At 60.0% G+C, this 57,337-nt stretch carries 54 protein-coding genes and 1 tRNA gene (1 of these 55 cut by a window edge); 27 read left to right on the forward strand and 28 right to left on the reverse strand.

Annotation, left to right across the window (positions count from 1 at the left end; translation table 11 throughout):
- Nucleotides 1-211: 211 nt before the first annotated feature.
- The 4 genes from DXY29_RS07635 (at nt 212) to DXY29_RS07650 (ending at nt 2,312) form a co-directional block, all read left to right on the forward strand.
- Nucleotides 212-475 carry a hypothetical protein gene (locus DXY29_RS07635; protein WP_115024992.1) on the forward strand — a complete coding sequence of 88 codons (264 nt, stop codon included), beginning with the start codon at nt 212-214 and terminating at the stop codon, nt 473-475.
- Nucleotides 465-1,154 (forward strand): ABC transporter ATP-binding protein, encoded by a 690-nt coding sequence (locus DXY29_RS07640; protein WP_244279350.1) that lies wholly within the window; start codon nt 465-467, stop codon nt 1,152-1,154. The genes DXY29_RS07635 and DXY29_RS07640 overlap by 11 nt, the downstream gene beginning before the upstream one ends.
- Nucleotides 1,155-1,170: 16 nt before the next feature.
- Nucleotides 1,171-1,242, forward strand: a tRNA-Asn gene (locus tag DXY29_RS07645).
- A 281-nt stretch (nt 1,243-1,523) separates the two neighbouring features.
- The gene (locus DXY29_RS07650) at nt 1,524-2,312 is read left to right on the forward strand and encodes a response regulator transcription factor (protein ID WP_115024390.1); all 789 of its coding nucleotides are present in this window, start codon (nt 1,524-1,526) and stop codon (nt 2,310-2,312) included.
- 17 nt (nt 2,313-2,329) lie between these two features.
- Here the strand turns inward: DXY29_RS07650 and DXY29_RS07655 are convergent, their stop codons facing one another.
- From DXY29_RS07655 to DXY29_RS07665, 3 genes are read right to left on the reverse strand one after another with little or no spacing between them, the layout of a single operon-like run.
- Nucleotides 2,330-3,271 carry a DNA polymerase III subunit delta' gene (locus DXY29_RS07655; RefSeq protein WP_115024392.1) on the reverse strand — a complete coding sequence of 314 codons (942 nt, stop codon included), beginning with the start codon at nt 3,269-3,271 and terminating at the stop codon, nt 2,330-2,332.
- Nucleotides 3,268-3,897 (reverse strand): dTMP kinase, encoded by a 630-nt coding sequence (gene tmk, locus DXY29_RS07660; RefSeq protein WP_115024394.1) that lies wholly within the window; start codon nt 3,895-3,897, stop codon nt 3,268-3,270. Before tmk ends, DXY29_RS07655 begins: the two co-directional genes overlap by 4 nt.
- Nucleotides 3,894-6,203 (reverse strand): cation-translocating P-type ATPase, encoded by a 2,310-nt coding sequence (locus DXY29_RS07665; protein ID WP_115024396.1) that lies wholly within the window; start codon nt 6,201-6,203, stop codon nt 3,894-3,896. Before DXY29_RS07665 ends, tmk begins: the two co-directional genes overlap by 4 nt.
- A gap of 85 nt (nt 6,204-6,288) precedes the next feature.
- Between DXY29_RS07665 and DXY29_RS07670 the strand changes: the two genes are divergently transcribed.
- Nucleotides 6,289-6,810: a photosystem I assembly protein Ycf3 gene (locus DXY29_RS07670; RefSeq protein WP_115024398.1), complete on the forward strand. Its 522-nt coding sequence runs from the start codon at nt 6,289-6,291 to the stop codon at nt 6,808-6,810.
- A 1-nt stretch (nt 6,811) separates the two neighbouring features.
- Here DXY29_RS07670 and radA read toward each other — a convergent pair whose 3' ends face one another.
- Nucleotides 6,812-8,209: a DNA repair protein RadA gene (radA, locus tag DXY29_RS07675; protein WP_115024400.1), complete on the reverse strand. Its 1,398-nt coding sequence runs from the start codon at nt 8,207-8,209 to the stop codon at nt 6,812-6,814.
- Between the two features lie 90 nt (nt 8,210-8,299).
- Between radA and rpaB the strand changes: the two genes are divergently transcribed.
- Genes rpaB through DXY29_RS07700 form a run of 5 tightly spaced genes read left to right on the forward strand, consistent with a single transcriptional unit; the run spans nt 8,300 to nt 12,968 of the window.
- On the forward strand, nt 8,300-9,046 hold the full coding sequence (gene rpaB / locus DXY29_RS07680) for a response regulator transcription factor RpaB (RefSeq protein ID WP_115024402.1): 747 nt from the start codon (nt 8,300-8,302) through the stop codon (nt 9,044-9,046).
- Nucleotides 9,027-10,346, forward strand: a complete 1,320-nt coding sequence (gene plsX, locus DXY29_RS07685; RefSeq protein WP_115024404.1) for a phosphate acyltransferase PlsX — start codon at nt 9,027-9,029, stop codon at nt 10,344-10,346. The genes rpaB and plsX overlap by 20 nt, the downstream gene beginning before the upstream one ends.
- Before the next feature lie 57 nt (nt 10,347-10,403).
- On the forward strand, nt 10,404-11,393 hold the full coding sequence (locus DXY29_RS07690) for a beta-ketoacyl-ACP synthase III (protein ID WP_244279376.1): 990 nt from the start codon (nt 10,404-10,406) through the stop codon (nt 11,391-11,393).
- A gap of 28 nt (nt 11,394-11,421) precedes the next feature.
- A complete protein-coding gene (gene fabD / locus DXY29_RS07695; protein ID WP_115024408.1) occupies nt 11,422-12,318 on the forward strand; it encodes an ACP S-malonyltransferase in 897 nt (298 codons plus the stop codon).
- Nucleotides 12,315-12,968, forward strand: coding sequence for a 1-acyl-sn-glycerol-3-phosphate acyltransferase (locus DXY29_RS07700; RefSeq protein WP_115024410.1), 654 nt, complete (start codon nt 12,315-12,317; stop codon nt 12,966-12,968). Before fabD ends, DXY29_RS07700 begins: the two co-directional genes overlap by 4 nt.
- On the opposite strand, the gene DXY29_RS07705 is transcribed toward DXY29_RS07700, so the two are convergent.
- Genes DXY29_RS07705 through DXY29_RS07715 form a run of 3 tightly spaced genes read right to left on the reverse strand, consistent with a single transcriptional unit; the run spans nt 12,931 to nt 14,377 of the window.
- Nucleotides 12,931-13,506, reverse strand: a complete 576-nt coding sequence (locus DXY29_RS07705; protein WP_115024411.1) for a YdcF family protein — start codon at nt 13,504-13,506, stop codon at nt 12,931-12,933. The genes DXY29_RS07700 and DXY29_RS07705 overlap by 38 nt on opposite strands.
- A complete protein-coding gene (tsaB, locus tag DXY29_RS07710) occupies nt 13,506-14,129 on the reverse strand; it encodes a tRNA (adenosine(37)-N6)-threonylcarbamoyltransferase complex dimerization subunit type 1 TsaB (protein WP_115024413.1) in 624 nt (207 codons plus the stop codon). Before tsaB ends, DXY29_RS07705 begins: the two co-directional genes overlap by 1 nt.
- Nucleotides 14,126-14,377, reverse strand: coding sequence for a Ycf34 family protein (locus tag DXY29_RS07715; RefSeq protein WP_115024415.1), 252 nt, complete (start codon nt 14,375-14,377; stop codon nt 14,126-14,128). The genes tsaB and DXY29_RS07715 overlap by 4 nt, the downstream gene beginning before the upstream one ends.
- A 31-nt stretch (nt 14,378-14,408) precedes the next feature.
- Here DXY29_RS07715 and DXY29_RS07720 point away from each other — a divergent pair, with 31 nt between their 5' ends.
- Together DXY29_RS07720 and DXY29_RS07725 are read left to right on the forward strand one after the other, a co-directional pair.
- Nucleotides 14,409-15,602: a CCA tRNA nucleotidyltransferase gene (locus DXY29_RS07720; protein ID WP_115024993.1), complete on the forward strand. Its 1,194-nt coding sequence runs from the start codon at nt 14,409-14,411 to the stop codon at nt 15,600-15,602.
- Between the two features lie 61 nt (nt 15,603-15,663).
- The gene (locus tag DXY29_RS07725) at nt 15,664-16,095 is read left to right on the forward strand and encodes an RNA-binding protein (RefSeq protein ID WP_115024417.1); all 432 of its coding nucleotides are present in this window, start codon (nt 15,664-15,666) and stop codon (nt 16,093-16,095) included.
- 84 nt (nt 16,096-16,179) lie between these two features.
- Here DXY29_RS07725 and DXY29_RS07730 read toward each other — a convergent pair whose 3' ends face one another.
- Nucleotides 16,180-17,088 (reverse strand): phytoene synthase, encoded by a 909-nt coding sequence (locus tag DXY29_RS07730; protein WP_115024419.1) that lies wholly within the window; start codon nt 17,086-17,088, stop codon nt 16,180-16,182.
- A gap of 3 nt (nt 17,089-17,091) precedes the next feature.
- On the reverse strand, nt 17,092-18,510 hold the full coding sequence (gene pds, locus DXY29_RS07735; protein WP_115024421.1) for a 15-cis-phytoene desaturase: 1,419 nt from the start codon (nt 18,508-18,510) through the stop codon (nt 17,092-17,094).
- A gap of 88 nt (nt 18,511-18,598) precedes the next feature.
- Here pds and DXY29_RS07740 point away from each other — a divergent pair, with 88 nt between their 5' ends.
- Both DXY29_RS07740 and DXY29_RS07745 read left to right on the forward strand, forming a co-directional pair.
- The gene (locus DXY29_RS07740; RefSeq protein ID WP_115024423.1) at nt 18,599-18,946 is read left to right on the forward strand and encodes an NAD(P)H-quinone oxidoreductase subunit M; all 348 of its coding nucleotides are present in this window, start codon (nt 18,599-18,601) and stop codon (nt 18,944-18,946) included.
- Entirely contained in the window at nt 18,943-19,575 is a 633-nt protein-coding gene (locus DXY29_RS07745; protein ID WP_115024424.1) for a DUF3172 domain-containing protein, read from the forward strand. Before DXY29_RS07740 ends, DXY29_RS07745 begins: the two co-directional genes overlap by 4 nt.
- On the opposite strand, the gene DXY29_RS07750 is transcribed toward DXY29_RS07745, so the two are convergent.
- Nucleotides 19,566-20,555, reverse strand: a complete 990-nt coding sequence (locus DXY29_RS07750) for a LysR family transcriptional regulator (protein ID WP_115024426.1) — start codon at nt 20,553-20,555, stop codon at nt 19,566-19,568. The genes DXY29_RS07745 and DXY29_RS07750 overlap by 10 nt on opposite strands.
- Nucleotides 20,556-20,636: 81 nt before the next feature.
- On the opposite strand from DXY29_RS07750, the gene DXY29_RS07755 reads away from it, so the two are divergent.
- From DXY29_RS07755 to DXY29_RS07780, 6 genes are all read left to right on the forward strand, one after another.
- Nucleotides 20,637-21,368: an NnrU family protein gene (locus tag DXY29_RS07755; RefSeq protein ID WP_115024428.1), complete on the forward strand. Its 732-nt coding sequence runs from the start codon at nt 20,637-20,639 to the stop codon at nt 21,366-21,368.
- 34 nt (nt 21,369-21,402) lie between these two features.
- Entirely contained in the window at nt 21,403-23,412 is a 2,010-nt protein-coding gene (locus DXY29_RS07760) for an NAD(P)H-quinone oxidoreductase subunit 5 (RefSeq protein WP_115024430.1), read from the forward strand.
- Between the two features lie 93 nt (nt 23,413-23,505).
- Nucleotides 23,506-25,143, forward strand: coding sequence for an NAD(P)H-quinone oxidoreductase subunit 4 (locus DXY29_RS07765; RefSeq protein WP_115024432.1), 1,638 nt, complete (start codon nt 23,506-23,508; stop codon nt 25,141-25,143).
- 67 nt (nt 25,144-25,210) lie between these two features.
- Nucleotides 25,211-25,594 (forward strand): lipopolysaccharide assembly protein LapA domain-containing protein, encoded by a 384-nt coding sequence (locus DXY29_RS07770; RefSeq protein ID WP_115024434.1) that lies wholly within the window; start codon nt 25,211-25,213, stop codon nt 25,592-25,594.
- A gap of 87 nt (nt 25,595-25,681) precedes the next feature.
- Nucleotides 25,682-26,584, forward strand: a complete 903-nt coding sequence (locus DXY29_RS07775) for a segregation/condensation protein A (protein ID WP_115024435.1) — start codon at nt 25,682-25,684, stop codon at nt 26,582-26,584.
- Nucleotides 26,585-26,631: 47 nt separating this feature from the next.
- Nucleotides 26,632-27,810: an NDP-sugar synthase gene (locus DXY29_RS07780; protein ID WP_115024437.1), complete on the forward strand. Its 1,179-nt coding sequence runs from the start codon at nt 26,632-26,634 to the stop codon at nt 27,808-27,810.
- Here the strand turns inward: DXY29_RS07780 and DXY29_RS07785 are convergent.
- Nucleotides 27,791-28,696 carry a methylenetetrahydrofolate reductase gene (locus DXY29_RS07785; protein ID WP_115024439.1) on the reverse strand — a complete coding sequence of 302 codons (906 nt, stop codon included), beginning with the start codon at nt 28,694-28,696 and terminating at the stop codon, nt 27,791-27,793. The two genes, DXY29_RS07780 and DXY29_RS07785, sit on opposite strands and share 20 nt — an antisense overlap.
- 67 nt (nt 28,697-28,763) lie before the next feature.
- Here DXY29_RS07785 and DXY29_RS07790 point away from each other — a divergent pair, with 67 nt between their 5' ends.
- Nucleotides 28,764-29,042 carry a response regulator transcription factor gene (locus DXY29_RS07790; RefSeq protein WP_115024441.1) on the forward strand — a complete coding sequence of 93 codons (279 nt, stop codon included), beginning with the start codon at nt 28,764-28,766 and terminating at the stop codon, nt 29,040-29,042.
- A gap of 208 nt (nt 29,043-29,250) precedes the next feature.
- On the opposite strand, the gene DXY29_RS07800 is transcribed toward DXY29_RS07790, so the two are convergent.
- From DXY29_RS07800 to DXY29_RS07840, 9 genes are read right to left on the reverse strand one after another with little or no spacing between them, the layout of a single operon-like run.
- Complete coding sequence (locus tag DXY29_RS07800; protein ID WP_115024444.1) at nt 29,251-29,757, reverse strand: CYTH domain-containing protein; 507 nt, start codon at nt 29,755-29,757, stop codon at nt 29,251-29,253.
- 3 nt (nt 29,758-29,760) lie between these two features.
- A complete protein-coding gene (locus DXY29_RS07805; protein ID WP_115024446.1) occupies nt 29,761-30,711 on the reverse strand; it encodes an NAD(+) kinase in 951 nt (316 codons plus the stop codon).
- Between the two features lie 18 nt (nt 30,712-30,729).
- The gene (gene nuoK / locus DXY29_RS07810; RefSeq protein ID WP_115024448.1) at nt 30,730-31,059 is read right to left on the reverse strand and encodes an NADH-quinone oxidoreductase subunit NuoK; all 330 of its coding nucleotides are present in this window, start codon (nt 31,057-31,059) and stop codon (nt 30,730-30,732) included.
- Nucleotides 31,059-31,658, reverse strand: a complete 600-nt coding sequence (locus DXY29_RS07815) for an NADH-quinone oxidoreductase subunit J (protein ID WP_115024450.1) — start codon at nt 31,656-31,658, stop codon at nt 31,059-31,061. The genes nuoK and DXY29_RS07815 overlap by 1 nt, the downstream gene beginning before the upstream one ends.
- Nucleotides 31,655-32,302, reverse strand: a complete 648-nt coding sequence (gene ndhI, locus DXY29_RS07820; RefSeq protein WP_115024452.1) for an NAD(P)H-quinone oxidoreductase subunit I — start codon at nt 32,300-32,302, stop codon at nt 31,655-31,657. Before ndhI ends, DXY29_RS07815 begins: the two co-directional genes overlap by 4 nt.
- Nucleotides 32,303-32,361: 59 nt before the next feature.
- Nucleotides 32,362-33,480, reverse strand: a complete 1,119-nt coding sequence (gene nuoH / locus DXY29_RS07825) for an NADH-quinone oxidoreductase subunit NuoH (RefSeq protein ID WP_170952200.1) — start codon at nt 33,478-33,480, stop codon at nt 32,362-32,364.
- A gap of 27 nt (nt 33,481-33,507) precedes the next feature.
- Nucleotides 33,508-34,698 (reverse strand): citrate synthase, encoded by a 1,191-nt coding sequence (locus tag DXY29_RS07830; protein WP_115024456.1) that lies wholly within the window; start codon nt 34,696-34,698, stop codon nt 33,508-33,510.
- A gap of 16 nt (nt 34,699-34,714) precedes the next feature.
- A complete protein-coding gene (locus DXY29_RS07835) occupies nt 34,715-35,200 on the reverse strand; it encodes a histidine phosphatase family protein (protein WP_115024458.1) in 486 nt (161 codons plus the stop codon).
- Complete coding sequence (locus tag DXY29_RS07840) at nt 35,178-36,794, reverse strand: DUF3352 domain-containing protein (RefSeq protein WP_115024460.1); 1,617 nt, start codon at nt 36,792-36,794, stop codon at nt 35,178-35,180. The genes DXY29_RS07835 and DXY29_RS07840 overlap by 23 nt, the downstream gene beginning before the upstream one ends.
- A gap of 17 nt (nt 36,795-36,811) precedes the next feature.
- On the opposite strand from DXY29_RS07840, the gene DXY29_RS07845 reads away from it, so the two are divergent.
- On the forward strand, nt 36,812-37,165 hold the full coding sequence (locus DXY29_RS07845; RefSeq protein WP_115024462.1) for a rhodanese-like domain-containing protein: 354 nt from the start codon (nt 36,812-36,814) through the stop codon (nt 37,163-37,165).
- Nucleotides 37,165-38,142: a heat-inducible transcriptional repressor HrcA gene (locus tag DXY29_RS07850; protein WP_115024464.1), complete on the forward strand. Its 978-nt coding sequence runs from the start codon at nt 37,165-37,167 to the stop codon at nt 38,140-38,142. The genes DXY29_RS07845 and DXY29_RS07850 overlap by 1 nt, the downstream gene beginning before the upstream one ends.
- A 10-nt stretch (nt 38,143-38,152) precedes the next feature.
- Here the strand turns inward: DXY29_RS07850 and trpB are convergent, their stop codons facing one another.
- The gene (trpB, locus tag DXY29_RS07855; RefSeq protein WP_115024465.1) at nt 38,153-39,409 is read right to left on the reverse strand and encodes a tryptophan synthase subunit beta; all 1,257 of its coding nucleotides are present in this window, start codon (nt 39,407-39,409) and stop codon (nt 38,153-38,155) included.
- Nucleotides 39,410-39,431: 22 nt separating this feature from the next.
- Entirely contained in the window at nt 39,432-40,400 is a 969-nt protein-coding gene (locus DXY29_RS07860) for a class I SAM-dependent methyltransferase (RefSeq protein WP_115024467.1), read from the reverse strand.
- 29 nt (nt 40,401-40,429) lie between these two features.
- Between DXY29_RS07860 and DXY29_RS07865 the strand changes: the two genes are divergently transcribed.
- Nucleotides 40,430-40,756, forward strand: a complete 327-nt coding sequence (locus DXY29_RS07865; protein ID WP_115024994.1) for a translation initiation factor — start codon at nt 40,430-40,432, stop codon at nt 40,754-40,756.
- A gap of 31 nt (nt 40,757-40,787) precedes the next feature.
- Nucleotides 40,788-41,432 carry an adenylyl-sulfate kinase gene (gene cysC / locus DXY29_RS07870; RefSeq protein WP_115024469.1) on the forward strand — a complete coding sequence of 215 codons (645 nt, stop codon included), beginning with the start codon at nt 40,788-40,790 and terminating at the stop codon, nt 41,430-41,432.
- Here the strand turns inward: cysC and DXY29_RS07875 are convergent.
- From DXY29_RS07875 to purE, 3 genes are read right to left on the reverse strand one after another with little or no spacing between them, the layout of a single operon-like run.
- Nucleotides 41,392-42,471, reverse strand: a complete 1,080-nt coding sequence (locus DXY29_RS07875) for an AI-2E family transporter (protein WP_115024471.1) — start codon at nt 42,469-42,471, stop codon at nt 41,392-41,394. The genes cysC and DXY29_RS07875 overlap by 41 nt on opposite strands.
- Nucleotides 42,472-42,492: 21 nt before the next feature.
- Nucleotides 42,493-43,122, reverse strand: a complete 630-nt coding sequence (locus DXY29_RS07880; protein WP_115024473.1) for an oxidoreductase — start codon at nt 43,120-43,122, stop codon at nt 42,493-42,495.
- Nucleotides 43,119-43,673 carry a 5-(carboxyamino)imidazole ribonucleotide mutase gene (purE, locus tag DXY29_RS07885; RefSeq protein ID WP_115024475.1) on the reverse strand — a complete coding sequence of 185 codons (555 nt, stop codon included), beginning with the start codon at nt 43,671-43,673 and terminating at the stop codon, nt 43,119-43,121. Before purE ends, DXY29_RS07880 begins: the two co-directional genes overlap by 4 nt.
- Nucleotides 43,674-43,684: 11 nt before the next feature.
- Here purE and DXY29_RS07890 point away from each other — a divergent pair, with 11 nt between their 5' ends.
- Nucleotides 43,685-44,860 (forward strand): N-acetylglucosamine-6-phosphate deacetylase, encoded by a 1,176-nt coding sequence (locus DXY29_RS07890; protein ID WP_115024477.1) that lies wholly within the window; start codon nt 43,685-43,687, stop codon nt 44,858-44,860.
- Between the two features lie 27 nt (nt 44,861-44,887).
- Nucleotides 44,888-45,601 carry a magnesium protoporphyrin IX methyltransferase gene (gene bchM / locus DXY29_RS07895; protein ID WP_115024479.1) on the forward strand — a complete coding sequence of 238 codons (714 nt, stop codon included), beginning with the start codon at nt 44,888-44,890 and terminating at the stop codon, nt 45,599-45,601.
- 93 nt (nt 45,602-45,694) lie between these two features.
- On the opposite strand, the gene DXY29_RS07900 is transcribed toward bchM, so the two are convergent.
- The 3 genes from DXY29_RS07900 to DXY29_RS07925 all read right to left on the reverse strand — a co-directional run.
- Entirely contained in the window at nt 45,695-48,817 is a 3,123-nt protein-coding gene (locus DXY29_RS07900; RefSeq protein ID WP_115024995.1) for a glycosyl hydrolase family 18 protein, read from the reverse strand.
- A gap of 242 nt (nt 48,818-49,059) precedes the next feature.
- Nucleotides 49,060-52,782, reverse strand: coding sequence for an autotransporter outer membrane beta-barrel domain-containing protein (locus DXY29_RS13505; RefSeq protein ID WP_170952168.1), 3,723 nt, complete (start codon nt 52,780-52,782; stop codon nt 49,060-49,062).
- Between the two features lie 306 nt (nt 52,783-53,088).
- Nucleotides 53,089-57,337 carry the 3' portion of an autotransporter domain-containing protein gene (locus tag DXY29_RS07925; RefSeq protein ID WP_136987737.1) on the reverse strand. Its footprint extends 2,453 nt past the window's final position, so 4,249 of the gene's 6,702 nt are visible here — the last part of the coding sequence; its start codon lies beyond the right edge, outside the window; it ends in the stop codon at nt 53,089-53,091.

The raw sequence follows: 57,337 nt of genomic DNA on the forward strand, positions 1-57,337 counted from the left end.
ACGTCGAACCATCCCCGCTGTGGCGCGCGTCCTACAGCGATCGTCATGAGAGGTGCTTCATGATCCGTTACATGAGCGAGCCTAGGGGGGGATCACCGAAATGGGGCGGCTCCCCGCACCTAATTGCAAGGGATGAGTAGAAATGCGCATTTCTGAACCGACGGGATGCCGCCCCCTCCGCGAAGATGACGCATCGATCTTTTCCAACGCTGTGTACGTCATCGAACTGGCCCTGCGCATGAGTCCTCTCCCTGTGTCTGTCCAGCGGAAAGAACTGGCTGATGCCGATGCGCTGTATCAGCAGATCCGCCAAGCCATCGACCACAGCCAACCCCGTCTCCTGGAGCTCACCTGCGAGAAAGTGGAGGGAAAAAAAGTGACGCTGCTGGTTAGTGAGATTCTCGCTGTTCAGCTTTATGAGAAGGCTTCGGCGACGGGTGGCAGCAAGCGACCCGGCTTTTCCTTTGATTCCTGAAACCGCCACCGCTCAACTGAGCGTTGAGGCCGTCAGCCATCGTTGGCCGAACGGCCATCAGGCCCTCGATCGCTGCAACCTCGTGATCCCAGGCCCTGGCCTATGGATGCTGGTGGGAAGCAACGGAAGCGGCAAAAGCACCCTGTTCCGCCTGATTTCAAGACTTTTGGAACCGCAGAGCGGACAAATTCACTGCCGAACCAAAACTGCTCTGGTCTTTCAAAACCCCGACCATCAACTGTTGCTTCCCAGTTGCGGCAGTGACCTGATGCTCGGGATGGACTCCCAAGGGCTGGGGAGGCAACGCCAAAGCGCAGTGCGTGACCTGCTGAAACAGTTCGGCCTCGCTGAGATGGAGAACCGACCCATTCACAGCCTCAGCGGCGGCCAGAAACAACGCCTGGCCATCGCTGGAGCCCTGGCGAGTGACGCCGGCCTGCTGCTGCTAGACGAACCGACCGCCCTGCTAGACCCCGAGAGTCAGACCACGGTGCTGAATACCGTGCAACGCCTTTGCAGAGACGCCATCCAACCGATCACAGCCCTTTGGATCACCCACAGGCTGGGGGAGTTGAGCTTCGCTGACGGTGCAGCCCGCATGCGCGATGGTCGAATTGGCCCCTGGACGAGTGGAAGGGAACTGCAACGACGCTTGCAGGGCGGCGCATTCGAGAGGTAAGGTCTCCGGGAGCCATTCCTCGGTAGCTCAGCGGTAGAGCGGTCGACTGTTAATCGATTGGTCGCAGGTTCGAATCCCGCCCGGGGAGCTTTAAAGCCACAGCAGATGCTGTGGCTTTTTTATTGACAAAAAAAGGAATTTCGTGACGGGTGATTGCCCGAAGCGGAAGACTTCCTAAACAGCCGATCGAGAAACAAAACTAAAAAAGCCTTCACATCGCTGTCACTGCAGACGATTTCCTGCAAACAAGCCCATCACTGACTCGCCAGCCAAAATCTGCAGACACTTGAAAAGCTTGAGAGAATCTGCGCAGCGTTAATCCCGACAGACAAGCGCTCCTTTTTCTCCAGCCGCATTGCCGCCGAACCAATGAAGCCTTGCATCCTGCTAATCGAAGATGACCAGGACATGCGCGACCTGGTGAGCGGTCATCTGGAGCACAGTGGCTTCGACGTGCAGCGCGCCGACGACGGCATCAAAGGTCAGGCCCTTGCTCTCCAATACACCCCCGATCTGATCCTGCTGGATCTGATGCTGCCGAAGGTGGACGGTCTCACCCTTTGTCAGCGTCTGCGGCGAGATGAGCGCACAGCGGGAATACCGATCCTGATGCTTACAGCTCTGGGTGGCACCAAGGACAAAGTCAGCGGTTTCAATTCAGGTGCCGATGACTACCTGACCAAACCCTTCGATCTGGAGGAGCTTCAGGTCAGGGTCAAGGCCTTGCTGCGTCGCAGTGATCGTGCACCCGTTGGATCGAGCAATCACAACGAAATCCTCAGCTACGGCCCCCTCACCCTGGTGCCCGAGCGCTTTGAAGCCATTTGGTTCGATCAACCCGTGAGGCTCACGCACCTGGAGTTCGAACTTCTCCACTGCCTGCTCCAGCGTCACGGACAGACCGTGGCTCCCTCTTTGATCCTCAAGGAAGTCTGGGGCTACGAGCCTGATGACGACATTGAGACCATCCGTGTGCATGTCAGGCACTTGCGGACCAAGTTGGAACCCGATCCCCGCAAGCCACGGTTCATCAAGACGGTGTATGGAGCGGGCTACTGCCTCGAACTCCCCACTAGCGCCCAGATGGATGGCCTTGAGGACGTCGTGGCGATGGCCCGCGAAGAACGCAAGCAGCAAGGGGATCGGGCCTCGGCCTGACCAGGTCAGACGGCCTGTTAAACGGATGGCGTGAGATCCAGAAGCGCCACCTCCCAGGCCAAACGAGGCTGGACAAAAGAGAGCAGCTGACCGCGCAGCATGTCCAGTCGCTTGAGCATCGCAGCGGAGCTACCGCAGTGCCAAAGCCGATGTTGCCACCAGCCGATCAGCCACAGCTGCTGCTCGCCATCAAGGGCTTCGCACAGATCGCGCGCTAACGACAGCGCCTCCATCGGATTGGCAGGCAGCGCGTTGAAGCGCTGAACCAACTCCTCAGGGACACCCGCCAGGCTGCGGCGATGGTCGATCAAAGCGCCTGGAGAACCGGCAGCCAGCGCCAGCAATTCTGGCGCGTCTTGAGCCATGGCACCGGTGCGTTCGAGCACTTGTGCCATGGCCTCGGGATTGAGCCTGAGAAAACGGATCAACTGACAACGGGAGCGAATGGTGCTGAGCAGCCGCTCAGGGGCTGATGTCAACAGGATCAGCACCCCATGGCCTGGTTCCTCCAACGTTTTCAGCAGAGCGTTTGCCGCTGCCTCCGCCATCGCTTCGGCGGCTTCAATCACCACCATGCCTCGCTGGGCCTCCACGGGCTGCCGTGCCAAACAGCGGCCAATGTCTCGAATCTGCTCCAACCGCAACTGTGGCGGGGTGCGGCGACTGAGTCCCGCCTCCTCGGCTTCCGCACGGGTGAGCAAACGCCCCTGATGCTGATACGTGGGCTCCACCCAAAGCAGGTCAGGGTGATTGCGCTCCAGCAAGCGTCGCCGCTCCCGGGCAGAGGGCTGACCATCGGCCAGCAGACCCTCCAGAAAACGCACTGCCGTCAGTTGACGCCCGACCCCCTCAGGGCCGGCGAAGAGGTAGGCCGGTGCCACGCGCCCCTGGGCGAGGGCTGCCGACAGCAGATCAACGGCGAGGGGCTGGCCGATCAGATCCTCAAACAGCGCGCTCAAGCCAGATGCTCCTGAAGCTGATGTTCCAGAGCAGCACTGACGGCACTCGCTGACTGGTCAGCAGCGACGGAGCACCAGGAGCGCTGCTGCGCCAACTGCGCAAAACCCTGCGAGACCCGTTCCAGGAATGCAGCTCCCTCCGCTTCGATGCGGTCTTGCTTGTCGCCAAGGCGCCGCTCAAGACTGGCTTGAACAGGAAGGCTCAGCCAGAGGGTGAGATCGGGCTGCAAGCCAGTGGTGGCGATCTGTTCAAGCCGTTGAATCAAGTCTCGATCCAAGCCACGGCCATAGCCCTGATACGCCAGGGTTGATCCCGCGAAGCGATCACTGAGAACCCAGTCGCCACGTTCCAGGGCCGGACGGATCAACGTTTCAACGTGCTGAGCCCGATCAGCGGCATACAGCAGCAACTCGGCGGTGGGGGCTGGTGCCTCCTGATCGACTGTATGCAGCAGGAGTTCACGAATCGAGCGTCCGAGGGGGGTCCCTCCGGGCTCACGGGTACAAACCAAAGAAGCGCCCTTCGGCATCAGACCGCTTGTGGGCAACCAATCGACCAGATGACGGATCTGCGTGGTCTTGCCGCAGCCATCAATGCCCTCCAAAACAATGAGACGTCCAGTCATGGCAAGCGAAGAGCCAAGGCATTCATCACCACGGTGATGGAACTCAAGGCCATCAGCAGCGCCGCCAGCGGAGGCGACAACAGCACGCCGTGGCTGGGGAGCAGGGCTCCTGCAGCAACGGGGAGAACGATGAGGTTGTAACCGAAGGCCCAGAACAGGTTCTGCCGCACCTTCACCAAAGTCCTGCGGGCCAGGCTGAGGGCTTCGGGAAGGTTGTCGAGCCGATCGCCAAGCAGCACAAGACCAGCGGAGTCCTGCGCGATCTGCGTTCCAGTACCGATGGCGATCCCAAGATCAGCCGCGGCCAAAGCCGGCGCATCGTTAATGCCGTCGCCCACCATCGCCACCCGCTCGAGCTGACGCAGCTGCTCGAGGCGTTGCAGCTTCTGCTCCGGGAGCATCTGCCAGCCCAGATCATGAGCCGCGAAACCCAACTGCTGACCGAGGCGGCGGACGGCCGCCTCCCGGTCACCGCTGAAGACCGAAAGGGTCAGACCATGGCCCCGCAGGCGTTGCAGCGCAGGAGCGACATCCGGACGAATCTGATCCTCGATCTGAATCAGTCCCAATAGGCGATCACCCATAGCAACCGCCACCACCGAGCCTTCAGCCGCAGAGAGCCAGCCCTGAGCTGATGGGGAGATGTCCACACCCTGCGCCACCAACCAGTCGGGCTTTCCGACACGAAGCCTGGCCGACGCACCATCCACATAACCTTCCAGCCCCTGACCGGACACAGTGCGCACGTCATCGCACTCCAGCAGTTGGAGCTCCCGGCCCTGGGCCTCCTGCAGCAGGGCATAGGCCAAAGGGTGACGGCTGGTTTGCTCCAAGCTGGCGGCGAGTTGCAACAAACGATCCGGGTCATCCCCATGCACATCGGTCACCAGAGGGCGACCCAAGGTGAGGGTGCCGGTTTTGTCGAAGACCACATGATCCAGACCCGCGGCGGTTTCGATCACATCGCCACCGCGGAACAGCCAACCGCGCCGCGCTGCCAAGCCGGTGGCCACCGTAATCACGGTTGGAGTTGCCAGACCGAGGGCGCAGGGGCAGGCGACAACAAGCACAGCGATCGACAGTTGCAAGGCCAGACCAATCGGGGTACTTGCTCCACGTCCCAACCCCCCGTGATGCATCTCATGAGGCATCGCATGGTCATGGGGCATCCCGGGCGCTGAAGCCTGCAGGACCTGGGGCCAATGCTCCGCACCGAACAACCACCAGAACAGAAACGTTGCGAGAGCCAGGCCAATAACGCCATAGCAAAAGCGGCCCGCCACACGATCGGCAAGGCCCTGGATGGGGGCCCGACGGGCCTGGGCCTGCTCCACCAAGCGAATGATCCGGGCAAGAGCGGTTTCGGCGCCAACTCGGGTGACCTTGAACACCAGGGTTGCCTCCAAATTGAGGCTGCCGGACGACAACTCGATGCCGGGCTCTGCCTGCAACGGCAAGGGCTCACCAGTAAGGCTCGACACATCAACGGCCGAAGCCCCCTCAAGCACCACTCCATCCACCGGCACGCGGTCACCCGCCAGCAACTGAACGGTTTCACCGGGTCGCAGAGCCCCGACGCGCACCTCACGAATCGCGCCGTCGGGCAACAACAGGCGAGCCGTGTCCGGCTGGAGCCGGGCCAGTTGCTGCAACGCCTGCCCGGTCCGAAAACGGGCCCGTTCCTCCAAGAAACGTCCAAGCAGGACGAAGCCCAGCAACATCACCGGTTCATTGAAAAAGCAGGGCCAACCCACCTGGGGCCAGACCAACGCCACCAGGCTCGCCACATAGGCACTGCTCACCCCCAGGCCCACGAGGGAGTCCATGCTGGGAGCCCCTGCACGGGCAGCGGCAACACCACCCACCAAGATCGGACGGCCTGGCCCGAGCAGAGCCACCGTTGCAAGCGTGGCGTGGAAGGAAAGGGTGCCGATCAGAGGCAGCGACAGCTGCCCTGCCTCACTGAGATGCCCAAGCACAGACAGCAGCAGCAGTAGTAGGGCAACCATCAGCTGTCGCCATTGCTGCCACCAGCCCGGCAATGCTTGGCTGGCAGCCGCCGCACCGATCGGGTCGTCCAAAGCGCGCTCTTTGGCTGGGAAGCCCCTGTCTGCAAGGGCTTTCAATACCCCAGCAACATCACTCTCACCCGCGGTGAGATCGAGCCAGGCCGAGCGGCTGACCAGATTCACATCGGCACGCTGGACACCAGGCTGGTCCAAGAGGGTGGTTTCAACAGCGCGAACGCAACCGCCGCATTTCATCCCTTCCACATCCAGGACGACGGTCTGAACCGCAGGGCTCACAGGTGTTTACGCAACAGGGATCATTACGAGCAGGCTAGGTCGGGCTCTGATCCCGTCAGGATGGGGGCCAGTCCGCCGGAGCGCCGTGCCCCGCAGCAACCGCAACGACAACTTCATTGACAAGAGCTTCACGGTGATGGCGGACCTGATCGTCAAGCTGTTGCCGATCAATGCCCGCTCGAAGGAGGCCTACGTCTATTACCGCGATGGCCTCTCCGCCCAGAACGATGGTGATTACGCCGAGGCGCTGGAGAACTATGAGGAGGCCCTGAAGCTTGAGGAGAACTCCACAGACCGGAGTGAAACCCTCAAGAACATGGCCATCATCTACATGTCCAACGGCGAGGAGGAGCGGGCCATCGAGACCTACCGCCAGGCTCTCGAAGAAAACCCAAAGCAACCCTCCTGCCTCAAGAACATGGGGCTGATCTACGAAAAGCGGGGGCGAATCGCCGAGGAAGGCGGTCGGCAGGACGAAGCCGATCGCTGGTTTGACCAGGCGGCCGATGTCTGGACCCAGGCCGTGCGCCTCAATCCCGGCGGTTATCTCGATATCGAGAACTGGTTGAAGTCAACAGGCCGCAGCAACGTCGACGTCTACTTCTGAATTAGGTCGGATCGGGCTGCACAGCATCACCGAGCGCCAGCACCAAGGCCTCGGTGACGTTATCGGCCTCCAGAAGAGCTAGATCAAGGCCCGACGCCAAATCTCCGAGGCCACTGCCCCGTGGCACGACAGCCCGTCGAAACCCCAGCCGTGCCGCTTCCTGGAGCCGCAACTCCAGCTGGCCGACAGGACGCAGCTGCCCCCCCAAACCGAGCTCTCCGATCAATACCGTGCCCGCGGGAAGGGTGAGGTCTCTGAAGCTGGCAACCACCGCAGCAGCAACCCCCAGATCCGCCGCTGGCTCCTCCACCTCCAGACCACCCGCAACGGCGAGGTAGCAATCGAAGCGCGAGAGCGGCAGTCCCATGTGCTTCTCGAGCACCGCAAGGATCTGGTGCAAACGATTCGTGCCGATCCCTGTGGCCGTGCGTCGCGGGCTGGCATAGCTGGTGACATTCACCAGAGCCTGCAGATCCACCACCAGCGAACGCGTGCCCTCACAGGCCACGATCGTCGCAACACCGGACGCACGGGCATCGCTGAGGAACAGCTCACTGGGGTTGCCCACCTCGGCTAAGCCACCGCTCTGCATCTCGAACAAACCCAACTCATGGGTGGCGCCAAAGCGGTTCTTGACGGCACGCAGCAGGCGGTGACTGGCGAACCTGTCACCTTCGAAGGTGAGCACGGCATCCACAAGGTGTTCCAACACCTTCGGGCCGGCCAGCATGCCTTCCTTGGTGACATGGCCCACCAACAGCAGGGAAATGTTCTGGCGTTTGGCCAACCGTTGCAGGGCAGCCGCACATTCGCGCACCTGGCCAACCGACCCCGGAGCACTGGTGAGATTGGCGTCATGCAAAGCCTGAATGCTGTCGATGATCGCCACAGCGGGGCGAAGCGCTTCCAGCTCTTCCAACACCAGTTCCAGATCGGTTTCGGCCAGCAACTGCAGCTCCGATGCACCTCCAGCGAGCCGCTGCCAGCGCAGCTTCACCTGCTGCGCCGACTCCTCAGCACTCACGTACAGCACCGATGCACCGGCCGCCATCGCCGAGGCGCTCTGCAGCAGCAATGTGCTCTTACCGATCCCCGGATCGCCTCCGACGAGCACCAGAGAACCGGGTACAAGGCCTCCACCCAAAACACGGTCAAATTCAGCGGAACCGGTCGCCAGGCGCTGCAGCGGTTGATCCTCCAGCGAGGCCATGGCGGTGGACCGTCGCGGCGCAGCGGCCACCTCTGGATCCGGGGCACTGCGGCGACGACGGCCATCGACTGGAGGCTGAGATTGCTCCACCAAGGAATTCCAGCTGCCGCACTCGGGGCAACGGCCAAAAAACTGTCGGGCACGGGCTCCGCAGACCTGACAGATAAAAACAGAGGTGGACTTGGGCACTGCGAACTGTGAAGAAAGTTGCCGTTGAATGAACGAATCAGGGGGCTGCCCTTTTATTTGTGGCGAGAAGTGACTAACGCCTCGTTGCCCATGACGGCCACGGCTCCCACCAAGGAAACGATCCTCGTGGTCGACGACGAGGCATCGATCCGACGGATCCTGGAAACCCGGTTATCCATGATCGGGTACAACGTAGTGACCGCCTGCGACGGAACCGAAGCCCTGGAATTGTTCCCGACCTGCACTCCCGACCTCGTGGTGCTGGACGTGATGATGCCGAAGCTGGACGGCTACGGCGTCTGCCAAGAGCTGCGCAAGGAGTCGGACGTACCCATCGTGATGCTGACGGCCCTCGGCGACGTGGCCGACCGGATCACAGGGCTTGAGCTTGGGGCCGATGACTACGTGGTGAAGCCCTTCAGCCCCAAGGAGCTGGAAGCCCGCATCCGCTGCGTGCTGCGACGGGTTGAGAAGGAACAGGTGGCGGGCATCCCTAACTCCGGGGTCATTCAGGTGCTCGACTTGCGAATCGACACCAACAAACGCCAGGTATTCCGTGGCGACGAAAGGATCCGGCTGACAGGCATGGAATTCAGCCTGCTGGAACTGCTGGTGAGCCGTTCCGGTGAACCGTTCAACCGCGGCGAAATCCTCAAAGAGGTTTGGGGTTACACCCCGGAACGCCACGTGGATACCCGGGTGGTGGATGTTCATATCTCCCGGCTGCGATCCAAACTGGAGGATGATCCGGCCAATCCCGAGTTGATCCTCACAGCTCGGGGCACCGGCTACCTGTTCCAGCGCATCGTCGATTCCGTTGCCTCCGAAGGTCCCTGATCCCGCCCCGGCCCCTCAGCCGCGGAACAAGACCAACCGTCCTCGGGCGATCCGTCGCCTGGTGATCTGGTATCGGCGCAACGCCGCCGTCACAACCATCGTGGATGGTGCTGCCAACTCAGCAACGGCAGCGGGATCGATGGCGGGCAACGTGGCGGAAACCGTGGTCTCCGGAGCCGGCACGGTGGCCAGCAGCGTGCTCCAACCTCTGGTGTTCGACCCTCTCCGCTGGCTGCAGGGGGGCACCAACACCGACGACATTGACGATGCGGAGCGTCTCTGGGTCGCCGTCGATGGCATGGGCGGTGACCATGCGCCGGGGCCGATTCTGGAGGGATGTCTGGACGCCATTGACCGGCTGCCTCTGAAGATCCGCTTCGTGGGGGAAATCGAGCGGGTCATGGCCGCCGCCAACAGCCTCGGCCTGCGCGAATCCCTAGAAAGTGCAAGGGCAGCAGGGCATCTGGATCTGGTGGCCAGTGGCCCCTCCATCGGCATGGATGACGAGGCCACAGCGGTGCGGCGCAAACGGGACGCCAGCATCAATGTGGCCATGAACCTCGTGAAGAAAGGGGATGCTCTCGCGGTTTACTCAGCCGGGAATTCCGGCGCGGTGATGGCTTCGGCGATTTTCCGGCTGGGACGGCTGAAGGGCATCGACCGACCAGCCATCGGTGCACTGTTCCCAACCAAAGATCCCGGTCAGCCGGTATTGGTGCTCGACGTCGGCGCCAACATGGACTGCAAACCCACCTATTTGCATCAGTTCGCCCTGCTGGGGAACATCTACAGCCGTGATGTTCTCCAGGTGAGTCAACCGCGGATCGGCCTGCTGAACATCGGCGAAGAGGAATGCAAGGGGAACGATCTCTCCTTAAAGACCCATGAACTGCTGCGGGATGAATCCAGGCTGCATTTCGCCGGAAACTGCGAAGGCCGTGATGTGCTCTCGGGCGATTTCGACGTGGTGGTCTGTGATGGATTCACCGGCAATGTGTTGCTGAAGTTTTTGGAATCCGTCGGCAGTGTTCTGCTGGGGGTGCTGCGGGCGGAGTTGCCCCGGGGGCGGCGCGGCAAGGTGGGATCAGCGTTTCTGCGCAGCAACCTGAAACGCATTAAGAAGCGGTTGGACCATGCCGAGCACGGTGGGGCGCTGCTTCTGGGCGTCAACGGCATTTCCGTGATCGGCCATGGCAGCAGCCGGGCCCTCTCGGTGGTCAGTGCCCTGCGCATTGCCCACTCCGCTGCGAGCCATGGCGTGATGGAGGATCTCGCAACACTGCATCAGGGTTGTGATTGACTGACGCGACGTCCTTCAACCTCCGCTTTGGTCGAGCCGCTCAGCACAACCAGAGGGGTGTTGTTCCGAGGGTCTGGCAGCGCGACGCCCAGCCGCTCCATCAGCAACGAAGAGCTCGGCCAGCGGGTTGAAACCAGTGATTCCTGGATTCGGAGTCGTACCGGGATTGCCGCACGACGTGTGATCGATGCGGATGAATCCCTCAACGAACTGAGTGGATTAGCAGCGGAACGGGCTCTGGCCATGGCTGGTTGGTCTGCCGACAGCCTCGATCTGATTGTGTTGGCGACCTCCACCCCAGACGACCTGTTCGGCTCGGCGCCACGCCTGCAGGCTCGTCTCGGTGCCACCAATGCCGTGGCCTTTGATCTCACCGCCGCTTGCAGTGGCTTTCTTTTCGCCGTTGTCACCGCTGCCCAGTACCTGCGCAGTGGGGCGATGCGCCGCATCCTCGTGGTGGGAGCCGATCAACTGAGCCGCTGGGTGAACTGGGACGACCGACGCTCCTGTGTTCTGTTCGGTGATGCGGCCGGCGCCGTGGTGCTGGAGGCATCAGACAACGGCCAAGACAATCTGGAGGGATTCCTGCTGCGCTCTGATGGCAGCCGAGGCGAGGTGCTCCAGCTTCCCCAGGTCAGCGAGCGCAAGTCCCTTGTGGGGAACGCCAGCCATCAGTGCGGCGGCTTCGAACCCATTCAGATGAACGGGCAGGAGGTCTACAAATTCGCGGTGCGCGAAGTGCCAGCCATTCTCGCGCAACTGCTCGAACAGAAAAGCGTCGCCGCAGATGCCGTGGACTGGCTGCTACTGCATCAGGCCAACCAACGCATCCTTGATGCAGTGGCAGATCGCTTCTCTGTCCCATCCGAAAAAGTGCTCAGCAACCTGGCGCACTACGGCAACACATCGGCGGCCACCATTCCCTTGATGCTTGACGAAGCCGTGCGCGATGGACGCATCCAACCCGGGCACCGCATCGCCAGCAGTGGCTTCGGAGCGGGATTGAGCTGGGGTGCAGCACTCTTCCGCTGGAGCGGGCCCGCCTAATCTCCGGCACGGTCAGCAGAACACAGCAATGGCGATCGCCTGGGTCTTTCCCGGTCAGGGCTCTCAAAAGGTGGGCATGGCAGAAGCGCTGCTCAGCATCGATGGCAGCCGCGAACGTTTCGCCACAGCCTCCGAACTGCTGGGGCGCGACCTCTTGGCGATCTGCCAGGGCGAAAGCGGCGGCGGTGATGGACCGGATGATCTCAACGACACCCGCAACACCCAGCCCGCCCTGTTCGTGATCGAATCGCTGCTGGCCGACAACCTGCAGCAGCAGGGCCGCGAGCCTGCACTGGTGGCCGGCCACAGCCTGGGCGAGCTGGTCGCCCTCTATAGCGCTGGTGTGTTTGGGCTGGACACCGGCCTGCAGCTGATGAAAACCCGCTCAGAACTGATGGCGAGCGCTGGGGGCGGTGCCATGACGGCCGTGATCGGCTTCGATCGCGGTCAGCTGGACGACCTGGTGGCTGCCACGGAGGGCGTCAGCATCGCCAACGACAACAGCGATGCCCAAGTGGTGATCTCCGGCGCTCCAGAGGCCGTGCAGAGCGTGAGTGAAGCCCTGAAATGCAAGCGCGCGATCCCTCTGGTCGTTTCCGGGGCTTTCCACTCTCCTTTCATGGCAGAGGCTGCTGAGCGCTTTGCCGCTGCACTGGACCAGGTGCCATTCCAAGATGCCCGCGTTCCGGTGCTCAGCAACAGCGCTGCCAGCGCCAGCACCAGCGCTGACGAGCTCAAACAACGCCTGAAGCAACAGATGACAACAGGGGTGCGCTGGCGAGAAACCATGGCGGCCATGACCGACAGCGGCGTCGACACCCTGGTGGAAATCGGACCGGGGAACGTGCTCAGTGGCCTGGCGAAACGCAGCATGAGTGGCGTGACCACCGCCCAAATCGCCGGGGCGGGAGACCTCGGACAGTGAGTCAATCCAGCCTCGTCCCCACACCCAAGCCGAGCTTGACCTACAGGCTGGTCAGCAACCTTCTGGTCTTCCCTGTCTTTCGCTTGCTGTTCCGCGGCTCGACCGCAGGCAATAACCGAGTACCCATGCAAGGGCCTCTCGTGGTGGTGGCCAACCACGGCTCCCATCTGGACCCCCCCTTGCTGGGCCATGCCCTGGGGCGCCCTGTTGCTTTCATGGCGAAGGCAGAACTATTCAGCATCCCGCTGCTGGGACGCGTGATCCGGGCCTGTGGTGCCTACCCCGTCCGGCGGGGTGCCAGCGATCGCGAAGCGATTCGAACCGCGACGGCACGGCTCGAGGAGGGCTGGGCCACCGGCGTTTTCCTGGACGGCACGCGACAAAGCGACGGCCGGATCAACAACCCACTCCCCGGAGCGGCCCTTCTGGCGGCGCGTACAGGCGCCCCACTGCTGCCGGTGGCCATCCATAACAGCCACCGCGCCTTGGGAACGGGGCGCAGCTGGCCGCGGCTGGTGCCCATCCAGCTGCGTATCGGTGACCCCATCCCGGCACCGGCCAGTCGCCGCAGGCCCGATCTGGATGCCACCACCGCCCTGCTGCAGGAACGCATCAATGCTCTGCTGGATCAGGGTCCGCAGCATCCCTGAGGTCTCGACCCGTCATCACCCAAGCCACAGCGCGCAGCCAGTCACTCCATTTCTTCAAGCGACCCTCCTGCATGCAATCCGTACGGCACTCCACGGGAACTCCGGTGAGCTGAATTCCACGGCTGCCAGCCACCACCTGGCCCACCGCCATCGAGCGGGGCAAGTGGTCTTCGCTGGTCACCAGCAAGACATGGCGAACGCCATCCGCCTGCAGCTCGTCCACGACAGAGGTGAAGTTGCTGAGGGTGTCACGGGCCCTGTAATCGAGGGTGACGCGGTCTGGATTGAAGCGCTCTTCACTGAGCATCCATTCGGCGTACTCAGGATTGCTGCCACCGCTCACCAGCAGCGGCAGATCAAGCTGACGCGCCAAGCGGGCACCCATGCGTTCCCGATCCACATCACCTCCAAGCACAAGAACGAGTTGCGGTGGGCTGCGATCCAACAGAGCCTGGCGATAGGGAGACAGCGGTCCGGGCCCCAGCAGCCAGGCCATGAGGCCGGCACCCAGCAGCAGCCCTGTGCGCACTCCCGCCATCAGACCTGTCCAACAGGAGAGGTGGGATAGATCGGCAAGACCTTGGCCCAGGGCAGCGCAGCGCCAGCGGCATGACTGCGTTTCAACAGCTGCAACAGGCGCGCCACATCCTCAGCCACATCGAGTTGAGCCCCAAGGGCTGGCTTGGGAGAGCATCCCTCCGGCAACAACGTCGGCAGGCTGAGTTCGTGGACCTGCCCCGCGGTGACCTGGTACTGACCACCAACCACCCCCCTGCGGGGCAACTCCTGAGTGATCCAGAACGGTTGCCCATGATTCGATCCGAGCAGTTGCGACTCCAGGCGTGGCGCCATCAAGGCGTAACTGCTTACTCCGAGCAGAGGGCAATCCAGCTGTTGCGCCAGGGTGCGCGCCATCACCACCGTCAGGCGGGTGCCGGTGAAGCCGCCGGGCCCCGTCGCCACGGCAAGGCCCTGCAATTGAGGCCAACGCTCAGGGGGGAGGAGCGCCTGAACGCGCGAAATCAAACTGTTAGACAGCCCCCGTCCATCCGGATGAACCTGCACGAGCGGTCCTGCTCCAGGCTGCTCAGGATCCAGCAGCGCCATGCCAAAACGATCCGAACAGCTGTGCAAGGCGAGCAGCAGCGGCAAGGCCGTCATCGGGGCAACTCCTGTCCTGGACAGCAACGCCGCCATCGACCGGGATCTGCCTTAAAGCTTGAGCAGGACCGAACATCCCACTCAACCCCGGCCTGACCATTGGGGAGATCGATCACCGACACGTGAATTCTCGGCGCATCTGGCTCAAAATCCGGGGTCTCAGCAAGATGCGGAACGCCATGCTGACGCTCAACTGCGTGATAGGCCTGACAACGGTCGACCCAGCTGCAGTCCACGCAGATGCACATGCCTCCCAAGGCCGTTCACTCCCCCATTCTGATGGTCCAAGGCTCTGGCGACGCACTGCTTGAACAGTTGCGAGCGCGACTGGCTCCAGCGCAATGGCCGCTACCCCTGAAACGGCTCCCCAAAGGCACAGCGCTGGTGGGCGGGGCAGTTCGCGATGGATTGCTCGACCGTCTCCAGGATCAACCCGATCTAGACCTCGTGGTCCCGACCGACGCCATCGCTCTGACCCAGGCCCTAGCCCAGGAGCTCCATGGCACCTGTGTGGTGCTGGACACGGAACGGAGCATTGCTCGGCTGGTGCTCGGAGGCTGGACGGTGGACATCGCCCGACAGGACGGTGCCTGCATCGAAGACGATCTCTGGCGCCGCGACTACCGACTCAATGCCATCGCTGTTTCGCTCCAACCCTGGGGGCAGTTGTGGGACCCCACCGGTGGGCTGAACGATCTCCAACAGGGTTGCCTGACGGCTGTGTCGGAAACCAACCTCACCGACGATCCCTTGCGGCTGCTGCGGGGCTTGCGGCTAGCGGCTGAGATCCCACTCACAATCTGCAGCCAAACCATGGGCTGGATTGAGCGTCATGCCTCACGGCTGCCTGAGGCGGCACCGGAGCGGATCCTCGCGGAACTGCAGCGCCTGGTGCGGGGCGAGCACGCCGATGCGGCGATCGCAACCTTAAAGAGCGTGCCGTTGCTGCGCCCCTGGGCCGCCGAGGGGCAACCTCCAGCGCCCTCTGACACGGAAGGGATGAGCAAGGAGGAAATAGCTGTCGCTCTGCCCTTGGCGCGGCTAACAGCCCTCATCAGTGATGACGGCATGATCCAACTCCGAGCCAGTCGAGCCCTACGCCAACGCTGCGAACGCCTGCGGTTCTGGCAGCAGCGCACCGGCCTGGCACCGGAGTGTCTGCCGGAAACCGATCGACTGAGATTGCATGACGAGCTTGAACGGGATCTTCCCGCCCTTGCCCTGCAACTGCCAATGCCCGAGAAAGAGATCTGGCTGCGGCGATGGCGGGACTCTGACGACCCCCTGTTCCACCCCAGAGCACCCATCGACGGCAACAGCCTGGTCAAGGCTCTGGAGATCCAACCCGGCCCCCTTCTCGGACGTCTGCTGCATCATCTGAAGCTTGAACGCGCCTTCAAGAGGATCCAGACCACGACTGAGGCCATTGAGGAAGCCAAACATTTCTTGACCCGTGAAAGCGAGGCTCTGTGATTAACTTTGCAGGTTTCAATGATGACGGTCAGACACCGACAGATCGCATTTTCTTTCCTTCATGAGCATCCGCCTGTACATCGGCAACCTGCCGCAGACCTTTGAAGAACAGGAGCTGGTGGCTCTGCTCAAGTCAGTGGGAGAGGGGATTCGGTTCAAGTCGGTTCTCGACCGCGAAACCGGCAGCTGCCGTGGATTCGGCTTTGCCAATGTCGACGACGCCAAGGTCGCCGATGCAGTGATTGAACAGCTGAACGGCAAAGAGTTCGGTGGCAGCACCCTGCGGATCGAGCGTTCCGAACGACGGGACAACAACGCCGGTGGCAACCGTCGTGGAGCCCCCAATGCTGCAGGACAGCCTCAAGTGGCCCGCAAAGCGGTGAACAAGGTGGTTCACAGTGACGAGAAGAGCGAAGGCGCTCCCGACCCCCGCTGGGCCGGTGAGCTGTCCAAGCTCAAGGACCTGCTGGCCGACCAGAAGACGGCAGTCTGAATCCGTCACCGATCTGGTTGAGCAAAACGCAATTCATCAGCCCCTGCCGATAAAACCGGCAGGGGTTTTTTGCTGACTCGAACCTCAGCGTGCCTGGGCCAGGAGGAACGAACGCGGCAGATCGAGCAGTTTGTTGACCTTGGCCACGTAGGCACGGTGATTGAACACGTCGTAATCGACCCGTTCAATCTCATCCAAGATTCCCCGATAGAGCCGTAACGACGTCCACACCGGCCAGCGCGCATCGGCGGAGAGCCAGCGCACCCCGGCTTCAGAACGCGCAAACCAGTCGCGGGCCCGCTCCAACTGGAATCGCATCAAGGCACGCCAGGAACTGTTGAGTGTTCCTGCCATCAACTCATCTTCTGAATATCCGAAGCGCTCGAGGTCTTCTTGCGGCAGATAGATACGACCGCGGCCCCGATCTTCACCCACATCCCGAAGGATGTTGGTGAGCTGGTTGGCGATCCCCAAAGCGACGGCAGCATCGGATGTGTCTGGGCAGTCACTCCAGGGAGCTGAGGTGTAGGCCTGATCGACACCCATCACTCCCTGGGTCATCAGGCCAACGGTGCCAGCAACGCGGTAGCAGTAGAGCTTGAGGTCCTCGAAGCGGGGATAGCGGGTCCAGGTGAGGTCCATCCGCTGTCCCTCAATCATGTCGAGATAAGGCTGGATGCCCTGGGGAAACCGCTCCAGGGTGTCCACCATCACCGCATCCAGATCGTCCTCCACCCGTCCGGCGAACAAGGCCCGGGTTTTCTCCTCCCAGCGGTCGAGCCGCTCAGCAAGCTCCTCCACAGGACGCGCCTGAGCCTCAGCGCTATCCATCAACTCATCCGTACGACGGCACCAGACATAAATCGCCCAGATGGCACGCCGCTTTTCTGGGGGCAGAAGCAAGGTGCCGATATAGAACGTCTTGGCCCACTCAGCAGTCTCCCGACGGCAGGCCTCGAAGGCTGCGTCGAGATCCAGGGAGGCGAGTGGCATGGCTCAGGCCGTCACGGGCTCACTAGACGAGGTTGATGATGCCAGCTGACCTGTCTTGCGGTCCACCGCACCGGCGCAGAGCTTGCCACTCAGCACGGCGCCTTCCATCGATGCGAGATAGCGCTGCATCGTGTAATCCCCGGCCAGGAAGAAGTTCTTGATTGGGGTGGTCTGATCGGGGCGCAACTGCTGACAACCAGGGGTCGTTTTGTAGACGGACAAAGGGGTCTTCACGACTTTGTATTTGCGCAGTGTCGCGGAATTTTCACCACCAAAATGCATCGGGAACAGCTTTGTGAGCTCGCCCATGGTGGCCTCGATGATCTCTTCATCAGGACGACCAATCCAGTCTTTGGCTGGCGCGAACACCAGCTCGAGCATTGACTTGTCGGGGTCTTCATACTCCCTGCAAGTGATGCTCATGTCGGCGTAGACGCTGAGCAGGGGCGACCGGCTGAACAACAGATGGTCGATATCGGTGAGCTTGCGATCGAACCAGAGGTGCAGGTTGATCACGGGCACACCACGCAGACCATCGAGCTTGCTGAAGACCTCCATCTGCTTCCAGGGCTCGGGCAAGAGCAGCTTGAAGGGATCAACAGGCAATGCACTGACATAGGCATCAGCGGTGAGATCGAAGCTCTCCTTGCCCTTCAAGCCGCCGATATGGAAGGCCGCTACAGAACCATCCTCATTGAGCTTGATCTCCCGCAGGGGACTATCGAGATGCACTTCCCCTCCGAGTGATTCGATGTGCTCGACCACCGGCTGGCAAAGCCGCTCCGGGGGCGCGCCATCGAGGAAAGCCATCTTGGAGCCGTTCTTCTCCTGCAGGAAACGATTGAGCGCCGTGAGCACAACCGTGGCAGAGATTTCATCGGGATCGATGAAATTCAGCGCCTTGCTCATCGCTAAAAACACTTCATCGTTCACCCGTTCGGGAATGTTGTGGACCCGCAGCCACTCGGTCCAGGAATACTTGTCGCACTCTTCGACATACCCCTGACCCCGGAGCATCGCAGGCACAAGGCCCAGGCCGAAACTGATTTTCTCAGGCCAGCTCAACATGTCGTTGTTTCCCAGGATCGCGGCCACACCATTCACAGGGGCTGGCAGATCAGGAAAGTCAAAGCGGCTGTAGGTGCCTGGTTCGTCCTGCTGATTGAAAATCATCGAGTGGCTCTTCCACTGCAGCCGGTCTTCGATGTTCAGCTCTTTAAAGAGCTGCAGCATGTTGGGGTAAGCGCCGAAAAAGATGTGCAGGCCGGTCTCGTACCAGTCGCCGTCTTCGTCTTTCCAGGCTGCGACCTTGCCGCCGAGAACATCCCTGGCTTCGACGACGATCGGCGTGTGGCCGGCATCCGCCAGATATTTGGCACAGGAGAGTCCTGCAAGACCAGCTCCGGCAATAGCGACGCGCATGCGGCCGTCTCAAAAGTGAAACCAACCTTAAAAGGGCTTGACCCCCGTTCGCTTCTTAAAGTCGTGACAGCTTTCCCGTGAGCGCGTCTTGGCTGACACCCTTCTGAAGTGCACCACCCGCCACGTGCGCCTGTACACAGCGGCCCTCCAGGATGAAGATCTCGTCCCTTCGGACGACCAACTCACCTTGGATCTGGATCCCGACAATGAATTCCTGTGGGACGACGCCAGCCTCACCAAGGTGCAAGGACGCTTCAAGGAACTGGTGGATGCCGCGGCCGGCGGCGAACTGAGTGACTACACCCTGCGCCGCATCGGCACCGACCTGGAGGGATTCATCCGGCAGCTGCTGCAGGCAGGAGAACTGAGCTACAACACCGATGGCCGTGTGCAGAACTTCTCCATGGGCCTGCCCCGCACCCCTGAACTGTTGTGACCCGCTCGCGGTACGACCGAGGTAGTCGCGGGCCACGGGACAGCCGTTACGACCGGTCTGAGCGGGATCGTTACGACCCCCCGCAGCGTGGTGGATACGGGCGACCACCAGGTCCCCCACCGGGAGGTGGATCTCAGGGCCCCTTCCAATTCAGCACCCTCACCGTGGCCGTTTTGGCTGGCGTTCTTGTGGTGGGAATCGGCATCGGCAGTGCTGTCACCAGCACGACTCAAGGTGACCAGGGCAACATCGCCAGTTCCCAGCAACTGGATATGGCTGTGCCAGACCCGGAATTCTGCCGGCAGTGGGGGGCGAGCGCCTTCGTCATGGACATCGAGATGTACACAACGCTCAACCCTTCCAGCAGCTTCGTGACCCAGCCAACGCTGCAACCGGGTTGCGTCATCCGCCGGGAAAACTGGTCGGTGCTGCGCAAGGAGGGGGCCATCAGCTCCGAGCAGGAGCGTGAATGCAAGCAACGGATGAACACCTTTGCCTACATCGGCTCTGTGCGGGACAAACCTGTGGTGCGCTGCGTTTACCAAACCGACATCACTCAGAACAAATTCCTGACCCGGGGCGTGGCTGACGACTCGGTCGGTTTGACCCCAGAAGCAGATCAGTTCTGAATCAGCGGCTCCCCCCTCACTTCAGGCACAGCTTTTGGTGCCTGGCGTATGGGGCTGTCGGCACTGGCAAAGACAGGTAAGACGTCATTGCGAAAGGCCACCGAGGCCCGTGAGCAGTAGCGGGCGGGATGGGTGATCAGCTTGAGCTGGCGCCGCACCTGCAGATCGGCCACTTGAGGGCGGTGAATCGTTCCCGCCGATAACTCCCGCTCAATCGACACCACGGGAACAAAGGCGGCACCAAGGCCCGCCTGAACTGCATTCTTGATCGCTTCCAGCGAATTCAGTTCCATGTCGATGCGCAGGCGCTGCACATCCAGGCCGGAGCGGGCCAGGAGCTGATCGACCATCTTCCGGGTGGTCGATTGCGCATCCAGGCAGACGAAGCCCAGGCGATAGAGGTCTTCCTTGGTGAGTTCAGCCAGTCGGGCCAACGGGTGTTTCACCGGCAGCACAAGCGCGAGCTCGTCACTGGCGTAGGGAACCACCTGCAGCAGTTCATTGAGTTCCGCCGGCAATTCACCGCCAATAATGGCCAGATCGATCTGGCCATTGGCCACACTCCAACCGGTTCTCCGGGTGCTGTGGACCTGGAGCTGCACCGACACCTCCGGGTATTTCTGGCGGAACAAGCCGATCATCCGAGGCATCAAGTAAGTGCCGGTGGTCTGACTCGCACCGACAATCAGGGACCCACCTTTGAGGTTGTGGAGATCATCCAAAGCCCGACAGGCTTCATGGCACTGGCTGAGGATGCGGTCGCAGTAACTCAGCAGCAAATGGCCGGCTTCCGTTAGCTGTGCCTTGCGCCCGCCGCGATCGAACAGCGACACCTCCAGTTGCTTCTCCAGGTTCTGGATCTGAAGGCTGACGGCGGGCTGGGTGACGTAAAGACTGTCGGCGGCTTTCTTGAAGCTGCCCTCGCTAACAATCGCGCGAAGGATCCGCAGTTGGTCGAGGGTGAACGGCAGATCGGCCACCGCGGAACACCCGGGGGAACGTTTGAAATTTAGGACTGCCGGGGCCGCCAGCCAGAATCACGCCCTTCCCAGGCAGCCCCTATGGCCTCCACCCACCACAGCAGCATCGTGATGTTGGTGCTGCTGATCCTGTTTGCGGTGATTCACAGCGGTGGGGCAGCACTGCGCACCCGAGCTGAGGCCGTGATCGGAGCACGGGCCTGGAGACTGATTTTCGCCGCGGCAAGCATTCCCTCGGCCGTGGTGGTGATCGGATGGTTCCTGGCCCATCGCTACGACGGGGTGCGGCTGTGGAATCTTCAAGGCGTCCCCGGGATGGTGCCTGTGGTGTGGATCGGAACAGCCGTCAGCTTTTTCTTTCTCTACCCAGCCACCTACAACCTGCTGGAGATCCCGGCGGTGCTGAAACCGCAGGTGCGTCTTTACGCCACAGGGATCATCCGCATCAGCCGGCATCCGCAGGCCATCGGTCAAATTCTCTGGTGCCTCACCCACGGCCTCTGGATCGGCAGCAGCTTCATGCTGGTGACCTGCGTGGGCTTAATCGGTCATCACATATTCGCCGTCTGGCATGGCGACCGGCGGTCGAAAACTCGCTTCGGTGAAGCCTTTGATGAACTCAAGGCCAACACCTCCATCGTGCCCTTCGCCGCGGTTCTGGATGGACGCCAGCAGCTCCAGTGGCAGGAATTCGTCCGACCCGCGCAACTCGGCATCGCCATCGCCGTCGGCATCTTTTGGTGGGCCCATCGCTTCATTCCGACCGCTGCAGGGTTGATGCGCAATTCAGCACTCCAGAACCTCCTGGGCTGAGCTGCCTACACTCGCTTCAACCTGCTGCTTGCGGATGCCCTCGGCCGAGGAACTCGCCTGGCTCATTCCCGTTTTGCCCCTGTTCGGCGCCGTGCTGACCGGGTTGGGATTGATCAGCTTCAACCGCACGATCAACCGATTGCGCAAACCCGTTGCGCTGCTGTTGATTTCCTGTGTCGGTGCAGCTGCGGTGCTGAGCTACAGCATCCTGTTCAACCAGCTCAATGGGGCCCCACCGGTCGAGCATCTATTCGTCTGGGCCAGTGCGGGCAGCTTCGTTTTGCCGATGGGCTACGTGGTTGATCCGCTTGGGGCCGTGATGCTCGCGCTGGTCACCACCATCGCCCTGCTGGTGCTGGTGTATTCCCATGGCTACATGGCTCACGACAAGGGCTATGTGCGCTTCTTCACCTACCTGGCTCTGTTCAGCAGCTCCATGCTGGGGCTGATCATCAGTCCCAATCTTCTGGAGATCTACGTCTTCTGGGAGCTGGTGGGCATGTGCTCTTACCTGCTAGTGGGCTTCTGGTACGACCGCGATGGTGCCGCCCATGCAGCCCAGAAAGCTTTTGTGGTGAACCGAGTCGGTGACTTCGGCCTGCTACTGGGAATTCTTGGCCTGTTCTGGGCCACCGGCAGTTTTGATTTCCAGGGCATCGCCGATGGTCTGCAGAACGGCCTGGCCAATGGAACGGTGGCCCCATGGGCAGCACTGCTGCTCTGCTTGCTGGTGTTCATGGGTCCGATGGCCAAGTCGGCTCAGTTCCCCCTACATGTCTGGCTGCCCGATGCCATGGAGGGTCCGACACCCATTTCAGCCCTAATTCACGCCGCCACGATGGTGGCTGCAGGGGTGTTCCTGGTGGCCCGCCTCGATCCGCTGTACGCCCAATTCCCCGTCATTCAAACGGTGATTGCCGTCGTCGGCACGATCACCTGCTTCCTGGGGGCCTCCATCGCCCTCACCCAGATGGACCTCAAGAAGGGGCTGGCTTACAGCACCGTCTCCCAGCTCGGCTACATGATGCTGGCCATGGGTTGTGGAGCCCCGGTTGCTGGCATCTTTCACCTGGTGACTCATGCCTTCTTCAAGGCCATGCTGTTCCTGGGTTCTGGCTCCGTGATCCACGCCATGGAAGAGGTGGTGGGTCACGAGCCCGTGCTCGCCCAAGACATGCGGCTGATGGGTGGCTTACGCAAAAAGATGCCAGTCACCTCGATCACCTTCTTCATCGGTTGCATCGCCATCAGCGGCATTCCTCCCCTGGCTGGCTTCTGGAGCAAAGACGAAATCCTTGGTCAAGCCTTCAACAGTTACCCCCTGCTGTGGGTGGTGGGCTTCATGACTGCGGGAATGACGGCCTTTTACATGTTCCGCCTGTACTTCCTCACCTTTGAAGGGGAGTTCCGCGGCAACGACACCGCCATGCAGACCCAACTGCTCACGGCAGCTGGCAAGGATCCTGCGGAACATCATCCCCATGGCGGCAGCGTGCACGAGTCCGCCTGGCCCATGGCAGCACCCTTGGCGGTGTTGGCGGTGCCTTCGGTGCTCATTGGTCTTCTCGGAACACCCTGGAACAGCCGCTTTGCAGGGCTGCTGAATCCTGAGGAAGCTCTCGAGATGGCAGAACATTTCAGCTGGGGGGAATTCCTGCCACTGGCGGGGGCTTCAGTGGCTATCTCCGTCGCCGGCATCACCCTGGCTGTTTTGGCCTATGCCCTGCATCGGATCGATCTGGGTGAAATGGTGGCCGGCCGCTTCCCCACGGTGAATGCCTTCTTCGCCAATAAGTGGTATCTCGATGTGGTCAACGAGAAGTTGTTTGTGCGAGGCAGCCGCAAACTGGCCCGAGAGGTTCTCGAAGTGGACGCGAAGGTGGTTGATGGTGTCGTCAACCTCACCGGACTTCTCACCCTTGGGAGCGGCGAGGGTCTGAAGTATTTCGAGACCGGACGCGCTCAGTTCTATGCCCTGATCGTGTTCGCTGGCGTGATTGCTCTGGTGGTGCTGTTCGGCGTCATCGGCGGACCGATCTCTTAAGTCTCAATTGCACATGTGTGTCATCGCCTATCGAGGTGATGACACAGCGCCCATGATTTCTACGATCCAACCAGTAAGGGTCGGATTCAGAGCGTGTTCGAATTCGCAGTCGCCGGACTTGGCGACCCGGTGCAGGCCACAGTGCCATGGCTGAGCCTATCGATCCTGGTTCCGATCGTGGGTGCACTGCTGGTTCCTCTCGTTCCCGATGAAGGGGACGGCAAAAAGGTGCGCTGGTATGCCCTGATCGTGACGCTGATCACCTTTCTGATCACCGTTGCGGCGTACCTGACCGGCTATGACCCCAGCCTGAGTGGCCTGCAGCTGTCCGAACGGGTGAGCTGGCTGCCCGATCTGGGGCTCACTTGGGCGGTTGGAGCGGATGGGCTCTCGATGCCGCTGATTCTGCTCACCAGCTTCATCACAACCCTGGCTTGCCTGGCTGCTTGGCCGGTGAGTTTCAAACCGCGCTTGTTTTATTTCCTGCTGCTGGCCATGGACGGCGGCCAGATCGCCGTCTTCGCGGTGCAAGACATGCTGCTGTTCTTCCTGGCCTGGGAGCTGGAGCTGATCCCGGTGTATCTACTTCTGGCCATCTGGGGCGGCAAGAAACGCCAGTACGCAGCTACAAAATTCATTCTCTACACCGCTGGCAGCTCCCTGTTCATTCTTTTGGCCGCCTTGGCCATGGGATTCTTCGGCGGTGGCACCCCAAGCTTTGAGTACACCGCTCTTGCCGCCAAGGACTTCGGCACGGGCTTTCAACTGCTCTGCTACGCCGGGCTGCTGATCGCCTTCGGCGTGAAACTGCCGATCGTGCCGCTGCACACCTGGCTCCCGGATGCCCATGGCGAAGCCACCGCACCGGTGCACATGCTTCTGGCCGGCATCCTGCTGAAGATGGGGGGCTATGCCCTGCTGCGGTTTAACTGCGAACTGCTGCCAGCGGCCCACGCTCAGTTCGCACCGCTGCTGATTGTGCTCGGGGTGGTCAACATTATTTACGCCGCCCTCACCTCTTTCGCCCAGCGCAACCTGAAGCGAAAGATCGCCTACAGCTCGATCAGCCACATGGGTTTCGTGCTGATCGGCGTGGGCAGCTTCAGTGCCCTCGGCACCAGTGGCGCCATGCTCCAGATGATCAGCCACGGGTTGATCGGGGCCAGCCTGTTCTTCCTCGTGGGTGCCACCTACGACCGCACCCACACCCTTCAGCTCGATGAGATGGGGGGCATTGGCCAGAAGATGCGGATCATGTTCGCGCTGTGGACCGTTTGTGCCCTCGCATCCCTAGCTCTGCCAGGCATGAGTGGATTCGTCAGTGAATTGATGGTGTTCGCAGGTTTCGCAACCGATGAGGCCTACACCCTGCCTTTCCGCGTGGTGATCTGCGCACTGGCCGCTGTTGGCGTGATTCTCACGCCGATCTATCTGCTCTCGATGCTGCGGGAGATCTTCTTCGGCAAAGAGAAGGAGGAGCTCGTGTCCCACACCAACCTGGTGGATGCGGAGCCGCGTGAGGTGTACATCATCGGTTGCCTGCTGGTGCCGATCATCGGAATTGGGCTCTATCCCAAGCTGATGACCGACAGCTACCGCAGCTCAATTGAAGCCCTGGTGAACCGAAACCTGGGCGCCATGGAGCAGGTGATGTCACCAACGGCCCCCTTGATTCGAGGCCAAGCAACGGTTCCGGCAGTGATCCAGGCCCCCATGGTGGGCACTTCATAAAACACGTATCGATTCTTGTTCGGGAGCTGCCAACTGTCCGTAAGTTGAATTATCGCTCCTCCAGAACATGCGCCAGATCAACTTCGGCCTGATCTTCTCCTTTGGATTGATCACCGTGTTTTTCACGCTGGCGAACACCAACGCAACCACCGTGCATGTGTTGCCAGGCATGGAATACACCCTGCCTCTAGCCGGGTTATTGCTTCTGGTGGCTGGATTCGGTGCAGTAGCGGCGTGGTTTTTTGCCGCCTGGACGGGAATGCTCAACAACGTGGATCAATTCTCCAAAGCCAACGAATTTGAAGCGCAGCAGGTGCGCATCCAAGAGCTGGAAACCGACCTCAACCGCTATCGCTCCACCGTTGAAACCCAGTTGGGTCTCCTCCCCGCCGCCACCTTGACCACCAGCGCTGCCGAAGGTGATGAATCCGACGACAACTCGGCCGACTGAGGCCTGATCGCGCTGATGAATCGCTGAAACAACCCCCTGGCAGCAACCGTTTGCGCCCGATACCTTGCCGGGAGAGGGTGAATTGACTTGCTCCAGGTGGCTCCCAACGACGGCGCTGATGCTGGAGCCCGTCTCGCGATCCGGCTGTTGCAGGACGCAGCGGAGAGTGGAGAACTCGATCCGTGGGATGTCGATGTGATCGCTGTCATCGACGGATTTCTGGATCAACTCAGACAACGCATCGAGGTTCCCGGTCAGGTGGCTGCCGTCTTGGCCGGACGGGGCGGCAGTTATGAACGGGACCTAGCCGAAAGCAGCGAAGCCTTCCTGGCCGCCTCTGTACTGGTGGGGCTCAAAGCAGAAATGCTCGAGGCCAGCATGCTGCCCCCCGCCCCGGAGGTCGAAGACCACTTCGACGCAGACTTTGATGGGCAGGGCTGGCTTGATCCCGCCTTCGATCTGCCCCGACGGCCGGAGAAGCACCTGCTGCGGCGGCCCGTAGCTCCACCGCCATTAAGACGCCCCGTCACCCTTGGGGAGCTGATCGAACAACTGGAATCGATCGCAGAGCAACTGGAATCGGACGAACTGGAGGCGCGACGGCGGAAACGGCAGAAGCGCTACAGCAACCGTGAAGCCATCGCCCAGGTCGCTGGACTGGCCCACCGCGAAAAACTCCCGGAAACCACCGCAGCGCTTGGGGTGTTTCTCAACGGTTGGGAGACTGCCCTCGACTGGGTGGGCTTCGATCAGCTCGTGGAGCGTTGGGAGGTCGCCGCAGCCGCTGACCTTGACCGTGACCGAGTCGGGGTGTTCTGGGCTCTGCTGTTTCTCTCCTCCCAAGGCCGGGTTGAACTCGAGCAGGAGGGCTGGCTTCACGGCCCATTGCGACTGAAATTCATCCCTGCCAGTGGCACCGCGACACAACTACCGATCCGCAGCCTTCAGGTGCCAGATCCGTCGCCGACCCGGACAGTCGTAGCGGCTTAAGACCGGGTCTATGGTCACTACCTTGTACTGACCCCCGTGAAACGCCAATGAAGGCGATGATTCTGGCGGCTGGCAAGGGGACGCGGGTTCAACCGATCACGCATGTGATCCCCAAGCCGATGATTCCAATCCTGCAGAAGCCGGTGATGGAATTCTTGCTGGAACTGCTCAAGGAGCACGGTTTCACCGAAGTGATGGTGAACGTCTCCCACCTCGCCGAAGAGATTGAAAATTACTTCCGGGATGGCCAGCGTTTTGGCGTTGAAATTGCGTACAGCTTCGAAGGACGGATTGAAGACGGAGAACTGATCGGCAACGCGCTGGGATCCGCCGGCGGACTCAAAAAAATCCAGGACTTCCAGCACTTCTTCGACGACACCTTCGTGGTGCTCTGCGGTGATGCACTGATCGATCTTGATCTCAGCGAAGCCTTGCGTCTGCACCGTGAGAAGGGTGCCATCGCCAGCCTTGTCACCAAGCGGGTCCCCAAGGATCAGGTGAGCAGCTACGGCGTTGTGGTCACGGATGACCAGAACAGAATTTCAAGCTTTCAGGAAAAACCCAGCGTTGAGGAAGCCCTCAGCGACACCATCAACACCGGCATCTACATTTTCGAGCCGGAAATCTTCGAGCACATCCCCTCGGGCCAGCCCTTCGACATCGGCTCTGATCTGTTCCCGAAACTGGCCGAGCTCGGGGCACCCTTCTATGCCATTCCGATGGATTTCGAATGGGTGGATATCGGAAAGGTTCCCGACTACTGGCAAGCCATCCGCAGTGTGTTGATGGGCGATGTGCGTCAGGTCGGAATCCCCGGCAAGGAGGTGCGCCCCGGGGTTTACACCGGCCTGAATGTTGCCGCCAACTGGGACAAAATCAACGTCTCCGGACCCGTTTACGTGGGCGGAATGACCAAAATCGAAGACGGTGCAACGATCATCGGACCCACCATGATCGGCCCGAGCTGCCACATCTGTGAGGGTGCCACGGTGGACAATTCGATCATCTTTGACTATTCGCGCATCGGCGCCGGCGTCCAGCTTCTAGAGAAGCTGGTGTTCGGCCGCTATTGCGTGGGCAAGGACGGCGATCACTTCGACCTGCAGGAAGCATCCCTCGACTGGTTGATCACCGACGCACGGCGTCAGGATTTAGTGGAACCGTCCCCCCAGCAGAAAGCCATGGCTGAGCTGCTGGGTACGGATCTCACCCAGGCAGCGAGCTGAGTCCGGCTCGATCCAGGATCATCGGGATACGCTCCTCCGCCTTGATCGCCATCAAGTGCACACCACTGACGATGCCGAGATAACGCTTCACCTGCTCAGCGGCGATGGCCACCCCCTCCATTGCGGGATGCTCCGAACACTCAAGCCGATGGATCAATTCATCGGGGATGCATGCCCCGGGCACAACACGGTTAATGAACCGGGCATTCTTGGCTGACTTCAGCAGAAATACACCGGCCAGCACCGGCAGACCCAGGGGCGCAGCCAGCTCATGCTGAAAGCGCTCAAGAGCTGAAGGATCCATCACCATCTGGGTTTGAACGAAGCGGGCTCCCGCGGCCTGCTTGCGATGCAACCGGCGCTGTAAACCGCTCCAGCTCCTGGATTGCGGATCGGCGGCACACCCGGCGAACAGCGTGGTCTCCCCGTCCGGCAGGGTGCCCTGAACGGGATCGACACCGCTGTTGAGAGCCTGCACCTGCTGCAACAGCTTCACAGACTCGAATTCATTGACCGGACGCGCATCCGCCTGGTCTCCCGCGCGCACCGGATCTCCGGTGAGACACAACAGATTGTGGATCCCCAACGCGTGGGCCCCAAGGAGATCAGCCTGCAGGGCGATGCGGTTGCGATCCCGACAGGCCATCTGCAAGACGGGCTCCAGACCGGCCTCAAGCAGCAACTTGCAGGACGCCAGGCTGCTCATGCGCATCACGGCCCGGCTGCCATCGGTCACGTTCAGCGCATGAACGCGGCCCCGCAGCGATTCAGCCATGGACAACATATGCGTCGGATCTCCACCACGAGGCGGCATCACCTCGGCAGTGAGGACCTGATTGCCGGCCTCAATCGCGCGCTGAAGCGCCGTCCTCAAATCCCGTTCCATTTCACCGGCCCACTATGCAGGATCGGAGCAACGGTCCGGACTAGCATGAAACCATCGGTGGTCACTCATGTCCTCCCTCGACGGAATTGATCCCCTTGGTATCTCCCTCTCAGCCAGGGAGGTCGAGATCATTGAACTCGTGGCAGAAGGACTGACCAACCAGGAAATCGCCGACCGTCTCACCATCAGCAAACGAACGGTCGACAACCACGTGAGCAACGTGTTCACCAAAACCGGTTCCAAGAACAGGGTTGCTCTACTCAACTGGGCGATGGACAACGGCAAGATCTGCCGGGACGGCTTCAATTGTTGCGTCCTTCCAGAAAACGATCCCCCCTCACCCTGATGGTGGAGATGACAGGTTCAGGAAGACTTTGCAAAGAGCTTGGACCGACAGGAATCCGAAACAAGGTGGCGTATTCGAGGCAAGCCTCAACACTTGATCCCGCAAAACGGAGCATTCCAGTTGTGTCGTAAAGACCCACCACTGGAAACGATCACCGGTCAGAACCCCTAAAACCTAAAGGAAATCTGAAGATAAATCCAGTCCGGCCTTAAATCCAGCCAAAACGGCATCGATCCTCCAGCGGCCAATCCTGAATCGGGTGCTGCGACAGCACCGCATTGCTCCAACGGGACTCCCCTGTGATCTCCTGACCGCACCAGGGCGGAATCACCAGGTCAACCTGAGCCGATGCAAGCTCCACCTCCGCCAGCACCAGGGGCGCATTCTCCCCCTGAAAACAATCCACAACCCAGTCTCCACCAGGGCAATCCAGCTGATGACGGACTTTTTCCAGACGGTGCGGAGCCAGATCCCAGAGGGCTTCGGCATCCGCCACCGGAATTGGATATTCGAACTCGTGGCGTACCAGACCAACGGCATCAGCAGCAGCTTTAAGGGTGAGCCAGGCCTCATCCATCCCGCGCAGTCGCATCCGGACCGTCACACCCTCAGCACTAGCGGCCAGGTACCCCTGTCGTAGGGCCTGTCCGGGGCCGGCACTGCTGCGCCAGGCGTCAGAACGCACCAGAAAACGCCGTTCGATCTCCAGAGCCATGGATCAATTCTGGGACGGCTGCGCCGCCTGCAGGCTTCCCGCCCAGTGAAGCTTGTGCGACAGCGTTCTGTAATAGGAGGGACTTTGATTCAGCAGCACCATCAGGGCATGGTGACGCGCCTGCTGAACGACACAGCACTCGCCTGGTTCCAGAACTGTGCAGCCCACACCGTCCTTCCAGAGCTTGATGCGGTGATCGCCGGCACCCAAGGGCCAGATCGCCAACCTTGCCCGGGGTGGCACCACCAGCGTTCGGCTGGAAAGACTCATCGGGCAGATCGGGGCGACGATGATGGCATCAATGCCGGGATGCAGGATCGGCCCTCCCGCCGCCAGGGCGTAACCGGTGGATCCGGTCGGCGTGGACAGGATCAGGCCATCTCCACGCACCTGGTCAACCACTTCTCCATCGATCTCCAACTCCAGGGTGCAAGTGGGCGAAATCTCATCGCGATAGGCCCTCAGATAGAAGTCGTTGAAGGCCCAGTGGTGCTCTTCGTCATCTTCCAGATCCGGCTGTTGCAACAGGCCAGGGGACGCCGTTCGTTCTTCAGCGGAGCGGCGATCGACCATGGCCTGAAGCATCATGCGCCGTTCGATCGCGAACTGATCGTCCTGAAGTCGCTGCCAGATCTGATCGCCACGCAACACCCGGCGATCGTGGGTGAGAAAGCCCAGATGGCCTCCCACATTGATGCTCAGGATCGGAATGTCATGCACCGCAAGATGGCGGGCAGCCCCAAGAACCGTGCCATCCCCGCCCAGCACCAGAGCGAGGTCGGGCAAGGCATCTTCAACAGCCAGCAAGCCAGGGAAAGGGTTCACCCTCGGCCCTGACATCGCGGTCACAACATGTGTTCCAAGGGCTTTCAGCTCCTTGGCGCATTGGCGAGCTTCCCTCTGAGCCGGCTGACTATCGGCCCGATAGATCACCCAGACCCGATCGAGACGCATGATCCAGGTGTGCGGGAATTACCAGCGCAGCAGGTTGAACTGCTCCATGTCGACGGTAACGCGATTGCGATAAAGCGACAGGAGGATCGCGAGACCGACCGCAGCTTCAGCGGCAGCCACCGTGATCACAAACACAGCGAACACCTGACCTCGGATCAGATCGCCATCCACAAAGGATGAGAAGGCCATCAGATTGATGTTCACGCCATTAAGCATCAGCTCGATGCTCATCAACACCCGAACGGCGTTGCGGCTATTGATCAGTCCCCAGACACCGATGCAGAACAACATTGCGGCCACCAGGAGGTAAGCCTGCAGGGAAGGAAGCGTTGAAAGGAAATCGCTCATCAGTCCGCTCGGTTCATCAGCAAGGGGGTACGGGCCTTCTCGATCAGGCCCTGGTCAGCAACTTCACCGGTGACCACATCGGTAGCCAACACATCGCGGCGGGCCAAAACGATCGCTCCGATCATGGCCATTAGCAGCAGCACTGAAGCCACCTCAAACGGCAAGAGGTAATCAGTGAAGAGGTGTTCACCGATGCGCGCGGTGGCCTCTTCGCCCACGGCGGCGGGGCCTGGAAGCGACCAAGGCGTGGTCACTACAACGCGGACCAGCAGAGCCAGCAGACCGGCGCAGACGCCAGCTGACACCACCCGTCGGGTGGTGAGGTTGGCGATGGCCTTCAAATCCTCCCGTTTGTTCACGAGCATGATCGCGAACAGGATCAGCACATTGATTGCCCCGACATAAACCAGGATCTGGGCAGCGGCCACGAAGCTCGCATTGAGCAGCAGATAGAGCCCTGCAACAGCTGTGAACACACCGCCAAGCAGAAAGGCGGAATAGACGATGTTGCTGAGCAGCACCACACCCAGGGCACCAACCACCACAACGGCAGACAGCACCAGGAAACAGATCAGCTCGGTGGTGGTCGCGATGGTCATGCGTCGCCCTCCTTGTCCTCACTGGAGGATTGTCCCTCATCCTTGGCGGCTGGCTTCTGCGGCGGCGTGAGGGTCTCCAGAACCTGGGAGGGAAGTTGGCCGGCCCGCGGGCGATCTGCAGGCACGGTGTGTGGATCCAACTCACCTGCGGGGAGATACGCCAGCTCGCGCAATGGAATCACCGAAGGATCCGTGGTGACGCTGGTGGGTAGCCGCCCTAAAGCAACGTTGTCGTAATTGAGGCTGTGGCGATCAAACGCAGCCAGCTCATATTCCTCGGTCATCGAGAGGCAGTTGGTGGGGCAGTACTCCACGCAGTTACCGCAAAAAATACAGACGCCGAAGTCAATGGAGTAATTGCGAAGCTCCTTCTTCTTCGTGGCCTTGTTCATCACCCAATCCACCACCGGAAGGTTGATCGGACAGACCCTGACGCAAACCTCGCAAGCGATGCACTTATCGAATTCATAGTGAATTCGACCCCGATAACGCTCGGAGGGAATGAGCTTCTCGTAGGGGTACTGCACCGTGACCGGACGGCGCTGCATGTGGTCAAACGTGACCGAAAATCCTTGGGCCAGATTCCGGGCTGCATCGACCGCATCCCGGGTGTAATCACCGACCTGTTTGAGGAAGCCGAACATGGTCTGAAGGGGAGAGAACGAAGCTGAGCCGGAGTGCAATGAATGCTAGGTAGTAAAACCTAGCCACCGAACGCAACAGGGAAGGCGAGCTTGAGGGCCGCAGTCACCAGGAGATTGACCAAGGACAGGGGCAGCAGGAACTTCCAGCCCAGGTCCAGCAGCTGGTCAATGCGCACGCGGGGCGTTGTCCAGCGCAGCAGGATGGCCACAAACACCAGCAGATAGGCCTTCAGCACAGTCATCACAATGCCGACAGCACCAGTAATGACCTGCACCACTGGGGCGTCAATGGGCTGATGAAGCCAGTCGGCCAGCCACTCGACGGGAATTGGGAAACCCCAACCACCCAGATAGAGGACGCTGACCAGAATGGCGGAGAGCACCAAATTGATGTACCCGGCCAGATAGAAGAGGGCAAACTTCATGCCCGCGTATTCGGTCTGGTAACCGGCAACCAACTCTTCTTCGGCTTCAGGGAGGTCGAACGGAAGCCGCTCGCACTCAGCCAGGGCACAAATCCAGAAGATCAGGAAACCCACCGGCTGACGCCAAATGTTCCAGCTGAGGATGCCTGCTCCGGTCTGCTGATCAACGATGTCGACGGTGCTCAGCGAGTTGGTCATCATCACCACGGCCAGCACAGCTAAAGCCAGGGGGATCTCGTAGCTGATCGACTGCGCTGCGGCCCTTAGACCGCCGAGAAGGGAATACTTGTTATTCGAGGCATAACCGCTCATCAGCAGACCGATGGGCTGAATGCTGCTGAAGGCAATCCAAAGGAAAATGCCCACGCCCACGTTGCTGATCAGCAGGTTCTGGCCGAAGGGGATGATCAACCAGGAGATGATCACCGGCACCACCACCAGAATCGGGCCAAGGGTGAACAGCAGGCTGTCGGCCCGCGCCGGAATGATGTCTTCCTTGACCAGAAGCTTGAGGCCATCGGCCAGAGGCTGAAGCACGCCGAGGGCACCGGCGTACTGAGGTCCGATCCGTTGCTGAACGGCGGCCGAAATCTTGCGTTCCAACCAAACCGACACGAGCACACCCACCACTGCAGCCACCAGGACCAGCAGCATGGGCAGTGGCAGCCAGAGCAGTCTCGCCACCTCTGGAGAGAGGCCTAAACCTTGCAGCGCCTGGCTAAAGCTCAATTCCAGGTCAAGTCCCGGACTCACCATGGTGTCGACGGAAGTGGGTGCAACTTAGGCGGCCGGAGCCGAAACTCGCTCCTCGATGGGCATCCAGGAGCGTGGCTGTGAGCCGGAATAGATCTGCGAGGGCCGAAAAATCCGGTTCGCCCCCAGCTGCTCACGCCAATGGGCCAGCCAGCCGGCGACCCTGGCGATCGCGAAGACTGGCGTGAACAGATCCCTGGGAATACCGAGCTTGCGGTAAACGAGCCCGGAATAGAAATCCACGTTGGGATAGATGCCTTTCGGGCCGAGCCGGGATTCCGCTTCCTGCTCAATCGCCCGGGCCACGTCGTAGAGGTCGTCATGGCCAAAGCTGTCAAACATCTCCTCAACCAGCGACTGAAGGATCACAGCGCGGGGATCTTTGACCTTGTACTCACGGTGGCCGAAACCCATCACCTTCCGCTTCGACGCGACGGCATCGTCGAGGAAGGCGCCGGCGTTTGCAGGGCTTCCAACTTGCTCCAGCATGGCGAGAACATCTTCATTGGCCCCGCCGTGAAGCGGTCCCGCCAGGGTGCCGACTGCAGAGGCCACCACGGCATAGGGATCCGTCAGGGTGCTGGCGGTGACACGGGCACTGAAGGTGCTCGCATTGAGGCTGTGCTCGGCATGAAGCATCAAACAGCGATCAAAAATCCGCGCCGCCAGGGGATCAGGCTCCCGCTCCGTGAGCATGTACAGGAAATTGGCGGAATAGGCCAGATCATCCCGAGGCTGAATCGGATCCTGGCCTTTGCGAATCAACTGAAACGCCGCCACCATCGTCGGGATCTTGGCAATCAGACGCACCACCGCGTCATAGATGTATTGCGGGTCGTCAATGGCCCGCCGGGAATAAAACAGGCCGAGGGATGCTGCACTCGATTGCAGGGCATCCATCGGATGGCCGCTGGCCGGGAAGCACTTCATCATGTCCCGCACCCGGAAGCTGACACGCCGGTGCATCTGCACCGCGTGCTCAAACTTCGCCAACTGATCGCGGCTCGGCAGCTCTCCCCAGATCAGCAGGTAGGCCGTCTCCAGAAAGCTGCTGTTGGCTGCCAGATCCTGCATCGGGTAGCCGCGATAGGTGAGCAGCCCCTGGTCTCCATCGATATCGCAGATGGCCGACTGGGTCGCCGGAACACCGTCGAGGCCTGGCCGCAGTTCGATCCCGGTCCGCGCATGGCGCAGGTCTCCTGTCTGCTGCTGGGCCAACACCTGAATGCCTCTATCAGCAACCTAAATCGTCAATCAACAGTGCCGGGCGAAGCAAGGTCTGCAACTGCCACTGGCCCGCCGAACAATGCAGCTGGATCACGCCGGCTTTCTTCAATAGCAGGCCACCAGGGGGACACCCCAGAAGCATGCAGGCCAGATCTCCAAGATCCGGCTCATGGCCCACCAGGCCGAGCCGTCCATCGACCGAGCTCAGCAGCGTTTCAAGGGCCCCTCCTGGTTTGAGGCGTTCATCCACCGCAAGGCCTGAGGCGAGCCCTGCCTCTAGGGCCAGTTCCGCCGTTTGCCGTGCCCTGCGGTAGGGACTGGACAACAGGCGATCCAGCCTCAGCCCCCGTCGCACCAAGGCTGCCATCACCATTTGCGTGCGCTGACGCCCAGCTGCGGTGAGGGGGCGATCCGGATGATCCCGCCCCGCCTGGCGGGGTTCTGCGATGCCATGCCGCAGCAGAACCAGTTCAGCCGAGTTCGAGGCGGGCATGCAAAGGAATCTCGGTGCCGCTCTGCTCCAGACGATCAGCGTCGACGGCGAACGCCAGACCCCGGACCTGGTCCTGCAAGGGCCGACCGGCCATCACCTGCAGCAGCCCCCACGGCCGCCATTGCCCCAAAAGTGATCGAGCCGGGGCATCCGCCAAAAGAAGAGCCTGCACGGGTTGGGAGGCCGATGCGAGCTCCTGCCACTGGTTCACGCGAGGCTGAAGGGCACGGCCGTTCTGGCGCTGCGCCAGAGCCATCAACGACTCACCCCACCAGTTCAGAGAGGACGAGCTGACCTGAGCCACGGCCAGCTGGGCATCCACTCCAGGCTGGCGTCCCCGCTGGCGAACAAGACGCGTCCACACACTCAAGACCTCACCATCTCCGTCCAGCTCAGACCGGGTCAGGCCTTGCTCCTGCAGACGTGCATCCACCGCATCCCTGGCGGGACTTTGAGAGCGCGTGGCCAAGAGCCAGCCCTCGGACTGGTCTTGCCAGAGGAGAGGGCCGTCATCGGACTGAACAACAGCATCTGCAGCCGGCTGGTCCCGCAACTGCTGCGCGAGAACCGGGCCGAACCACTGGGCCAGCGGATGGCTTTCGCCCGGATCCAACAGACGTGCTGGACTTTGCAGCTGCGCCAGCCAACGGCCATGTCCACCAGCCGAGGCGGTCAGATCCGTCAGGTCAGGCCATGGGGCGGAAGCAATAGTTTGCTGGAACCCGAGTCGCCCATCCACCGCCAGGGTCGAACCCTCCGGCCGAAGCGAAGCCACAAGGCCGTTCAGATCCTCGCGTTGGGCCACCACCTCAGGAAACTGCAACCAATGCTGAAGGGCGTGTGGCGATGCCGTCAGCAGCGCCACACCCTCACCGAGATCAGCGACCTGACGCTGCAGACGTTCATCCCCCAGCTGATGCTGATCCGGAAGCTGGGAGACATCGAGGGCCTGCTCCAGCACGCCCCGGCCTGAGGCCACCAAGAGCAGATCGTCATCGATCAAGGCCGTGGCCAGAGGTTGGGGGTCATGCCCCACCAAGGCCCCCTGGCCGCTGATCACACCGATGCCGCGGTAACTGCTGATCTGCAGATCGGTGCCCGCCAGGCTGCGGGTCTGCCAGAACCGTTGCAAGAAGCGCCTGGCGCCATCGTCATCCCGACTGGTCAAGGCCAGAACCCAGCCGGCGCTGGAGGCCCCATCGGTGAGGGTGAGACTGACTTCCTCGCCAAGCCAGGGCTCCAGCTCAAGACCGAACTGCAGGCCCGCCAAGGCGAAGACCCCCTCACGCCACTGCCGTGCACCATCGCGGGCATCGCGGCGTTCCGAGGCGGGGGCGACGGCCTGGGCATAGGCAGGCAGACGCCTGGGATCAGCCAGCCAGTGCAGGGATAAATCGGCATCCCTCGGCACAAAGCGAGCCGCCCGGGGCAGACGCAAAGGCTGCTCAGCCAGGTGAAGGGGGCTCTGGCGATCCATGGTCCAAAGCAGACCAGCAGCCAGAAGAAGCAGCGACAGCAGCACAGCGCCGGCAGCGCTGAGGAAGGGGCGGGCCTTCATGGGCCGGCGTTCTCGGATCCCTTCATCTTTGTCCATCAACGCAGAATGGCGCCATGGGCCAATCCCAACCACAACCAATCCAAGCCTCCGAATTGCAGAAGTGGCTGCAAAGTGAGCAGCCTTCACCCCAGCTGGTGGATGTGCGTGAGGCGGCTGAGCTCGCGATCGCACCTTTCCCCGGCGCAGTTCTGCACCGACCCCTAAGCCAATCCAATGAATGGCTCACGACGCTGCAAGCTGACCTCAAACCCGATCAAGCGGTGGTGGTGGTTTGCCATGCAGGCGTTCGCAGCTACCACTTCGGCCTGTGGCTGCTGGACCAGCCCTGGGGCCTCGAGGTATGGAACCTTGAGGGAGGAATTGATGCCTGGAGCCTGCAGGTGGATCCCAGCGTTCCCCGCTACTGATGAGCAAGCCCCTGTCCCTTCGGCAAGAACAGGTGCTTCAGGCGACGGTGCACCATTACGTCGACACCATGGAGCCGGTGGGAAGCCGCACCCTGGTGCAACGCTTCGGCATCCCCGCCAGCTCAGCCACCGTTCGCTCCGCCATGGGAGCTCTGGAACGTCGTGGTCTGCTGCATCAACCACACACCTCAGCCGGACGCATTCCCAGTCCGATGGGATACCGGCACTACGTGAATGCTTTGCTGCCGGAACCCGGCGTTGCCGTTCAGCACCTGGAACGGGAGCTCACGGGCCTGAGCCTGCGCTGGGCGGGTCTCGATGACCTGCTGATGCATCTGGCACGGCGACTGACGGATTTCACCGGTCTGATGAGCCTGATCACCCAACCTCAGCAGGAGAACCGCCAACTGGAGACGATCCGTCTGGTGCCGAGTGGTGATCGACTGCTGGTGATGCTGGTAGAAGCCAATGGCAGCGCAAGCCATCTCAACCTGCGCCTGCCGCACGGCGCCGAAGCCGAGCTCACAGCGATGGAACGCTGGGCGTCGGCGCAGCTCGAAGAGGGCGACCTGAACTGGGAGGCACTACCCAGGCAGTTGCAACGCAGCGGCGCTGTGCTGCGCAGCGCCCTCGACCAGCCCACCCCCACCATCAACCCCACGTCTGTTGTGGTGCATGGCCTCTCCAGGCTGGTGAGCGAACCGGAATTTGAAAGCACGGCAAGCCTTCGACCGCTGCTGGAACTGATCGACGAAGAACCCTGCACCTTGATCAGTCGCGGTGCATCCGCACGGGTGTGGATCGGCGACGAGCATCCGCAGCCTGCGTTGGAGGCGTGTGCGGTGGTTCAAGCCCCCTATCGCTGCAACGAGGGGCTCGGGCACGTGGCCCTCGTGGGTCCCATGCGCATGGCCTACGCCACGGCACGCGCTGCGGTGCAGCGCGTAGCCCGACATCTTGAGTTGCTGCTGGCTTGATACCTGAGCTTTAAAGCTGATCCCCCAGCTTCTCGGCCACGGTGTTGACGTCCTTGTCGCCTCGGCCGGAGCAGTTGATCACCACTTCGGTGCCCTCGGCCAGGGTTGGGCAGAGCTGCTCCAGCCAAGCGAAGGCATGAGCGGTTTCCAGGGCCGGAATGATTCCCTCCAGCTCACTAACCAACCGCAGGGCATCCAGGGCCTGCAGATCGGTGACGGCCGCATATTCCGCCCGGCCGATTTCACGCAGGTAGCTGTGCTCAGGGCCAACACCGGGATAATCGAGACCAGCGGAGATGGAGTGAGCCTCCATCACCTGGCCGTCGCCGTCCTGCAACAACAGGCTCATGGCGCCATGAAGGACGCCGGCACGGCCTTCGGTGATCGTTGCGGCGTGGCGGCCTGTCGCCACGCCATCGCCGGCGGCCTCAACGCCGATCAGACGAACAGAGGTGTCCTGAACGAAGGGATGGAACAGGCCCATGGCATTGGAGCCACCACCCACACAGGCCATCAACACATCCGGCAGCCGTCCGAAGGCCTCCTGACACTGCTGCTTGGACTCTTCACCAATCACCGCGTGGAAATCCCTCACCAACATTGGATAGGGATGCGGGCCAGCGACGGAGCCAAGGATGTAGTGGGTGGACTCGACGTTGGTCACCCAGTCGCGGATGGCTTCACTAGTGGCGTCCTTAAGGGTGGCGGTGCCCGCCGTCACCGGTTGCACCGTGGCGCCCAGCAAGCGCATGCGAAACACGTTGAGGGCCTGGCGGCGCATGTCTTCGGCGCCCATATAGATCACGCACTCGAGACCGAAGCGCGCGCAGACCGTGGCCGTAGCGACGCCGTGCTGGCCCGCACCGGTCTCAGCAATGATCCGCTTCTTGCCCATGCGCAGCGCCAGCAGGGCCTGCCCCAGAGCGTTGTTGATCTTGTGCGCCCCGGTGTGGTTGAGATCTTCTCGCTTGAGCCAAATGCGGGGACCACCGTCGGAGCGGCGGTAATGGGCGGTGAGACGCTCAGCCTCGTAGAGCGGTGTCGCCCGACCGACGTAGTTCTTCAGCAGGCGGTTGAGCTCAGCCGTGAAGGCCGGATCATTCCAGGCCTGGGCGGCCGCCTGCTCCAACTCCGCCAAAGCCGGCATCAGGGTTTCAGGCACGTACTGCCCACCGAATCGGCCAAAGCGCCCATGGGCGCCGGGACGAACCGCCGGCTGCAAGCTGGAGGGATCCGGAGTGCTGGCGTTGGGCAAAGTGCTGGTCACGGATCGACGTTGGAGCGTCGGCTCAGCGTAAGCAGGCGATCACACGGTGCCGTGGGTCGCAGGCACGGATGCTGGGATTCCGGAACCCGGCCTCCTGCAACGCTGCGGGCAGATCCAGGGCGAAGTACTGCTCAATGAAGGGCTCTGTGCTCTTGAGCAGCGTGGCCACCGGCGCCGGCAAGCGCTGCAGCACCGAGGAGCCGGGGTCCTGGTCCACCATCAGCAAAACACCACCGGGCCGCAGCAGTCGGGCCGCTTCGGCCAGGACCGCAAGGGTCGCCCCCTGGGGGAGCTCATGGCAGACGAACTGCAGGCTGACCAGATCAACGGAACCCGAGGCCAGCCCAGTGGCTTCGGCGGCGGCATGGCGCCAGTCGTGCACAAGGCCCTGGGGGTCACGCACGCGGGCCACCGACAGCATCTCTGGCGACAAATCCAGGCCGATCAGCGTCGGAGGGTGCGCAGAGCTGGCTGCGGAACGGGCGTTCAGCCAGCGGGCCAGGGCCTGGGTGCTCACCCCGACGGAACAGCCCAGATCCACGACACGGTCGATCGAGGCGGGGAGCAACGGTTCCGCCACAGCATGAATGGCATCGCGGAGCCGTGCCTGAGCCTCGGCAGGCATCAGCTGCTCCTCCGGCCACACCCGCAGAGCCATGGCATCGGTGGCCTGCTCGGCTTCAGCGGCAGCCTGCCAGCAGAGGTTGCCCTGCTCATAGGCATGGAATCGAGACAGGTAATAGGCCGGCGGGGTGAGGCCTGCCGTAGTGCTGGCAGCGAGCAACGGTTCTGCCGCCTGCTGCAGCTCCTTGCGTCGGGCCCGCCAAGGAATGCCGTTACTCTCAGCCGTGCGAATGATCAGCTGCCGCGCCTGGAAGAACAGGGGACGACGCAGCAGGCCGATACCGATCAAAGCCTCGATCAGACGGCCGAGGCCGCGGCTGGAATCGGCCCAGCGAGGTGTTGTTGTGAGCGCAGCATGGGTGGTCATCGACAATGCATCTCGATTGCGACGGGTGGATGCCGAAGGGCGGCTGGCAGGAATTCAGCAGCGCGGACAGTCTGCAGCGACCGAGCGGGGCGACGACGGAGCCCACAGCAAAGTCTCAGCAAATGGTGCGGGTGCAGCCCACCCGCGGCGGCAAAGGCGGCAAAACCGTAACGGTGATCCGTGGCTTGGAGCTTGATGCTGCGGGCTTCAAGGCTCTGCTGAAGAAGCTCAAAACACGCATCGGCAGTGGCGGCACCGCCAAAGACGGGGTGATCGAACTTCAAGGGGATCAGGTGGACCTGACTCTCGAGCTGCTCAGCAAGGAGGGATACCGGCCGAAACGGGCTGGTGGGTAAGTGAGAATGGCCGCCACTTCATGCCTTGGCCATGACTGCCAGCCCCACCTACGGAGAACTCACCAATAAGGGTGCGTCCACCAACATCGCCTGGCATGAAGCCTCCGTTGGCCGAGACGAGCGCTCGAAGCAGCGCGGACACCGCAGTGCCATCCTCTGGTTCACCGGACTTTCGGGTTCCGGCAAAAGCACCCTGGCCAATGCCGTCAACGCGGCTCTGTTTGAGCGGGGGCTCGCCACCTACGTGCTTGACGGGGACAACATCCGCCATGGCCTTTGCAAGGACCTGGGCTTCTCCGATGCCGACCGTGAGGAGAACATCCGCCGCATCGGTGAAGTGGCCAAGCTGTTCCTGGATGCAGGCGTGATCGTGCTGACCGCCTTCGTCTCCCCGTTCCGCGCTGATCGAGACAAGGCCCGTGGCCTGGTGGAGGACGGTGACTTTCTCGAGGTGTTCTGCGCTGCCGATCTCGATGTCTGCGAATCCCGCGATCCCAAAGGCCTTTACGCCAAGGCACGGGCTGGGCAGATCAAAGAATTCACCGGCATCTCCAGCCCCTACGAAGCACCGGAGACGCCCGAGCTGAAGATCGACACCGGCAAGCAGGATCTAGCCGACTCCGTGGAGCTGGTGATCAAGGCACTCCAGGAGCGGGGGGTGATTCCGGCGGCCTGATATCGCCGGCCCTGGCGGCATCGGCCAGGGTCTTGATGCAACTGGCCACCGGAACCGCCAACAGCAGTCCCAGGAGATCACCCACGCCGTAGAGGGCACCCACCCGGGCACCGATCGGCAAAGCGATCAGCAACCAGGCCGGTTGCAGCCCGACGATGCTGCCCATCAGCCGCGGCTGGATGACCTGATCCACGATCTGACCAACGACGATCGCCGCGGCGAGCAGCTCGAAGCCTGTGCGGGGATCCTGTACTGCCAAAACTGCACTCACCGAGACAATCGACACAGCGCTGGCGTAAGGCACCAGGGTGGTGAATCCGATCAGCACAGCGAACAACACCCCGTAGGGGATTTTCAGGGCGGTGAAGACCAGAAGCTGGCCGCCACTGAGGATCAACGCCAGCACCACCTGCCCGGCGAAGTAGCCCCGAAAAGTGCGCTCGAGGGTCGTCTGCACCAGCTCCCGCCAGCGATCCGGCAGCCAACGGGCCAGGCCTTCGACGATGGGATCAGCCCCAAGCAGCAGAAAAACCGCCAGCACCAGCACGATCACCACATTGATCGTGGTGCCGACCGTTGCCCCCAGAAGTCCCAACAAGCGCTGACTCAGCTGCGTGGCCAGACGACTGAACTGGGACACCAGATCGCTGCTGAGATCAGCGAAATCGGCGGGCAAGCCATGGTCCACCGCCCAAAGCTGACCCCGGTCGATCCACTGCTCTGCTGCCGTCAACAGGGACGGCGAAGCAGTGATCAATTGGCTGAGCTGTTCAATCAGCAGCGGCACCAAGGCCACGGCCGCCCAAACCAAGAGCCCCACGGTCACCAGAACAACGCTCACGATGGCCCAGGCGCGGGGCAGACCCCGTTGCGAGAGCCAGCGGCAGGGCAGATCCAACAGAAAGGCAATCAAGGCCGCGGTCAGAAACAGCCCAGGAAACGGCGCGAACTGAACCAGCAGGCGCTTCAACACAAAGGCGTTCAAACCCAGCACGGGGAGCAAGAGACCGAGTCGCAACCAAGCGGGCCAGGGCGTCATCGAGAGGATGACGCGTGTCGATCAGTGCTGCTCAAGAGAAGAAGGATTGGAAGCGGAACTGACGTAATGGCACCAAAAACTGAGCCAGGCGGCAATCCCGAGAAACTTGAATCCCTCTTCAAAAATCTGCACCGTCTCGTAGGAATTCGGCCAAAGCCCTTGAAGAGCATCGGTCAGAACCGACAGGCCCAACAGCACAACGGAAACCAAAAAAGTGTCGCCACCAAAGTGCCGAAGTGGTCCACGGAACCGGAACAACAGCAGCCCGGTGAAGAAGGCGTAGGTGATGTAGAGGAACGCCTCACCGAGGTAGCGGTCGTGCACCAGGAACATGTCGTCGAGGCAGAGCCACAGCGAGAAACCACCCCCACAGAAGGCAAATTGGCGGTTCAAAACGGAGCCTTTGATTTGCCGGGTGGACGCCGCAAACAAGGCAATGGCAGCGGCCGCCATCCAGAGCAAGTAGCCGACGCTTGAAAGAAAGCCCTCCCCCAGAGGTGCCTTGCAGGACTGGGCCAAATCCTTCAACACCATTTTGGCGCTGATGCCCTCTGAAGCACTCCAGCCCAGCGCAATCGCATAGACGATGGCCGCCGGCACCACAGCCCAAAGCAGCGTGGAACGAAGCGTGGAACGAACGGGAACACTCATGAATCCATCTGGGAGAGGTAATCCGTGCTGCCCAGATCAACCAGGCGCGCATCCTTGGCCACCACAGCATCGTGGAGGCTGCTGCGGTAAGCCTCAAGTTTCCTGGCCAAGCCAGCATCCGCCACCGCCAGAATCTGAGCCGCCAGCAAGCCGGCATTGAGGCCCCCACCGATGGCAACGGTGGCAACAGGTATCCCACCCGGCATCTGCACAATCGAATGGAGGGAGTCGACCCCCGAAAGCGCCCGGCTTTTCACCGGCACGCCAATCACGGGCAGCGTGGTGAGGGCAGCCACCATGCCAGGGAGATGGGCAGCCCCGCCGGCACCGGCGACGATCACACCGAAGCCCTGATCCCGGGAGGCCTTGGCGAAGCTCACCATCTCCAACGGTGTGCGATGGGCCGAGAGCACCCGAACCTCAACCTCCACCCCCAGCTCACGCAGGATGGCGGCGGCGGGTTCCATGGTGGGCAAGTCAGAGTCACTTCCCATCACAACGGCAACTCGGGGGAGCACTGGCGGCACAACGCAGAGGGGCAAGACTGCCATCGTCTCCCCCCATGGCTGCCGAGGCCAGTGTTGCGTTGATGCACCGGATCACCAACGTTCGTCTGCCTGCGCCTCAGCCTGGCGATGGAGACCAGCGCTATGCCGTCTGTTTGGACTCCCAGGGGCTGATCTGCCGCATCAAAGCAATGGGCACTGAGGACCAACAGGCTGAGGAGAATTGGAACGGCGACTGGCTCAGCCCCCGGGGGGTCGATCTGCAGATCAACGGCGGATTGGGGCTGGCCTTCCCGGAACTGACAGCAGCAGATCTGCCCCGTCTGGAGGAGCTCCTGGATCTGTTGTGGCGCGATGGTGTCGAGGCGATCGCACCGACCTTGGTGACCTGCGGCATCGCACCACTGCGCCAGGCCCTGGCCGTGCTGCGGGAGGCGCGGCAACAGCACCGTCCCGGCCGTTGCGAGCTGCTGGGGGCCCATCTGGAGGGTCCCTTTCTGGCGGAGGCCCGCCGCGGTGCCCATCCCAGGGAACACCTGGCCCGCCCCAGCCTGGAAGCGCTGGACGAACGCATCGGGGGATTCGAAACGGAGATTGCCCTGGTGACCCTGGCCCCCGAACTGGAGGGGGCTGCTGCGGTGATCAAAAGGCTGCGGGAGCTGGGCATCAGGGTGGCCCTCGGCCACAGCGCCGCCAATGCCGACCAGGCCAGCGCCGGTTTCGATCAGGGAGTGGGCATGCTCACCCACGCCTTCAATGCCATGCCGGGCTTGTATCACCGGGCACCGGGCCCGCTTGGGGAGGCCTGCCGGCGCAGGGGGATCGCCCTGGGGCTGATCGCCGATGGGGTGCACGTGCACCCCACGATGGCGGTGCTGCTGCAACGGCTGGCTCCTGAGCAGACGGTGCTGGTGAGCGATGCGCTGGCCCCCTACGGCCTGGCCGATGGCGAACACCACTGGGATGAGCGGGTGCTGCTGGTGGAGAACGGCACCTGCCGCCTCGAGGACGGCACCCTGGCGGGGGTAACCCTGCCGCAACTGGAGGGGGTGAAACGGCTGGCCCGCTGGAGTGAGGCTCCCAGTGCTGCGATCTGGAGCGCCACGGTGGCCCCGAGGCAGGTGATTGGCGATGCAACGGGGGTCCTGGACGCCCTGATGGGACGACCACTGACGCAGCTGCTGCGCTGGCGCGACGAGGAGGGTGATCTGCACTGGGCCTGCGCTGCTTAGGATCCCGCCGACGCAAACCCTTCCGCCATGGCCCCCGATCAGCTGCTGGAGCAGAAACAGGCCGAGAAGAAGGAGGTGAAGGGCTACTTCGAAACCACGGGTTTCGACCGCTGGAACCGCATCTACAGCGACAGCGATGACGTGAACAAGGTGCAGCGCAACATCCGCATCGGTCACCAGAAAACCGTGGATGAAGTTCTGGCCTGGATCAAGGAGAGCGATGAACTCAGCCAGGCGAGCTTCTGCGATGCCGGCTGCGGGGTGGGAAGCCTGAGCCTGCCGCTGGCGGCGATGGGGGCGGGTTCGATCAACGCCAGCGACATCTCCGAGGCCATGGCCCAGGAGGCGGAGCGCCGGGCCCGCGAGGCCGGCCTCGACATGGCCAAGCTGAATTTCTTCGCCAGCGACCTGGAAAGCCTGAGCGGCTCCTTCCACACGGTGTGCTGCCTGGATGTGTTCATCCACTACCCCCAGCAGCCGGCGGAGGAGATGGTGAAGCACCTCTGCAGCCTCACCGAAGAGCGCCTGATCGTGAGCTTTGCGCCCTACACCCCGCTGCTGGCGCTGCTCAAAGGCATCGGCCAGTTGTTCCCCGGCCCCAGCAAAACCACTCGGGCCTACACCCTCAAGGAAGACGGCATCGTGAAAGCAGCGGAAGCCTGCGGTTTCAAGCTGGTGCGCCGCAGCCTGAACAAAGCCCCCTTCTACTTCTCACGCTTGATCGAGTTCCGCAAGGCCTGATCAGGTCTGAGTCTCCCTCTTCAGAACAAAACCCTCCCTCAATTGAGGGAGGGTTCAACACCCATGACCTCCCTCAACTGAGGGAGATTCGGATCAAACCAGGCCGGTGAAATCCGTCAGGCTGAAATCGCCGTTGCCGCCAATGATCGCGTCGAACTCAGGAGCTCGACCGATCACCTCGGCATAGCTCGCCCCCTGGCGGAGCAGATCATCGGCAGCCTCCACCAGGCTGGCCTCACCTTCAGCATCGTTGCTGAGGGCCCAGAACATCATTCCGCCCAAACCCTTCTCCTCCACGTAGGCCGCTTTACCGGCAATGGTGGCGGTGGTTTCCATGGAGCTCCACTCGTCTCCGTCGTACAGGAATGCCGCCTTGTTGTCGTCATCCCAGTAGAGGTTGCGCGTCCCCGTGATGACATCGTTGAGGACATCTTTGTAGTCGTAGACGCCCGCCTCAAACGAACCGGTGGCATCACGGCCGGAACCAGGCTGTTGGTAGCCGAAGGTTCCGCCATCAGCAACGTTGCCCCAGGCGCGGGTGTAGGCAGGGGCCCCCATCACAACCTTGCTCAGCTCGATCCCCGCGTTCTCGAAGACATCGACCGCTCCAGTGACGTCGTAGTTGTTGGCGTCACCGGTCATGGCGGCCTGATGCCCAGTGACGTTCTCCCATCCACCGTGGAAGTCGTAGGTCATCACGTTGTAGAAATCGACGTAGGGGTCAATGCCTGAAAGGTTGAGGTTGACCAGCTTCTCTTGGCCACCAGCCGTGGCAATCGACACCTCAAAGTCACGCCCGGTGCGGGCCGAAAGATCATCGAGGGCGGTGCGCAGATCACGCAACACCAGCTCGAAGTTGCCCCCATCACTGGCGGAGACGGCATTGCCCGCCTTGCCACCACCACCCGGGTATTCCCAGTCGAAATCGACAACGTTGAAGAAGTCGTAGGTCTCGAAAATGCGTACGGTCTCGCTGACGAACTTGTCGCGACCCTCCTGCGTGGCATAGGCGGTGCTGAACTCATCCGACAACGTCCAACCACCGAGGGCAAAGCCAAGATTGACCTCCGGGTTGAGTTCCTTGAAGCGACGCAGCTGTTCAAAGTTGCCGGCATCGTTGGTGCCAACGCCGTTCCAACCCACTGGAACCGATGTCACGGTGATGGCGTCACCGGTTTGAGTAACGGTGTAGCGCCCTGAGTTTTCGTAGATGTCGAGCAGCTCCGGGTCCATTGCGGCGTAATCGCCGCTGCTGAAGGTGCGGCTGACCTGATCGGCCTCAGGGAAGCGCTTCTGGAGGGCAGCAAATTCGTCGAACAGAGTGATCGACCCATCCGCCTTCACGTCAAAGAAGCTGTAGTTCATGTGGGTCATCGACTGGCCGTCGACATCCGACAGATTCAGATCACGGCTGTAGATGCCCCACTCCTCGAAGTAGGTCACCACCCGCTTATCGGTTGTGCCGTTGGGACGCTCGTAGTCGATAGTGACGGTGCCGCCCTCGGTCACAGGGCTGTCTTCGCTGACTGGGCTGTCTTCGATGACTGTGGCCTCACCGTCGGGGGTTTCAACAACGTCACTGGCATCTGGCTGCTGAGGAGATTCAGACTGCTCAACCACTGACGAATCCGGCTGAGGCACCTCGGCGCTCGTGGAGGCGAGATCGAACACCTGATTCGGATCAACAAAGTCTCCGGAACCCTGGTAGTAGGAGCTCTGGGCGGAGCCCGCAGCCAGTGGAGCTGACCAAGACTTGGGACTCAGGGTGACGACATAACGGCCATCGTCACGGAGCGTGTTGGTGAACTCGAAGTTGCTGACGCTCTTCAACGGTGCATCGGAAACAAAACTCACCGTCCAGTCCTGACCGACTGAAGCACCGGTGGTGTTCTTCACCGTGACATTGCCAGCGAAGGTTCCCGACCAGCCACCCGTGATCGTGGCGGACACCACCAGACCTGAAGCACTGGGTTCAGGCTCCACCGTCGGCTCGGGTGCACTGGGCATGGGGGACTCGATATCGATCTCTGGATCCATGTCCATCTCTGGATCCATCTCCATCTCTGGCTCCATGTCCATGGAGCCGTCATCGCCCATGGAATGGCTGTCGTGGGGAGGCTGCTCATTCACGGCCGGATCGCCGGCCTGGGTCTGAAAACCATCCGTCAGCTCACCGGCAGGAGCGGCGGGGGTAAGCAGAGCGGTGCGGTCCTTGAGGGTCAACGAGTCAACTGAGCGACCGAAAGGGATCTCGAGGTTGTCTTCGACGATCTGATCGAAGTGGAATTCCAGGCTGGCCCCAGGAATATCAGCCAGGTTGGTGTTCTGGAAGATGAAGGTCTGCCCGGTGGGCTCAGTCGAAATAACCAAGTCAGCCCCGTCCTGCGTCACCGAAAGACGCTCGCGAGTGCCGTAATAGAGAAAGCTGATCTTGTCGGTGGTCGGATCAAAGTCGGTGATCGTCTCGACCCTGCCGTACTCGTGCGAGCGGATGTAGGTGGTGTTGGGGTCCTTCTCGCCGATGCCCAACTCCCACGACACAACGCCTCCCAGGTCTTGGCGAAGGTGTTCGTTGCCGACCACGCCGTAGTCCTCAAGGGCCAGCTGGTCGTAGGTCACCCCCACGAGGGTCATCTTCTGGGCGTCATTCCAGGGGCTCAAGAAGGTGACGTAGCCCTCTTCGGTTTTGCCAAGAATCAGGTTATGGACCGACTGACCACCGAAATCCAAACGATCAATGCCGGGGCGAAAGTCGGTGACCTCCCCTGAATAGACATCAACCTCGAAGACGCGTGTTGGGGCATCGGTCGTCGATGCTTCAACCTCAGGCTGGGCCTCGGGTTCGGGTTCGGGTTCGGGTTGAGGATCCGGAACAGGTTCGAGCTCAGACTCTGGCTTCGGCTCGAGAGAAGGCTCTTGTTGAGAGCTCAAATCATCAACAGACGAATCAACAAAGAACATCTCCTCCGTCAATGTTCCGCTGTGGGGAAGATCGACGCTGACGGCATTGAAACTCAGGCTCAGAGAGCCACCGGCAGGAATAGACGCACCCCACTCGGGCGGCCGAACAGTCACCTCATAGGTGCCATCCCCCAGATCAACAACGTCATAGGTGGACGACCAAACCTGAACATCTTTTTGCGTGGTGCGAAAGGTATACGACCAATCCGTCAGAGGGGTATCGCCGGAGTTGGTGAGGGTCAACTGACCTGACATACCCCCCCAATAAAGATTGCCAGAAACAGATGCTTGTAGCGCCAAAACAACAATGCTCAACTCGTTCAAACCCTAAAAACTCAAGCCGCATTGTTTCTGAAAAGCCCATGAGAATGACTAGTAAATTTGATACAGTTATGACCAAATATGAGCCGAGTAACATATTAATTAGAGCCAAACATCCCTTGGAAGAGGGAGAACAACAAGGGCTTCCCTCCCCCAAATGGGGGATCAGGCATGCATCAGAACTGGAAGGTCACACCGCCGCTCGCGCGCCAGGTCGTGCCACGGTCGCTGGCCCAAAACTCCATGCCGCCACGGCCATACAGCTTCACGGAGACGCCGTTGAAGTTCTGCACCGTGTAGTCCAATCCCGCCTCAAGCAAGGCGCCGTTCTCGGTGCCCAGCTGTGAATCAAACCTGGCTGTTTTCTTGCTGAACTTGTAGCCAATCTCCTGGCCCGCATTCGCCTGGTTCCAATCCGCCAGCCACGCTGCCCGAAGGCTCGGCACCAACAGCCCCCGCTCGCCGGTGCGAATCGGCACCGACAGCTTCATCCCCAGTTCCGTCTCAGCAAAGTTCGTCGTGCGGCTCTTGTACTTCAGCCGCAGGTTCTTCTCCGTTCCGCCGGTTTCGGAGAATCCCTGTTCATGGTTCCTTGTCCACACCACCTGGCCTTGGGGTTCGAGCACCACACCACCGGACTTGAACGGGGCACCAATCCGCAGTGCTCCCAGATAGCTGGTGACGCTCTTGTCACCCCGGGCCGTGTTGCCGCCCAGATCATCATTAATCCGCAGGATGTTGCGGGACTGTTCGCCGCTGAATTCACTGGCCCCCAGCAGGCCCTGCACATAGAAATGGCGGGTGGAGTACTGGGCTGTTAATCCGCCGCCCCAGCCCTCGGGGTTCCAGCTACCACCACCAGTCTCACCCCTGCGGTGGTTCACATTCAGATCGCCGTAGTTGGCATAAGCACCGATCTGGAAGCTTTCGCTCAACGCCACATCCACACCAAAACTGGTGCCATAGGCGCTCAAGTCGTAGTCGTTGTACAAAATCGACGACTCATCAGCGCGGCTGTTGCCGCCGAATCCCTTCACCCAAGCGCTGACGCCATCACGCTTGGCCAGATCCAGCTCATCGTCCTGCTGATCGACAAGGCTCACCCCATCCAGCTCAATCGCAACTTCTTCTTCCTCAACCTCGATTGCAACCTCGCCATTCACACCTACATCGGCGACCTCAACCTCTGCGACCGCTCCTTCCACATACTCAGCCGCTTCTCCATCACTGAGCTCCTCACCCTTCAGCCACAACGGTTGGACAGGGGCCGCCTCCTCAATCACGGCCTCCTCTTCCACAACGCTCTCCTCTACAACCTCTTCACTCACCAACAGCTCCTCGAACTGACGCAGCGGCTGCCGTTCAAACACCGCATCCACCAGCAAGTTGTTATGAAGCGCCAATCCACGACCCGCTGCATCCACATTCCGTGGGGCCAAGCCACTACCCACCAACTTTGCCAATTCGCCGTAATCAAAGCTCAGGGGCAAAACAATTCGATCATTATGCAAGCCATCCAACAGGGCATCGATGATTTCGATAGCGGCGTTTTCTTCTGCATCCCACGCCTCATCTTTAAAATCAGCTACATCACTGATCACATCACATAAAGGATCACCATCTTCACAACCTGGGATTGGGTCAGGTTTTGGGGGATTAGGTTTTGGGGGATTAGGTTTTGGGGGATTAGGTTTTGGGGGATTAGGCTTTGGGGGATTAGGATCATTTTTACACTTTTCAATATCAGGATATAAATCGCAGATCGGCGGATCAGGTTTCGGATCCGGCTTATTCGGGTCATCCTTGCACTTATCAGAGTCAGGATGCAAGTCGCAAAATATCTCGCCTGGCTTCTTAGACTCAACGACAAGATTCAAAGAACCTTCGGACAAGAAAACCTTGTGGACGGCCGGCTGATGGGCGGCGTTCTCTTCACCAAGACCATTAAAGGAATACGCCTGATCTTGATCAACCACAAGATATGTATTTTCAGCAAGATCATCAATATTTTTGACTCGACCATCAATGATCTTCCAAACACCTTTCGGATTGCCAGGCATTTCAGCACTAACGACCAAGCTGCCACTCTCATAATCGAATGAGTCACTCACACGCAAAGGCGGATTATTCTTTCCATCCAAAGAGGTGATAATTCCACCTGGACTTGAATCCTTTAAAGAGTCAGCATCCAGCGTGATTGTTTCAGAAACCAACGGCTGAGCAGGTGAAACAAAAACTCGGCCACCTTCTTGAATACTCAGCCGATCAATCTTGAATTCACCCTGGTTCGTGGGCTCGGATCGCAAATCGAGCTGGCCAGTTCCAGTCACGAATGTATGCGATTCACGAGGAATCGCATACAGATTGGCGATCGATAGAACACCTTCATCAATCGTCGTCTCGCCCCGATAGGTGTTATCTCCTGAAAACGTGGTTGCACCTTCGCCAACCTTCTTAAATCCACCTTCACCGGAGATCTCTCCAGACACAGTGGTATCTGTATCCAATCCACCAGCAGTCAGCGTCTGGTCTTCAGCAATAACAATCTCGCCAGCACCTTCAATCGATCCAATCTCATCACTGTTAGCAACTTCATAGGTGGCACCCTCAGCAACAGAGACGGCCGTACCGTCACTGAGTGAACCCGTGACCTTCAATGTTCCCGCCTTGATCTCGGTGGCACCTCCATAGGTGTTATCTCCTGAAAACGTGGTTGCACCTTCGCCAACCTTCTTAAATCCACCTTCACCGGAGATCTCTCCAGACACAGTGGTATCTGTATCCAATCCACCAGCAGTCAGCGTCTGGTCTTCAGCAATAACAATCTCGCCAGCACCTTCAATCGATCCAATCTCATCGCTATTAGCAACTTCATAAGCAGCACCCTCAGCAACAGAAACAGCAGTACCATCGCTGAGAGTTCCAGTGACTCGGAGAGTTCCTTCAAGAATATTGGTATCACCAACATAAGCATTATCGGCGGCCAAAATTGTTACGCCCTCACCCTCAAAATCAAGAGACCCTGCACCCGAAGATCTTGCCAACAAAATATCCGAAAATTTCCCATTAAAGATGGTGGAAATTCCATTGTTATCGATCGTCCCGCCTTCATGGCCGATCCAAAATGGTGGCGTGATGTCTGCAGCACCTGGATCTGTTACGAGGATCCCTCCTTGGAACACTGGAGCGTAGGTATCCTCCCTGACCTTTTCACCATCAAACTCGCAAGGATCAACGGCGCTTACAACCAAATCATTCGTGCCTGGCGCCTCTCCAGATGAAATTGTATTGACGGCGCATCCGCCAAAGGCTTGAATTCGATTATTACTTCCATTTCTTGTAATGTACTCGATTGAGTTCCATTCATAGATCAATCCTGTTTTCCCATTTGTACTGCCCATGGGCCTTTGATCAACACCTTCTGGCGGAGGGACCTTTGGATCGGCATGGTTTCTCATATCCCAGTTGCCAAAAATAAAGCCACCACCATTGTCGTAACCGTTAAGAGCCAAGTTCCCATCATCATCGAGCAGACTAGCTTCTCTTGCAAAATCCTCATATCCGCCCGACAGTTCCTCGGCCAGTGCCTCGTCATCTCCCCAGGGAAAGAACATACTGATCTGCGGATCATCCCACCAGCTTCCGACCGAAATTCCTGGAATAGGATCAGAACCATCCGATTCTTCCGGATTAACCCAGGTGTAGTAGTTAATTGCATAATATTTACCATCATCACCCTCAAGAACTGTTTGTAGATACTGGGGCAATGTGTAAATCTTGACCACGCCACTTTCCGTGACCTTTGTACCACCCTGCGGAGGCTCAACCTGTGCATGCACAGGAGAAACAGAAAATGCAACACCTACGAAGAGGCCTGAGAGTACTTTTTTAACCACCATCTACGAATGGATTCTTATAGTTTTCTAGCGGAATGAGTCGGACATGTCAGACAGAGATCATTTATTTTTTCAAAACAAGGGCCTGCAAAGCGCGCAAGCGAAATGGCGCAATTCGAGTCTCAATAGACCTAAAGGGTAACTCTCGCTGTTGGTCAAAGTTTGACCGGTGAAGACAGGATTGGACAAGATCCAGCGATTCGATCTGACACACAACCCATCTGCAGCGGTTGAGCAAACTGAACATCCCCAAAAATGGGGGATGGATTGATATTCAGTACTCCCTCAACTGGGGGATCAGTTGTGCAATCAGAACTGGAAGGTCACACCGCCGCTCGCGCGCCAGGTCGTGCCACGGTCGCTGGCCCAAAACTCCATGCCGCCACGGCCATACAGCTTCACGGAGACGCCGTTGAAGTTCTGCACCGTGTAGTCCAATCCCGCCTCAATCAAGGCGCCGTTCTCGGTGCCCAGCTGTGACTCGAAATCCACCGTCTTGTTGGTGAACTTGTAGCCGATCTCCTGGCCTTCGTTCGCCTGGTTCCAATCCGCCAGCCATGCAGCACGCAGACTTGGCACCAACAGCGCACGCTCACCCGTGCGGATCGGCACCGACAGCTTCATGCCCAACTCCGTCTCCGCAAAATTCGTTGTGCGGCTCTTGTACTTCAGCCGCAGGTTCTGCTCTGTTCCACTGGTTTCGGAGAAGCCTTGTTCGTGGTTGCGGGTCCACACCACTTGGCCCTGCGGTTCCAGCACAACTCCACCGGTCTTGAACGGTGCACCAATCCGCAGTGCTCCCAGATAACTGGTCACGCTCTTGTCGCCCTTGGCCGTGTTGCCACCCAGATCGTTGTTGATCTGCAGGATGTTGCGCGACTGCTCGCCGCTGAATTCACTGGCCCCCAGCAGGCCCTGCACATAGAAATGGCGGGTGGAGTACTGGGCGGTGATGCCGCCGCCCCAGCCCTCGGGGTTCCAGCTGCCGCCACCGGTGTCACCGCTGTGCTGGTGCACATTCACATCGCCGTAGTTGGCGTAAGCGCCGATCTGGAAGCTCTCGCTCAGCGCCACATCCACACCAAAGCTGGTGCCGTAGGCATCCAAGCTGTAGTCGTTGTAGAGAATCGACGACTCATCAGCACGGCTGTTGCCGCCGAATCCCTTCACCCAGGCGCTCACCCCATCGCGCATAGCCAGATCCAATTCGTCGTCCTGCTGATCGACAAAACGGAGAGCTTCAGCATCAGCAGTTTCGGCATCGGCATCGGCCTGCGCAACGGCACCCTCCACATACTGCGCAGCCTCAGCATCAGCGAGTTCATCAGTCTTCAGCCACAGCGGTTGCACTGGAGCCGCCTCCTCAATCACCGCCTCTTCCTCAACAACGCTCTCCTCAACAACCTCTTCACTCACCAGCAGTTCCTCGAACTGACGTAGTGGCTGGCGATCAAACAACGTATCCACCAGCAGGTTGTTGTGCAGCGCTAAACCGCGGCCTGCTGCATCCACATTCCGAGGCGCCAAGCCGCTGGCCACCAACCGCGCCAATTGGCCGTAATCAAAGCTGAGTGGCAAATCAATTTCTTCCTCTGCCAAGCCATCGAGCAACGCATCAATCACCTCCCCAGCATCCTCTTCTTCCTCTCCCCAAGCCTCATCTTCATCGCCGGGGATATCACTAATCACATCACACAAATCATCTCCCACCTCACAACCGGGGAGCTGATCCAATTCACCGTCTCCGTCATCGTCCGGATCTTTGTCATCCGGAATGCCATCGTTGTCGTCATCCTCATCGATTAGATCAGGCATTCCGTCATCATCAGTATCAGGCAAATTGTTACTAACTAAGCAATCATCGCCTTCACAAGGCTTATTCGGGTGGGGATCAATATAGTCAGGCAGGCCATCATCATCCTCATCTGGGAGATCTTCAACATCAGGATCTTCACCTAATTGGCAATAATCTTCGTCGTCGCAAGGAACAATTGGAAGCAGGCTATCCGCCTCAAGCTCAGGTCTTTGATCGTTGAAATCCAAATCATCACAATCAGGATCACCAGGATGCAAACTACAGAAAAGCTCTTCCTGTATCTTCGGTTCGATCTCAAGGTTGAGTGATCCCTTTGACAGATAGCCTTTGTAAAGGGCAGGGCCCATTACAACATTCTCATCTCCATCCCTGAGTCCATTAAAAGGATATGCACGAGAGGCATCGCCATCCGATCCTGCGACGACCAAATAAGTTTCTTCCGCAAGTTCCTCTACGTTTTCAACATTGCCTTCAATAATGGGCCAAGTGCCTTCAGGATCATCTGTTGCAGAAGCTGCAACAACGAGAGTTCCACTTTCATAGGCGAAAGAATCATTCACCTTGATGGGCGACTTGCCTTCTTTGCTGTCGAGATGAACAACGACACCGCCAGGCTTAAAGGAATGCTTCGAACCTGCACGGAGATTGATGTAATCAGCCTCAAGAGGATTGGCCTGATCAACATACAACCGCCCACCCTCGAAAATATCTAACTGACTGATGTATTGCTTATAACCCATCAAATCCAAGATCCCACGATCTGTGGCCGTGGTCCAAATGTTGGGGCTGAAACTGAAGTGATTGGCTCCCTTGGCTACGCCTCCAACAACATTCAACTCGCCCCGAAAATTATTACGCCCAGAGAAGACAGTCACACCAGACTGGATCCGAAGTTCATCAAGCGAACCACTTCCAGAAGGAATGCGTCCTTTACCCAAATCTTTGATAACACCACCCGTCGAAGTGATTTTTTGAGCATTCAATACACCACCATTGCCATCAATCGAACCCCCTTTCAATTCAATTGATTGGACGATCTGATCTGTCCCATTCAAATCCAAGGTGCCAAGCTGGTTAATCGTTATGACCTCAGACTCTGGGCTCAATGCATCGTCAACCCCGGCTTTCAGGGTGGCTCCCTTATCAATCCTTGTATTACCTGTGTAGTCGTTTTTCCCACTAAGGGTTGTCAAACCATTTGCCGCGATCAAGCCACCTTGGCCAGTGAGATTGGCACTGATTGTGCCACCTTTGGAAAGCAAATCATCGTTTGGATTTTCTCCCCACGTCAACGAACCCTTTTCAATAGAGCCACCATCAAGAACCAACTCATTCACATGTTGCGCTACACCACCCAAATCCAGAGTTCCAGCAATCGTGTGCTCAGATGCAGCATTTAAAACAAGCTCAGCTCCGGCCCGGAGAGTTGCCTCTGACTTCACAGTCGTGTCACCGGAATAGTCACTTTCTTGGCCATAAATGATCGTCACACCATCTTCAGCAATCAAACCACCCTCACCACTGAGCTGCGCATACACAGTCCCGCCAGAAGAAATCAAGCCATTCGCTGTCGACAAAACACCTTCCGAGATCTCACCCCCCTCAAGATTCAGCTGTTTAACGTTTTGGTTAATACTATCTCCACCCAAGTTCAAGGTTCCGGAGACAGTATGCACAGACTCTTTACTGAGGACATCTTCGCCACCAGCCTGCAAAGTTGCACCTTCTTTGATTTCGGTATGGCCGGAATAGTCACTCTTATCACTATGAAGGGTTGTTGTGCCAGCAGTTACAACCAATCCACCATCTTTTTCATCACCTGTTGTGAGCTTGGCGTAAATCTGGCCGCCTGTTGAGAAGACACCTTTCTTAGTCGACAAAATACCATCGTAAATTGAACCACCCTCAAGATTCAGCCTGTTGACCCGCTGATTGATGCCCGCACCACCCAATTCCAAGACTCCATGAATTTCATGATCTGATGACTCACTCAGCGCCTTAGCATTCAGTGCAACTAAAGTTCCCCCTTTTTCAACAATAGTATTTCCGCTGTAATTACTGGAGCCACCCAACTTGGTCGTTGCACCGGAGGTGGTACGCAATGACGCCTTGGCGGTAACGCCATCATTTCTTCGAATGCCATCCGTAACCGTCAGCTCACCTTTATTAGTAATTTCGCTCAGGACAGAACTCTCCACCTCAATGGAGGAGAACGTGGCCTCGCCAGTACCTTCACCACTCACAGCGGTAGTGCTATCGATAATCACATCACCTGCATTCACCTGCAGCGCCAAGGGCTCATCGCCAAACCCATAAGCCTTGATGTCGTAAGTCCAGGTGCCGCCTTGCTGCGTTATGCGATCAATGCCTGAAAGCATTTGAACAGACAAGGCACCTGATCCAGCCTTATCGGTACCGGAACCAAGCAAGAACTGATCATCAACATCAGAACGCCCCTCAACGGCAACCGCAGAAAGATTGCCCTCATGAAGACGAATGACATTATTTTTGCTCGTGGAATCATCTCCATCGACATCAAAGCTGATCACACCCGCGCGGAACGTGGCAGCATTATCAATCGTCAGTGTGTTGCCTTTGGGTAATTCTGTTTCCAGCAGAAGGCATGTTTTATCGGAAGAAACTGAGAAATTTCCATCATCATCAAAATCGCAGCCCGTTAACCCCTTGGGGGTTTCCCAATCTCCGTCGTAATTGATCAGGGCAAAATTGCGAAGCGACGAC

Source organism: Synechococcus sp. UW69 (genome assembly GCF_900474185.1).
In the GTDB taxonomy this organism is placed as follows: domain Bacteria; phylum Cyanobacteriota; class Cyanobacteriia; order PCC-6307; family Cyanobiaceae; genus Parasynechococcus.

Bases quoted from the DNA above. Each gene is read 5' to 3' on its own strand.
- DXY29_RS07850 (WP_115024464.1), top strand. From the start codon at position 37,165: ATGAGCAAGCCCCTGTCCCTTCGGCAAGAACAGGTGCTTCAGGCGACG.
- DXY29_RS07865 (WP_115024994.1), top strand. From the start codon at position 40,430: ATGCCGAAGGGCGGCTGGCAGGAATTCAGCAGCGCGGACAGTCTGCAG.
- DXY29_RS07755 (WP_115024428.1), top strand. From the start codon at position 20,637: ATGGCCTCCACCCACCACAGCAGCATCGTGATGTTGGTGCTGCTGATC.
- DXY29_RS07780 (WP_115024437.1), top strand. From the start codon at position 26,632: ATGAAGGCGATGATTCTGGCGGCTGGCAAGGGGACGCGGGTTCAACCG.
- ndhI (WP_115024452.1), bottom strand. From the start codon at position 32,302: ATGTTCGGCTTCCTCAAACAGGTCGGTGATTACACCCGGGATGCGGTC.
- DXY29_RS07805 (WP_115024446.1), bottom strand. From the start codon at position 30,711: ATGCGTCTCGATCGGGTCTGGGTGATCTATCGGGCCGATAGTCAGCCG.
- DXY29_RS07900 (WP_115024995.1), bottom strand. From the start codon at position 48,817: ATGTCAGGTCAGTTGACCCTCACCAACTCCGGCGATACCCCTCTGACG.
- cysC (WP_115024469.1), top strand. From the start codon at position 40,788: ATGACTGCCAGCCCCACCTACGGAGAACTCACCAATAAGGGTGCGTCC.
- fabD (WP_115024408.1), top strand. From the start codon at position 11,422: ATGGCGATCGCCTGGGTCTTTCCCGGTCAGGGCTCTCAAAAGGTGGGC.
- rpaB (WP_115024402.1), top strand. From the start codon at position 8,300: ATGACGGCCACGGCTCCCACCAAGGAAACGATCCTCGTGGTCGACGAC.
- DXY29_RS07730 (WP_115024419.1), bottom strand. From the start codon at position 17,088: ATGCCACTCGCCTCCCTGGATCTCGACGCAGCCTTCGAGGCCTGCCGT.
- nuoK (WP_115024448.1), bottom strand. From the start codon at position 31,059: ATGAGCGATTTCCTTTCAACGCTTCCTTCCCTGCAGGCTTACCTCCTG.
- bchM (WP_115024479.1), top strand. From the start codon at position 44,888: ATGGCCCCCGATCAGCTGCTGGAGCAGAAACAGGCCGAGAAGAAGGAG.
- DXY29_RS07845 (WP_115024462.1), top strand. From the start codon at position 36,812: ATGGGCCAATCCCAACCACAACCAATCCAAGCCTCCGAATTGCAGAAG.
- DXY29_RS07800 (WP_115024444.1), bottom strand. From the start codon at position 29,757: ATGGCTCTGGAGATCGAACGGCGTTTTCTGGTGCGTTCTGACGCCTGG.
- DXY29_RS07760 (WP_115024430.1), top strand. From the start codon at position 21,403: ATGCCCTCGGCCGAGGAACTCGCCTGGCTCATTCCCGTTTTGCCCCTG.
- DXY29_RS07770 (WP_115024434.1), top strand. From the start codon at position 25,211: ATGCGCCAGATCAACTTCGGCCTGATCTTCTCCTTTGGATTGATCACC.
- DXY29_RS07720 (WP_115024993.1), top strand. From the start codon at position 14,409: ATGGTCCAAGGCTCTGGCGACGCACTGCTTGAACAGTTGCGAGCGCGA.
- pds (WP_115024421.1), bottom strand. From the start codon at position 18,510: ATGCGCGTCGCTATTGCCGGAGCTGGTCTTGCAGGACTCTCCTGTGCC.
- tsaB (WP_115024413.1), bottom strand. From the start codon at position 14,129: ATGACGGCCTTGCCGCTGCTGCTCGCCTTGCACAGCTGTTCGGATCGT.
- DXY29_RS07715 (WP_115024415.1), bottom strand. From the start codon at position 14,377: ATGTGCATCTGCGTGGACTGCAGCTGGGTCGACCGTTGTCAGGCCTAT.
- DXY29_RS13505 (WP_170952168.1), bottom strand. From the start codon at position 52,782: ATGGTGGTTAAAAAAGTACTCTCAGGCCTCTTCGTAGGTGTTGCATTT.
- DXY29_RS07785 (WP_115024439.1), bottom strand. From the start codon at position 28,696: ATGGAACGGGATTTGAGGACGGCGCTTCAGCGCGCGATTGAGGCCGGC.
- DXY29_RS07725 (WP_115024417.1), top strand. From the start codon at position 15,664: ATGAGCATCCGCCTGTACATCGGCAACCTGCCGCAGACCTTTGAAGAA.
- purE (WP_115024475.1), bottom strand. From the start codon at position 43,673: ATGGCAGTCTTGCCCCTCTGCGTTGTGCCGCCAGTGCTCCCCCGAGTT.
- DXY29_RS07860 (WP_115024467.1), bottom strand. From the start codon at position 40,400: ATGACCACCCATGCTGCGCTCACAACAACACCTCGCTGGGCCGATTCC.
- tmk (WP_115024394.1), bottom strand. From the start codon at position 3,897: ATGACTGGACGTCTCATTGTTTTGGAGGGCATTGATGGCTGCGGCAAG.
- DXY29_RS07650 (WP_115024390.1), top strand. From the start codon at position 1,524: ATGAAGCCTTGCATCCTGCTAATCGAAGATGACCAGGACATGCGCGAC.
- DXY29_RS07835 (WP_115024458.1), bottom strand. From the start codon at position 35,200: ATGCCCGCCTCGAACTCGGCTGAACTGGTTCTGCTGCGGCATGGCATC.
- DXY29_RS07815 (WP_115024450.1), bottom strand. From the start codon at position 31,658: ATGACCATCGCGACCACCACCGAGCTGATCTGTTTCCTGGTGCTGTCT.
- DXY29_RS07875 (WP_115024471.1), bottom strand. From the start codon at position 42,471: ATGACGCCCTGGCCCGCTTGGTTGCGACTCGGTCTCTTGCTCCCCGTG.
- DXY29_RS07840 (WP_115024460.1), bottom strand. From the start codon at position 36,794: ATGGACAAAGATGAAGGGATCCGAGAACGCCGGCCCATGAAGGCCCGC.
- DXY29_RS07880 (WP_115024473.1), bottom strand. From the start codon at position 43,122: ATGAGTGTTCCCGTTCGTTCCACGCTTCGTTCCACGCTGCTTTGGGCT.
- DXY29_RS07790 (WP_115024441.1), top strand. From the start codon at position 28,764: ATGTCCTCCCTCGACGGAATTGATCCCCTTGGTATCTCCCTCTCAGCC.
- DXY29_RS07705 (WP_115024411.1), bottom strand. From the start codon at position 13,506: ATGGCGGGAGTGCGCACAGGGCTGCTGCTGGGTGCCGGCCTCATGGCC.
- DXY29_RS07890 (WP_115024477.1), top strand. From the start codon at position 43,685: ATGGCTGCCGAGGCCAGTGTTGCGTTGATGCACCGGATCACCAACGTT.